Origin of the sequence: Sphingomonas sp. S-NIH.Pt15_0812 (assembly GCF_003951315.1) — a bacterium.
Taxonomy (GTDB): domain Bacteria; phylum Pseudomonadota; class Alphaproteobacteria; order Sphingomonadales; family Sphingomonadaceae; genus Sphingomonas.
The window spans coordinates 55,020-109,931 of the sequence record NZ_QLJH01000014.1; the positions used below are offsets into that span (position 1 = coordinate 55,020).

Annotated in this window: 59 protein-coding genes (2 of these 59 running past the window's edge); 24 read left to right on the forward strand and 35 right to left on the reverse strand. The window is 69.0% G+C overall.

The genetic code is table 11. The features are described 5' to 3' along the window. The 4 genes from ychF to BRX43_RS11075 form a co-directional block, all read left to right on the forward strand. Window positions 1-678, forward strand: partial view of a redox-regulated ATPase YchF gene (gene ychF / locus BRX43_RS11060; RefSeq protein WP_125994926.1) — the 3' portion only. It extends 423 nt beyond the left edge of the window; the window shows 678 of its 1,101 coding nt (coding positions 424-1,101); the start codon falls outside the window, past its left edge; its stop codon occupies window positions 676-678. Between the two features lie 331 nt (window positions 679-1,009). Continuing rightward, complete coding sequence (locus tag BRX43_RS11065; protein WP_125994927.1) at window positions 1,010-1,711, forward strand: HAD family hydrolase; 702 nt, start codon at window positions 1,010-1,012, stop codon at window positions 1,709-1,711. Window positions 1,712-1,784: 73 nt separating this feature from the next. Beyond that, on the forward strand, window positions 1,785-3,074 hold the full coding sequence (locus tag BRX43_RS11070; RefSeq protein WP_125994928.1) for an ectonucleotide pyrophosphatase/phosphodiesterase: 1,290 nt from the start codon (window positions 1,785-1,787) through the stop codon (window positions 3,072-3,074). Between the two features lie 51 nt (window positions 3,075-3,125). Next, window positions 3,126-3,578: a MaoC family dehydratase gene (locus tag BRX43_RS11075; protein WP_125994929.1), complete on the forward strand. Its 453-nt coding sequence runs from the start codon at window positions 3,126-3,128 to the stop codon at window positions 3,576-3,578. A 9-nt stretch (window positions 3,579-3,587) separates the two neighbouring features. Here BRX43_RS11075 and BRX43_RS11080 read toward each other — a convergent pair whose 3' ends face one another. The 5 genes from BRX43_RS11080 to petA all read right to left on the reverse strand — a co-directional run bounded on the left by BRX43_RS11080 (window position 3,588) and on the right by petA (window position 7,395). Then, the gene (locus tag BRX43_RS11080; RefSeq protein WP_125994930.1) at window positions 3,588-3,770 is read right to left on the reverse strand and encodes a hypothetical protein; all 183 of its coding nucleotides are present in this window, start codon (window positions 3,768-3,770) and stop codon (window positions 3,588-3,590) included. 173 nt (window positions 3,771-3,943) lie between these two features. Then, a complete protein-coding gene (locus BRX43_RS11085; protein ID WP_125994931.1) occupies window positions 3,944-4,489 on the reverse strand; it encodes a hypothetical protein in 546 nt (181 codons plus the stop codon). Between the two features lie 156 nt (window positions 4,490-4,645). After that, complete coding sequence (locus tag BRX43_RS11090) at window positions 4,646-5,488, reverse strand: cytochrome c1 (protein ID WP_125994932.1); 843 nt, start codon at window positions 5,486-5,488, stop codon at window positions 4,646-4,648. Between the two features lie 27 nt (window positions 5,489-5,515). Next, window positions 5,516-6,799: a cytochrome b N-terminal domain-containing protein gene (locus tag BRX43_RS11095; RefSeq protein ID WP_125994933.1), complete on the reverse strand. Its 1,284-nt coding sequence runs from the start codon at window positions 6,797-6,799 to the stop codon at window positions 5,516-5,518. Between the two features lie 11 nt (window positions 6,800-6,810). Beyond that, on the reverse strand, window positions 6,811-7,395 hold the full coding sequence (gene petA / locus BRX43_RS11100; protein WP_125994934.1) for a ubiquinol-cytochrome c reductase iron-sulfur subunit: 585 nt from the start codon (window positions 7,393-7,395) through the stop codon (window positions 6,811-6,813). Window positions 7,396-7,584: 189 nt separating this feature from the next. On the opposite strand from petA, the gene BRX43_RS11105 reads away from it, so the two are divergent. From BRX43_RS11105 to BRX43_RS11120, 4 genes are all read left to right on the forward strand, one after another. Next, entirely contained in the window at window positions 7,585-8,022 is a 438-nt protein-coding gene (locus tag BRX43_RS11105; protein WP_125994935.1) for a tRNA (cytidine(34)-2'-O)-methyltransferase, read from the forward strand. Window positions 8,023-8,151: 129 nt separating this feature from the next. Continuing rightward, window positions 8,152-8,886, forward strand: a complete 735-nt coding sequence (locus tag BRX43_RS11110) for a Crp/Fnr family transcriptional regulator (protein ID WP_125994936.1) — start codon at window positions 8,152-8,154, stop codon at window positions 8,884-8,886. Between the two features lie 45 nt (window positions 8,887-8,931). Beyond that, window positions 8,932-9,774: an oxygen-dependent coproporphyrinogen oxidase gene (gene hemF / locus BRX43_RS11115; protein ID WP_125994937.1), complete on the forward strand. Its 843-nt coding sequence runs from the start codon at window positions 8,932-8,934 to the stop codon at window positions 9,772-9,774. Next, a complete protein-coding gene (locus BRX43_RS11120; RefSeq protein WP_125994938.1) occupies window positions 9,765-10,376 on the forward strand; it encodes a GNAT family N-acetyltransferase in 612 nt (203 codons plus the stop codon). The genes hemF and BRX43_RS11120 overlap by 10 nt, the downstream gene beginning before the upstream one ends. Here BRX43_RS11120 and BRX43_RS11125 read toward each other — a convergent pair. Further along, entirely contained in the window at window positions 10,328-11,161 is an 834-nt protein-coding gene (locus tag BRX43_RS11125; RefSeq protein WP_125994939.1) for a hypothetical protein, read from the reverse strand. The two genes, BRX43_RS11120 and BRX43_RS11125, sit on opposite strands and share 49 nt — an antisense overlap. Before the next feature lie 155 nt (window positions 11,162-11,316). Here BRX43_RS11125 and lipB point away from each other — a divergent pair, with 155 nt between their 5' ends. The 3 genes from lipB to BRX43_RS11140 all read left to right on the forward strand — a co-directional run bounded on the left by lipB (window position 11,317) and on the right by BRX43_RS11140 (window position 13,272). Beyond that, window positions 11,317-11,979 (forward strand): lipoyl(octanoyl) transferase LipB, encoded by a 663-nt coding sequence (gene lipB / locus BRX43_RS11130; protein ID WP_125994940.1) that lies wholly within the window; start codon window positions 11,317-11,319, stop codon window positions 11,977-11,979. An 89-nt stretch (window positions 11,980-12,068) separates the two neighbouring features. Beyond that, window positions 12,069-12,332, forward strand: a complete 264-nt coding sequence (locus BRX43_RS11135; protein WP_125994941.1) for a hypothetical protein — start codon at window positions 12,069-12,071, stop codon at window positions 12,330-12,332. A 238-nt stretch (window positions 12,333-12,570) separates the two neighbouring features. Continuing rightward, entirely contained in the window at window positions 12,571-13,272 is a 702-nt protein-coding gene (locus tag BRX43_RS11140) for a hypothetical protein (RefSeq protein WP_346962860.1), read from the forward strand. Window positions 13,273-13,353: 81 nt separating this feature from the next. Here BRX43_RS11140 and queE read toward each other — a convergent pair whose 3' ends face one another. The 4 genes from queE to parE all read right to left on the reverse strand — a co-directional run bounded on the left by queE (window position 13,354) and on the right by parE (window position 17,851). After that, entirely contained in the window at window positions 13,354-13,986 is a 633-nt protein-coding gene (gene queE / locus BRX43_RS11145; RefSeq protein ID WP_125994942.1) for a 7-carboxy-7-deazaguanine synthase, read from the reverse strand. Further along, window positions 13,983-14,678 (reverse strand): 7-cyano-7-deazaguanine synthase QueC, encoded by a 696-nt coding sequence (gene queC / locus BRX43_RS11150; RefSeq protein ID WP_125994943.1) that lies wholly within the window; start codon window positions 14,676-14,678, stop codon window positions 13,983-13,985. The genes queE and queC overlap by 4 nt, the downstream gene beginning before the upstream one ends. 155 nt (window positions 14,679-14,833) lie before the next feature. Next, complete coding sequence (locus tag BRX43_RS11155) at window positions 14,834-15,757, reverse strand: Hsp33 family molecular chaperone HslO (protein WP_125994944.1); 924 nt, start codon at window positions 15,755-15,757, stop codon at window positions 14,834-14,836. Between the two features lie 114 nt (window positions 15,758-15,871). Beyond that, entirely contained in the window at window positions 15,872-17,851 is a 1,980-nt protein-coding gene (parE, locus tag BRX43_RS11160) for a DNA topoisomerase IV subunit B (RefSeq protein ID WP_125994945.1), read from the reverse strand. A gap of 177 nt (window positions 17,852-18,028) precedes the next feature. On the opposite strand from parE, the gene BRX43_RS11165 reads away from it, so the two are divergent. Further along, window positions 18,029-18,880 carry an outer membrane beta-barrel protein gene (locus tag BRX43_RS11165; protein ID WP_125994946.1) on the forward strand — a complete coding sequence of 284 codons (852 nt, stop codon included), beginning with the start codon at window positions 18,029-18,031 and terminating at the stop codon, window positions 18,878-18,880. A gap of 104 nt (window positions 18,881-18,984) precedes the next feature. Here the strand turns inward: BRX43_RS11165 and BRX43_RS11170 are convergent, their stop codons facing one another. After that, window positions 18,985-19,674 (reverse strand): GcrA family cell cycle regulator, encoded by a 690-nt coding sequence (locus BRX43_RS11170; protein ID WP_125994947.1) that lies wholly within the window; start codon window positions 19,672-19,674, stop codon window positions 18,985-18,987. A 59-nt stretch (window positions 19,675-19,733) separates the two neighbouring features. Between BRX43_RS11170 and BRX43_RS11175 the strand changes: the two genes are divergently transcribed. From BRX43_RS11175 to argF, 3 genes are all read left to right on the forward strand, one after another. Further along, window positions 19,734-20,588 carry an ABC transporter permease gene (locus tag BRX43_RS11175; protein WP_125994948.1) on the forward strand — a complete coding sequence of 285 codons (855 nt, stop codon included), beginning with the start codon at window positions 19,734-19,736 and terminating at the stop codon, window positions 20,586-20,588. A gap of 240 nt (window positions 20,589-20,828) precedes the next feature. Beyond that, window positions 20,829-22,019 (forward strand): aspartate aminotransferase family protein, encoded by a 1,191-nt coding sequence (locus BRX43_RS11180; protein ID WP_125994949.1) that lies wholly within the window; start codon window positions 20,829-20,831, stop codon window positions 22,017-22,019. Between the two features lie 107 nt (window positions 22,020-22,126). Further along, window positions 22,127-23,044 (forward strand): ornithine carbamoyltransferase, encoded by a 918-nt coding sequence (gene argF / locus BRX43_RS11185; protein WP_125994950.1) that lies wholly within the window; start codon window positions 22,127-22,129, stop codon window positions 23,042-23,044. Between the two features lie 75 nt (window positions 23,045-23,119). Here the strand turns inward: argF and BRX43_RS11190 are convergent, their stop codons facing one another. From BRX43_RS11190 to BRX43_RS11200, 3 genes are read right to left on the reverse strand one after another with little or no spacing between them, the layout of a single operon-like run. Further along, on the reverse strand, window positions 23,120-23,908 hold the full coding sequence (locus BRX43_RS11190) for a LysR family transcriptional regulator (protein ID WP_125994951.1): 789 nt from the start codon (window positions 23,906-23,908) through the stop codon (window positions 23,120-23,122). A gap of 10 nt (window positions 23,909-23,918) precedes the next feature. Further along, entirely contained in the window at window positions 23,919-24,317 is a 399-nt protein-coding gene (gene apaG, locus BRX43_RS11195; RefSeq protein ID WP_125994952.1) for a Co2+/Mg2+ efflux protein ApaG, read from the reverse strand. Beyond that, complete coding sequence (locus BRX43_RS11200; protein ID WP_125994953.1) at window positions 24,314-25,522, reverse strand: aminotransferase class I/II-fold pyridoxal phosphate-dependent enzyme; 1,209 nt, start codon at window positions 25,520-25,522, stop codon at window positions 24,314-24,316. The genes apaG and BRX43_RS11200 overlap by 4 nt, the downstream gene beginning before the upstream one ends. Window positions 25,523-25,575: 53 nt before the next feature. On the opposite strand from BRX43_RS11200, the gene BRX43_RS11205 reads away from it, so the two are divergent. Next, on the forward strand, window positions 25,576-26,811 hold the full coding sequence (locus tag BRX43_RS11205; protein WP_125994954.1) for a phospholipid carrier-dependent glycosyltransferase: 1,236 nt from the start codon (window positions 25,576-25,578) through the stop codon (window positions 26,809-26,811). Here BRX43_RS11205 and BRX43_RS11210 read toward each other — a convergent pair. The 11 genes from BRX43_RS11210 to BRX43_RS11260 all read right to left on the reverse strand — a co-directional run bounded on the left by BRX43_RS11210 (window position 26,808) and on the right by BRX43_RS11260 (window position 37,850). Next, window positions 26,808-27,908: a glycosyltransferase family 2 protein gene (locus tag BRX43_RS11210; protein ID WP_125994955.1), complete on the reverse strand. Its 1,101-nt coding sequence runs from the start codon at window positions 27,906-27,908 to the stop codon at window positions 26,808-26,810. The genes BRX43_RS11205 and BRX43_RS11210 overlap by 4 nt on opposite strands. Continuing rightward, window positions 27,908-28,951, reverse strand: coding sequence for a 3-isopropylmalate dehydrogenase (gene leuB / locus BRX43_RS11215; RefSeq protein WP_125994956.1), 1,044 nt, complete (start codon window positions 28,949-28,951; stop codon window positions 27,908-27,910). Before leuB ends, BRX43_RS11210 begins: the two co-directional genes overlap by 1 nt. Window positions 28,952-28,989: 38 nt before the next feature. After that, window positions 28,990-29,721: a DNA repair protein RecO gene (gene recO, locus BRX43_RS11220; RefSeq protein WP_125994957.1), complete on the reverse strand. Its 732-nt coding sequence runs from the start codon at window positions 29,719-29,721 to the stop codon at window positions 28,990-28,992. Window positions 29,722-29,780: 59 nt separating this feature from the next. Next, the gene (locus BRX43_RS11225; protein WP_125994958.1) at window positions 29,781-32,579 is read right to left on the reverse strand and encodes a DUF3857 domain-containing protein; all 2,799 of its coding nucleotides are present in this window, start codon (window positions 32,577-32,579) and stop codon (window positions 29,781-29,783) included. 92 nt (window positions 32,580-32,671) lie between these two features. Continuing rightward, window positions 32,672-34,591: an excinuclease ABC subunit UvrC gene (gene uvrC, locus BRX43_RS11230; RefSeq protein WP_125994959.1), complete on the reverse strand. Its 1,920-nt coding sequence runs from the start codon at window positions 34,589-34,591 to the stop codon at window positions 32,672-32,674. Between the two features lie 58 nt (window positions 34,592-34,649). Beyond that, a complete protein-coding gene (locus tag BRX43_RS11235; protein WP_125994960.1) occupies window positions 34,650-34,970 on the reverse strand; it encodes a multidrug efflux SMR transporter in 321 nt (106 codons plus the stop codon). A 257-nt stretch (window positions 34,971-35,227) separates the two neighbouring features. Beyond that, window positions 35,228-35,848 (reverse strand): hypothetical protein, encoded by a 621-nt coding sequence (locus BRX43_RS11240; protein ID WP_125994961.1) that lies wholly within the window; start codon window positions 35,846-35,848, stop codon window positions 35,228-35,230. Beyond that, on the reverse strand, window positions 35,841-36,335 hold the full coding sequence (locus BRX43_RS11245; protein WP_125994962.1) for an ATPase: 495 nt from the start codon (window positions 36,333-36,335) through the stop codon (window positions 35,841-35,843). Before BRX43_RS11245 ends, BRX43_RS11240 begins: the two co-directional genes overlap by 8 nt. 54 nt (window positions 36,336-36,389) lie before the next feature. Next, the gene (locus BRX43_RS11250; protein ID WP_125994963.1) at window positions 36,390-36,620 is read right to left on the reverse strand and encodes a F0F1 ATP synthase subunit C; all 231 of its coding nucleotides are present in this window, start codon (window positions 36,618-36,620) and stop codon (window positions 36,390-36,392) included. Window positions 36,621-36,686: 66 nt separating this feature from the next. Beyond that, a complete protein-coding gene (locus BRX43_RS11255) occupies window positions 36,687-37,445 on the reverse strand; it encodes a F0F1 ATP synthase subunit A (RefSeq protein ID WP_125994987.1) in 759 nt (252 codons plus the stop codon). A 69-nt stretch (window positions 37,446-37,514) separates the two neighbouring features. Further along, window positions 37,515-37,850 carry an AtpZ/AtpI family protein gene (locus BRX43_RS11260; RefSeq protein ID WP_125994988.1) on the reverse strand — a complete coding sequence of 112 codons (336 nt, stop codon included), beginning with the start codon at window positions 37,848-37,850 and terminating at the stop codon, window positions 37,515-37,517. Window positions 37,851-38,073: 223 nt separating this feature from the next. On the opposite strand from BRX43_RS11260, the gene sppA reads away from it, so the two are divergent. Next, entirely contained in the window at window positions 38,074-40,029 is a 1,956-nt protein-coding gene (sppA, locus tag BRX43_RS11265) for a signal peptide peptidase SppA (protein ID WP_125994964.1), read from the forward strand. Further along, the gene (locus BRX43_RS11270) at window positions 40,026-40,586 is read left to right on the forward strand and encodes a GNAT family N-acetyltransferase (RefSeq protein ID WP_125994965.1); all 561 of its coding nucleotides are present in this window, start codon (window positions 40,026-40,028) and stop codon (window positions 40,584-40,586) included. The genes sppA and BRX43_RS11270 overlap by 4 nt, the downstream gene beginning before the upstream one ends. Before the next feature lie 154 nt (window positions 40,587-40,740). Here BRX43_RS11270 and BRX43_RS11275 read toward each other — a convergent pair whose 3' ends face one another. From BRX43_RS11275 to BRX43_RS11295, 5 genes are all read right to left on the reverse strand, one after another. Next, window positions 40,741-41,199 (reverse strand): DUF3429 family protein, encoded by a 459-nt coding sequence (locus BRX43_RS11275; RefSeq protein WP_125994966.1) that lies wholly within the window; start codon window positions 41,197-41,199, stop codon window positions 40,741-40,743. Window positions 41,200-41,388: 189 nt separating this feature from the next. Then, complete coding sequence (gene groL, locus BRX43_RS11280; RefSeq protein WP_125994967.1) at window positions 41,389-43,032, reverse strand: chaperonin GroEL; 1,644 nt, start codon at window positions 43,030-43,032, stop codon at window positions 41,389-41,391. Between the two features lie 91 nt (window positions 43,033-43,123). Then, window positions 43,124-43,411, reverse strand: coding sequence for a co-chaperone GroES (gene groES / locus BRX43_RS11285; protein WP_125994968.1), 288 nt, complete (start codon window positions 43,409-43,411; stop codon window positions 43,124-43,126). A gap of 161 nt (window positions 43,412-43,572) precedes the next feature. Continuing rightward, window positions 43,573-43,779: a DUF5818 domain-containing protein gene (locus tag BRX43_RS11290; RefSeq protein WP_125994969.1), complete on the reverse strand. Its 207-nt coding sequence runs from the start codon at window positions 43,777-43,779 to the stop codon at window positions 43,573-43,575. Window positions 43,780-43,871: 92 nt separating this feature from the next. After that, window positions 43,872-45,251 carry an MATE family efflux transporter gene (locus BRX43_RS11295; protein ID WP_125994970.1) on the reverse strand — a complete coding sequence of 460 codons (1,380 nt, stop codon included), beginning with the start codon at window positions 45,249-45,251 and terminating at the stop codon, window positions 43,872-43,874. 127 nt (window positions 45,252-45,378) lie between these two features. On the opposite strand from BRX43_RS11295, the gene BRX43_RS11300 reads away from it, so the two are divergent. Then, window positions 45,379-47,838: a circularly permuted type 2 ATP-grasp protein gene (locus tag BRX43_RS11300; RefSeq protein WP_125994971.1), complete on the forward strand. Its 2,460-nt coding sequence runs from the start codon at window positions 45,379-45,381 to the stop codon at window positions 47,836-47,838. Beyond that, window positions 47,835-48,716, forward strand: a complete 882-nt coding sequence (locus BRX43_RS11305) for a transglutaminase family protein (RefSeq protein WP_125994972.1) — start codon at window positions 47,835-47,837, stop codon at window positions 48,714-48,716. The genes BRX43_RS11300 and BRX43_RS11305 overlap by 4 nt, the downstream gene beginning before the upstream one ends. 208 nt (window positions 48,717-48,924) lie before the next feature. Here the strand turns inward: BRX43_RS11305 and BRX43_RS11310 are convergent, their stop codons facing one another. Continuing rightward, entirely contained in the window at window positions 48,925-49,323 is a 399-nt protein-coding gene (locus BRX43_RS11310) for a thioesterase family protein (protein ID WP_125994973.1), read from the reverse strand. A 109-nt stretch (window positions 49,324-49,432) separates the two neighbouring features. Here BRX43_RS11310 and BRX43_RS11315 point away from each other — a divergent pair, with 109 nt between their 5' ends. The 4 genes from BRX43_RS11315 to BRX43_RS11330 all read left to right on the forward strand — a co-directional run bounded on the left by BRX43_RS11315 (window position 49,433) and on the right by BRX43_RS11330 (window position 53,003). Further along, window positions 49,433-49,888, forward strand: coding sequence for a GreA/GreB family elongation factor (locus BRX43_RS11315; protein ID WP_125994974.1), 456 nt, complete (start codon window positions 49,433-49,435; stop codon window positions 49,886-49,888). Next, window positions 49,888-50,067, forward strand: coding sequence for a hypothetical protein (locus BRX43_RS11320; RefSeq protein WP_125994975.1), 180 nt, complete (start codon window positions 49,888-49,890; stop codon window positions 50,065-50,067). Before BRX43_RS11315 ends, BRX43_RS11320 begins: the two co-directional genes overlap by 1 nt. A gap of 13 nt (window positions 50,068-50,080) precedes the next feature. Next, on the forward strand, window positions 50,081-51,241 hold the full coding sequence (locus BRX43_RS11325) for an NAD(P)/FAD-dependent oxidoreductase (RefSeq protein ID WP_125994976.1): 1,161 nt from the start codon (window positions 50,081-50,083) through the stop codon (window positions 51,239-51,241). 64 nt (window positions 51,242-51,305) lie between these two features. Continuing rightward, a complete protein-coding gene (locus BRX43_RS11330) occupies window positions 51,306-53,003 on the forward strand; it encodes a DEAD/DEAH box helicase (protein ID WP_125994977.1) in 1,698 nt (565 codons plus the stop codon). A 182-nt stretch (window positions 53,004-53,185) separates the two neighbouring features. Here the strand turns inward: BRX43_RS11330 and grxD are convergent, their stop codons facing one another. From grxD to BRX43_RS11350, 4 genes are all read right to left on the reverse strand, one after another. Next, window positions 53,186-53,512 carry a Grx4 family monothiol glutaredoxin gene (grxD, locus tag BRX43_RS11335; protein WP_125994989.1) on the reverse strand — a complete coding sequence of 109 codons (327 nt, stop codon included), beginning with the start codon at window positions 53,510-53,512 and terminating at the stop codon, window positions 53,186-53,188. Window positions 53,513-53,523: 11 nt separating this feature from the next. After that, window positions 53,524-53,754, reverse strand: coding sequence for a BolA family transcriptional regulator (locus tag BRX43_RS11340; RefSeq protein ID WP_125994978.1), 231 nt, complete (start codon window positions 53,752-53,754; stop codon window positions 53,524-53,526). Between the two features lie 2 nt (window positions 53,755-53,756). Further along, window positions 53,757-54,080 (reverse strand): DUF1476 domain-containing protein, encoded by a 324-nt coding sequence (locus BRX43_RS11345; protein WP_125994979.1) that lies wholly within the window; start codon window positions 54,078-54,080, stop codon window positions 53,757-53,759. Window positions 54,081-54,157: 77 nt separating this feature from the next. Beyond that, window positions 54,158-54,912, reverse strand: partial view of an FAD/NAD(P)-binding protein gene (locus BRX43_RS11350; RefSeq protein ID WP_125994980.1) — the 3' portion only. Its footprint extends 586 nt past the window's final position; only the last 755 of its 1,341 coding nucleotides appear in the window; its start codon lies off the right edge, out of view; the stop codon is at window positions 54,158-54,160.

Sequence of the window (54,912 nt, forward strand, 5' to 3'; positions counted from 1 at the left end):
GAGAAGCGCGTCCCCAACCTCGTCAAAAAGGGCCAGCAGGGCGACAAGGAGGCCAAGTCGGCCGCCGTCGTGCTCGGCCGCGCGCTCGACCTGCTGCGCGACGGCAAGCCCGCGCGGCTGACCGTCGCCAACGACGCCGATGAGGAGCGCGCGCTGGCGCAGGCGCAATTGCTGACCGGCAAGCCCGTCCTCTATGTCTGCAACGTCGACGAAGGCGATGCGGCGCATGGCAATGCGCACAGCGCGCGCGTGTTCGAGAAGGCCGCGGCCGAGGGTGCGCAGGCGGTGGTCGTCTCGGCGGCGATCGAGGCCGAGATCGCGACCATGCCGCCCGAGGAGCGCGGCGAGTTCCTGTCGGAACTGGGCCTGACCGAGACCGGCCTCGCCCGCGTGATCCGCGCCGGCTACACGCTGCTCGACCTGCTGACCTTCTTCACGGTCGGCCCGAAGGAAGCGCGCGCCTGGACCGTCGCGGTCGGGGCCAAGGCGCCCCAGGCGGCGGGCGAGATCCATACCGACTTCGAACGCGGCTTCATCCGCGCCGAGACCATCGCCTATGACGATTATGTCACGCTGGGCGGCGAAAGCGGCGCGCGCGATGCGGGCAAGCTGCGCTCCGAGGGCAAGGAATATGTCGTCCAGGACGGCGACGTGATGCTGTTCCGCTTCAACGTGTGATCGGTGAGTCGGGGGGCTTCGGCACTTCGCTCAAGGTAAGCGCCCCGCCCTTCGAAGCGTAGTTTCGACATTCCGGCAGAGGCCGAACCTTTGCAAATCCCATCACGCCATCCCGGCGGAGGCCGGGATCCCGTTGGGGGACGTTCAAGAGTCGACCGAAACGTCTCGTAACTGGACCCCGGCCTCCGCCGGGGTGGATTTGGCGGGGATGGGCCGTCGACTTCAGCAAAGGTTTCGCCTGCGCCAGGGTAGAGCATGGCAGGCGTGATCTCAGGCGGATCACCACCCCGCTCCTTGCCCGTCCGGTTCCGCTGGAATACCTCCCGCGGCCATGACGATCCGTCTCATCTGCCTCGATGCCGACGACACGCTGTGGCACAATATGCGCTTCTTCCACGAAACGGAGGCGGCGCTGGCGGCGATTCTGGCCCCCTTCGCCGATGGTCCGGCCGCGCGCGCCGCGCTGGAGGCGTGCGAGATCCGCAACCTGGCTTATTATGGCTATGGCGCGAAGAGCTTCACCCTGTCGATGATCGAGACCGCGCTGGAGCTGGGCGGCGACCGCCTGCCGGTATCGGTGGTGGCGGACATATTGGCGGCCGGCCGGCGCTTGCTCGCCCACCCGGTCGAACTGCTCGACGGGATCGGCGAGACGCTGGCCGCGCTGCACGCGCGCGGATCGCTGGTGCTGGTGACCAAGGGCGACCTGTTCCACCAGGAGGCGAAGATCGCCGCATCGGGCCTTGGAGACTATTTCGCCGCGATCGAGATCGTCAGCGACAAGACGCCCGCCACCTTCCACCGCCTGTTCGACCGCCACGGCGTCGCGCCGCACGAAACGGTGATGGCGGGCGACTCGCTCCGGTCGGACATCCACCCGGCGCTGACGGCGGGCGCCTGGGCCGCCTTTATCCCGCAGCCGCTCGCCTGGAGCCATGAGCAGGCGGCGGTGCCGCTGGACCACCCCCGCTTCCGCCGACTGGCGACGCTGGCGGATCTGCCCGACTGGATCGACCGGATCGGCAACGACTGAGATCGCGGCGAAAACGCCACGACAGCGTCATATCCCGGCGATAGATGGGTCCTGATTGGACAGGATTTGATCGATGACCCGGTTGCCCGTTTTCGCCGCGCTGTTGCTGTCGGCCTGCGCCCTGCCGGCCACGCCGCCGGCCTTGCCGCCGGTGACCGGCGCTTCCGCCCCGGCGACGACCGGCACGCAGGCTCCAGCGTCACAGGCCATCCGCGACCGGCCCGCCACCATCCTGGTATCGATCGACGGCTTCCGCCCCGACTATCTCCACCATGGCGACACGCCGCACCTCGACGCCATCGCGGCGGCGGGCGTGTCGGGCAGCATGTACCCCTCCTTCCCCTCGATCACCTTTCCCAATCATTATACGCTGGTCACCGGCCTGCGCCCCGACCGCAACGGCATCGTCTCCAACACGATGGAAGACCCGGCCAAGCCCGGCGCGCTGTTCCAGCTGAGCGACACCAAAGTCACGCACGATCCCGACTGGTGGAACGAGGCAGAGCCGCTCTGGGTCACGGCGGAGCGCGCCGGCATCCTGTCGGGCACGATGTTCTGGCCGGGGTCGGACCTGCCGATCCGGGGTATGCGGCCGCACGATTGGATTCTGTACGACGCCGACTACACCAGCGCACAGCGGGTGCGGACCGTGCTGGACTGGCTGCGCCGCCCCGCCGGCGAGCGGCCGGGATTCGTCACCCTCTATTTCGATACGGTCGACAAGGCCTCGCACCATGACGGCTTTTATGCGCCGCAGAAGACGGCCGCGATCCGCGATGTCGACGCGCAGATCGGCGTGCTCCGGGCGGGATTGGCGCAGATCGGCCGACCGGCCAATCTGGTGATCGTGTCCGACCATGGCATGGCCCCGGTGCCGATCGACCAGCGGATCGATCCCGCCAGCGTCGCGCCGCCCGCCACCACGCGTACCTTGGGCTGGGGGCCCCTGGTCGCCGTCTATCCTCGCGACGGCGTCGACCCGCGCACGCTCGACGCCTCGGTCGGCCGTCACGCGCATGACCAGTGCTGGCGGCGCGAGTCGCTCCCCGCCCGTTTCCATTACGGCCGCAATCCGCGCGTCGCGCCGGTCATCTGCATGGCGGATACCGGCTGGAGCTTCGCCGACCGGCCGGCGGGCTATGTGCGCGGCGACCATGGCTTCGACCCGCGCGACCCGGCGATGCGCGCGCTGTTCCTGGCGCAGGGACCGGCCTTCCGATCGGGGCGGCGGCTGGCCCCGTTCGACAATGTCGATGTCGCGCCTCTGCTCCGCGACCTGATCGGCCTGCCGCCGGGCCAGGGGCTGGACGGCACCGACCAGACCTTCCGCGCCGTCCTGCGTCCCGAGCGACTGGACCGCTGAGCCGATCTCTCGCAGACTGTCCGCAAACACGGACAATTCGGGGAGAGGACCATGCGCTATTTCGAGGATCTGGTGGTCGGCGGCCGCGCCAGCTTCGGCGACTATGCGGTCACGCGAGAGGAGGTGCTGGACTTCGCGCGGCGCTACGATCCCCAGCCCTTCCATCTCGACGACGATGCCGCCGCCGCCACGCATTTCGGGCGGCTGGCGGCGTCGGGCTGGCACACGGCGGCGATGACGATGGCGATGCTGGTCGCGCAGATGGGCCGGACGGCGGAGGCGTCGCTCGGCTCGCCGGGACTGGACGAACTCAAATGGCTGCGCCCCGTCCATCCGGGCGATCGGCTGCGGGTGGAGACCGAGTTGCTCGAAAAGCGCCTGTCCGCCAGCCGGCCGGGTCTCGGCCTCACCAAGTCGCGCACCACCACCTTCAATCAGGACGGCGTGGCGGTGATGACCTTCGTCGCCAATGGCATGATCCGCGCCCGCCCTTCGGACGGGTGACGGAGACGATCATATTCGGGCGACGCCCGACAAGCGCTCGACATGGCCGCGATGATCGCCGCCAAAGGCGCGATCGAGATAATAGCCGGCCAGCGTATAATGCGCCTTGGTGGCGGATGCTTCCGTCGACGTGCGCGCCATCCGCAATTCAGCCTCGGCGCGGGCATGGTAATAGGCTTTGTCGTCCCTCATCGTTCGATCCTTGGTGGATGTCTCACGCTGTACTGGGCTTCCGGCCGATGCCATCATGCGCCAGTACCGCGCTGACTTCCTTCACAAATATTAGTTCTGCGGCCGGTTGGGTGCGCACGATCGCACGGTCGAGGCATCCGGTCGCCTCTTCATTATAGACGGCGCATGTCCGGTCAGCGCCGGCCGCGTCCCGGACGACCGCCCCCACCGCGTGGACCACGCACGCCCTCCGGACGCGGGGCATAGACGGCCGGGGGGCGATAATCGCCGCCGGGTCGCACGGCGCCCGACGGACGCGGACCACGAATGCCATCGGGGCGTGGCCCCCCGGGCTGGCCGAACCCGCCCCAGTCCGCGCGCGGACGACGGCCTTGTCCCCAGCCGCCATTATTGCCCCAGCCCTGGCGACGCCCCTGCCCGTACCAGGCGCGGCGACGATCCTGCCAATAGCGTTGCTGACGGCCATTCCAGCGATAGGCGCGACGATCCCGGTCGAAGACATAGGCGCCGGTGCCGGGATAATAGAAATTGTCGTACCAGCCATAATAGCCCGGTGCGTAGCCCGGCCCGTACAGCCCGCCGGCATAGCCATATCCGGAGCCGTAGCCAGCGCCATAGCCGGCATCCACGCCGCCATAGCCATAACCGTCCGCGCATCCGGCCACGGACAAGCCCAGCCCGACGAGCAACGCCGTCAGGCACGAGGATTTCAGGATCATCGGGAACCTCCGATACATGAGGCTCGCGGTTTCGAACGCACCGCCAGTCGGTCTATAACCCGGCGGGGCGGCGGCGGGTTCCACGCCTGTTCCGCGCACGAAAAAAGGCGAGGCCACCGGCCCCGCCCTGGTGACTTGTACGAAACCCCTTCGGGATCAGTGCTTCACGTCGCGCCAGACATTCTGATAGGCGCCCCAGGCCAGGAAGCAGAAGATCAGCAGGAACACCACCGAGGCCAGGCCGGCGGCATGGCGGCGCTCCAGCTTCGGCTCGGCGGTCCAGGTCAGGAAGGCGGCGACGTCGCGCGCCATCTGGTCCTTGGTCGCGCGGGTGCCATCGGCATAGGGCACCTGCCCGTCCGAGGTGAGCGGCGGCGGCATCGCGATGTTCAGGTTCGCGAACCAGGGGTTGTAGTGCAGCCCGGTCGGCGTCTTCGCGCCGGGGAACTTGCGGACCAGCTCGGCCGGCTGGGTGCGATAGCCCATCAGCAGCGCATGGATGTAATTGGTGCCGTCGTGCCGCGCCTTGGCCATCAGCGACAGGTCGGGCGGCAGCGCATTGTTGTTCGCCGCCCGCGCCGCGACCTCGTTGGCGAAGGGCGAGGGGAAACGATCCGAGGGGATGTTCTTGCGGGTCGTGGCCTCGCCCGTCTCGGGGTTCACGCTGGGCTGCTCGATCGCCCACTGGCTGGCGATCGCCTTCACCTCGGGCTCGCTATAGCCCAGGTCGGTCAGGTCGCGGAACGCGACGAACTTCAGGCTGTGGCAGGCCGAGCAGACCTCCTTGTACACCTGGAAGCCGCGCTGGAGCTGGCGGCGGTCGAACCGGCCGAAAAAGCCGTTCGACGCCAGGCCGATATCCTCGGGATGCTGGTGATAGATCGCCTCCGCCGTTTCCGGCGCGGGATCGGAAATGGCGGTGGCCACCGTGCCGAACAGCGCGATCGCCAGCACGCCGACAAAGGCGGCCCCGACCAATATGGAGATCAAGCGAACCATGGTCTGTTCTATCCTCTCGTCGGTTCGTCAGGCGATCGCGGTCTTGGCCGGGCTGGTGCCGCCATGTTTGGCCAGCACCGCTTCCGTGATCGATCCGGGCAGCGGACGCGGCCGCTCCGATGCGGCGACCAGCGGCAGGATGATGAGGAAATGCGCGAAGTAATAGGCCGCCGCGATCTGCCCCAGCACCACGTTGCGCGCGATCGGCTCCGCCCCGCCGACATAGCCGAGCACCAGCACGTCGAGCAGCAGCACGATCAGGAAGGCGCGGTATTTCGGCCGGTAATTGGCCGAACGCACCGGCGAACTGTCCAGCCAGGGGAGGAAGAACAGCAGCAGGATCGAACCGAACATCGCCAGCACGCCCCACAGCTTCGCCGGCAGGATGAAGTCGGCGGTGAAGCTCTTCAGGATCGCGTAGAAGGGCAGGAAATACCATTCGGGCACGATATGCGCGGGCGTCGAGAGCGGGTTCGCCTCGATATAATTGTCCGGATGGCCGAGCAGGTTGGGCGAGAAGAAGATCAGCAGCGCGAACAGCAGCAGGAACACGCCCAGCCCCACCGCATCCTTGGCGGTGTAATAGGGGTGGAAGGGCACGGTATCCTGCTCGCCCTTCACGTCGACGCCGGTCGGGTTGTTCGATCCGGGGATGTGCAGCGCCCAGATATGCAGGATGATGACGCCCGCGATCACGAACGGCAGCAGATAATGGAGCGAGAAGAAGCGGTTGAGCGTCGCATTGTCCGGGGCGAAGCCGCCGAGCAGCCAGACGCGGATCGACTCGCCGACGAGCGGGATCGCCGAGAAGAAGCCGGTGATGACCTGCGCGCCCCAGAAGCTCATCTGACCCCAGGGCAGCACATAGCCCATGAAGGCGGTGGCCATCATCAGGAGGAAGATGACGACGCCGAGCAGCCACACCATCTCGCGCGGGGCCTTGTACGAGCCGTAATAGAGGCCGCGTCCGATATGGATGTAGACGACCAGCAGGAACATCGACGCGCCGTTGGCGTGCGCATAGCGCAGGAACCAGCCGGCGTTGACGTCGCGCATGATGCTTTCGACCGAGCCGAAGGCGACGCCGGCATTGGCGGCGAAATGCATGGCCAGCACGATGCCGGTGACGATCTGGATCGCCAGCGCGGCCCCGGCGAGCACGCCGAAGTTCCAGAAATAATTGAGGTTGCGCGGCACCGGATAGCCGGCGCCGACCGCATTGTAGACGAGCCGCGGCAATGGCAGCTTCTCGTCCAGCCACCGCATCAGCGGCTGCTTCGGCTCATAATGCTTCGCCCAGGGAAAGCTCATCGCGCGTCTCCTCAGCCGACCGTGACGGTCGTGGGGGAGTTGAAGTTATAGTCCGGCACCACGAGATTCTTCGGGGCCGGGCCCTGGCGGATACGCGCGGCGGTGTCATAGGCGGAGCCGTGGCACGGGCAGAAATAGCCGCCGAACGGCCCGCGATTCTCGCCCTCGCCCGCGCCCAGCGGCACGCAGCCGAGATGGGTGCAGACGCCCAGCGTGATCAGCCAGTTCTCATGCCCCGCCTTGGTCCGCTCGGCGAGCGTCTGGGGATCGCGCAGCGTGTTGACCGGCACCGCATTGGCCTCGGCGATCTCCGCCGGGGTCAGGTTGCGCACGAACAGCGGCTGCTTGCGGAAGCTGGTCTTGATCGCCTGGCCGGGCTGGATCTTGGACAGGTCGACCTCGGTGGTCGACTGGGCCAGCACGTCGGCGGAGGGGTTCATCTGGTTGATCAGCGGCAGCACGATCGCGATCACGCCGACCCCGGCGAAGGACACGGCGGCGATGTTGATGAAGTCGCGGCGACGCGGGTCGTGCACCTCCTCGGCGAGCAGCGCCGGGTCTTCACCGGGAGGAAGCCTATCGTCCACTGTCGCCATTCACCTACCCTCAGCCTGTTATGTTCGGGTATTCCCGACTGGTCCTTGTCCGGGCTGTCCCCGAATGAGGGTTCCGCCGTTCCCGCGGCGCACCCCAGCCTTTGTTAGACAAGGCGTGGCGGCTTTGCCAACAGCATTTTGGTTCGTTAAGACTTTGTCGGGTTGATGCGATCCGGGTTAGGATCGGCCATGCGCCTCGCCCTGTTCGAACCCGATATCGCCGGCAATGTCGGCACGCTGATCCGCACCGCCGCCTGTTTCGACGCCGACGTCGACCTGATCGAGCCGATGGGCTTCCCCTTCGGCGAGCGGGCGATGGCCCGCGCGGCGATGGATTATGCCCGGAGCGCCACCATCACCCGCCATGCCGACTGGGCCGCGTTCGAGCAGACCGTCGCCGGGCGCATCGTGCTGTTGACAACGCGCGGAGCACAACCGCTCTGGGATGTAGCATTCCGGTCCGACGACGTGCTGCTGCTAGGATCGGAGGGTGCCGGCGTGCCCGACCATGTCCATGACCGGGCCGATGCGCGCGTGATGATCCCGATGCGGCCCGAATTGCGTTCGTTGAACGTCGCGGTCGCCGGCGGCATCGCCTTGGCAGAAGCTCGACGCCAACTTCGATGAACCGGTACTCTGCTATTGAACAACTTATGTTGTCGTTCGCTATGTTGTGAATGTTATGGCGCACTCATGACCAAGCGATACTCCCGCCGCAGAGCGATGGCGACTTCCGCCGCGTGTCCGGGAGTGCCGATGGCCGAAACTGACACCCTAGAATTCCTCATTCGAAAGCTGGAGCGGCACACGACCCTGCCCGAGGCGGATCGGCGGGCCATACTCGACCTGCCGGTCCATGCCCGCAGCGTCCCCCCCGCCACCTATCTGGTGCGCGAGGGCGAGCCGCCGGCCAATTGCGTCATCCTGTCGTCCGGTTTCGCCTTTCGCCACAAGATCGTCGAAAGCGGCGCGCGCCAGATCGTGTCGCTCCATCTGCCGGGCGACGCGCTCGATTTCCAAAGCCTCTTCCTGCGCTATGCCGACCATAACGCGCAGACGCTGACCCGTGCCGATCTGGCGGTGGTACCGATCGCGGCGATGCGCGAGCTGGTGTCCACACGACCGCTGGTGGCGCGCGCGGTGCTGATGGACCTGCTGATCGAGGCGTCGATCCTGCGCGAATGGGTCGTCAATGTCGGTCGCCGCAACGCGCGGGCGCGGCTGGCGCATCTCCTGTGCGAATTCGCCTGTCGCATGGACATGATCGGCCTGAACGAGCCCGACGGCTATGCGCTCCCGATGACGCAGGAGCAGATCGGCGACGCGCTGGGCCTCACCTCGGTCCATGTCAACCGATCGATCAAGGCGCTGTCGCAGGAGGGGCTGATCACCCGCAAGGGCCGGCTGATCGGCTTCCCGCATATCGAGCAGTTGCGCGAAGTCGGCGATTTCAGCGAGCTATACCTGCACCTGCACGAAACCATCGCCTGATCCGCCCCCTTTCCCGCCGCCCCGCGCGCTTGCTAGGGGGCGGCGATGATCCAGCTCGACGAACAGCAAGCCGCCGCCCGTACCTGGTTCGAGTCGCTGCGCGACCGGATCTGTGCCGCCTTCGAAGCGATCGAGGCGGAGGCGGGATCGGACGCCCGCTTCGCCTACACGCCCTGGGACCGCATCGATCCGGACGGCGCGCCCGGCGGCGGCGGGGTGCGCGGCGTGATGAAGGGTCGGGTGTTCGAGAAGGTCGGCGTCAACGTCTCCACGGTCGGCGGCCGGTTCGAGGGGGATTTCGCCCGCTCGATCCACGGCGCGGGCGAGGATCCCCGCTTCTTCGCCACCGGCATCAGCCTGGTCGCGCATATGGCCAATCCCCATGCCCCCGCCGTGCATATGAACACGCGCTTCCTGTGCACGACCAAGCGCTGGTTCGGCGGCGGCGCGGACCTCAACCCGCCGCTGCCCGTCGCGGAGGATACGGCGGCGTTCCACGACCGGATGCGCGCCGCCTGCGACGCGCATGATCCGGCCTATTATCCGCGCTTCAAGGCTTGGGCCGACGAATACTTCTATATCCCGCACCGCCAGGTGCATCGCGGCGTCGGCGGCATCTTCTACGATCATCTGGAAAGCGACTTCGACGCGGACTTCGCCTTCACGCGCGATGTCGGCCAGGCCTTTCTCGACATCTACCCGGCGATCGTGCGGCGGCGGATGGATACCCCCTTCACGCCGGAGGACGTGGCCGCCATGCACCTCTGGCGCGGTCGCTATGCCGAATTCAACCTGGTCTATGATCGCGGCACGCTGTTCGGGCTGAAGACCGGCGGCAATATCGATGCGATCCTGATGAGCCTGCCGCCGGTGGCGACATGGGCCTGACCCCGGTCGCCGACGACCAGCTGGCGACGATCGTCACCACGCTGGAGATGCGCCGCCGCCCGCCGCTGCGCCCGATGCCGCCCTCCCCCTTGCGGCTGGTGGCGTGGAGGCCGGCCGATCCGGCCCGCTATCGCCAGCTCTTCCGGCGGGTCGGCGCGCCGTGGCTGTGGTTCTCGCGGCTGACGATGGACGATGCGGCGCTGACCGCGATCATCCACGACCCGGCCGTGTCGGTCTATGCGGTCGCCGATCCGCGCGGGATCGAGGTCGGGATGCTCGAACTCGACCATCGCCGCGCCGGCGAATGCGAGCTGTCCTATGTCGGGCTGGTGCCCGAACTGGCCGGCAAGGGCCATGGCCGCTGGCTGATGGCGGAGGCGTTGACGCGCGCCTGGACGCCGGGCGTCACCCGCGCCTGGGTCCATACCTGCACGCTCGACCATCCGGCCGCGCTCGGCTTCTACCGGCGGGAGGGATTCGTGCCGATCGGGCGGACGATCGAGACCTTTCCCGACCCCCGCCTCCTGGGCCTGCTGCCGCCGGAGACGGCGCCTCAAATCCCGATGCTGGCGCCATCCTTGTCGGCGACCGCCGCGACATAGAGCTGCGCGGTGAAGGCGGCGGCGACGACCGAGAAGATGGTCGTCACCACCGCCCCCGCCGCGCTGGCGACAAAGGCGACCAGGCCCGGCGCATCGCCGCCCAGCACCAGCCGCGCGACCAGGCCGACCACCGACTGGACGGCGATCATCGGGACCAGCAGGACCAGGGCGAAGAGCAGCATCAGGCCGATGATCCGCAACGTCATGCCCCGCGTCAGCCGTACGGAGCGCATGATCGCGCCGATCCCGCGCCGCTCGTTGACGATCACGGCGTTCAGCAGCAGCAGTCGCGCGCCGACGACCAGGCCCAGCACCATCAGCACCAGGATGTAGAGCGAAGCCGATCCGGCCGTGCTGGCCGATACGGTCTGCATGGCATTGGGCGAGGTGAAATTGACGCCCGCGCGCATCAGGATGAAGACCAGCGGCATGAACGCCAGGGTGAAGACGACGCCCAGCAGCAGCACGATCCCCACCGCCGGCAACAGCCGCTGCGTCGCCTGCCGCCCGGCATCGGCGCGGGTGGCGGCGGGGTCGCTGGCCACGGCGAGCATCGCGAGCTGGCCCCAGATGCTGACCAGCAGCACCGCCAGCCCCAGCACGAGGCCGAGCAGGCCGGTGCTCGCCGCCACGTTCGCGCCCGGCGTCGGGGTCAGGAAGGTGCTGACCGCATTGCCGACCAGCGACGGCACGAAGATCGCCCCCACCGCGATCGATCCCAGGATGGAGGATCGGCCTCGCAGCACCTCGACCGCGCGATCCCAGACATTGCCCATCCTGACCATCAGCGTCCTACCCCTGTCTATCCGCGTCGCCCGGGAGATAGCGGAGCGGACCGCCGCTCGCCAGTGGCTGTGCATGATGCATGGAGCGGCACGCGACGCTGGCCGCTGCGCGCGGCTTGCGCCCGCCCGCCGCACACGCCAGATGCGGAGCCATCATGATCTTTCCCGATCCCGAATGGCGCGTCACGCCGGGCCTGACGCCCTATGACGCGGCGCTGACCGAGATGGAGGCGCGCGCTGCCGCCGTCTCCACCGGTGCCGAGGGCGAGCTGGCCTGGCTGCTCGAACATCCCCCCGTCTACACCGCCGGGACCAGCGCCGATCCGCGCGAGTTGATCGACCCGCGCTTTCCCGTCGTCGCGACCGGGCGCGGCGGCAAATATACCTATCACGGGCCGGGCCAGCGGATCGGCTATCTGGTGCTCGACCTCAACCGGCGCGGCCGCGACGTGCGCTGCTATGTCCATGCGCTGGAGGGCTGGGTGATCGCCGCGCTCGGCGACCTGGGGATCGAGGCGTTCCGGGCCGAGGGCCGGGTCGGCATCTGGACGATCGACCGGTCCGGCCGCGAGGCGAAGGTCGGCGCGATCGGCGTCCGGGTGAAGCGCTGGGTGACGATGCATGGCTTCTCCGTCAATGTCGCGCCCGACCTGTCCCACTTCGGGGGCATCGTGCCCTGTGGGCTGCCGACCTTCCCGGTCACCAGCCTGGAGGCGCTAGGGGCTTCTACGGACATGGAAACTTTTGACGCAGCCCTCGCGTTCAGGTTCCCGCGCTTCCTCGAAACTCTTTCCGGCGCCCGGGAAAACGAGTCTTGAGGGCAAGGGCCGATCAGATTAATGTCTACTGCGATTTGGGTGATAAAGGGCGACCAAGCCAACCAAATCCTCTATCTAGGGAGCTTCCAATGCGTGCACTCATCTCCAAGGTCCTGACCGGTTCGATGATCGCCGGCGCCGCTCTGGCCGTTTCGGCCTGCGGTCCGAAGACCGAGACCACGACCGACAACACGATGGTCACCGACATGAATTCGTCCGAGGGCATGGACACCATGACCGACAACATGACCGCCGTGGACGGTGGCATGAACGGCGGCATGATGGCCAACGACACGATGATGGCGAACGACACGATGATGTCGAACGACACCATGACCAACAACGCGATGTAATTTCCTCCACAGGGAAATCACTGCGTTACGAAGGGCCGTCCGGGCGACCGGGCGGCCCTTTCGCATGTCAGGGTTTGAGTGCCGTCCGATTGGCATGTCGGGCGATCGTTCCGGCTGCGACCGACGGTTGGTCGCATCCCCGATGCGGGCGATCTCGGAAAACCGGTAAAATCGGTCGCAGTGTCGGGCGAAATGTTTTAAGTTTCCGTTCAGAGATATTGCCCGGGGAGGCTCTACGGTGAAGACGGTGTTGCGTGGTGCGTGCGCGTTGGGGGTGATGGTGGCCGGTTTGTCGGCGGCTCCCGCTTCGGCGCAGTTTTTCCTCAAAAACTATGATTATGCCGGCGCGCCGGTGCAGGGGGACGAGCCCGGCATCATGCAGACGCTGCCCGATGCCACCCCGACCGAGAAGACGGCGGCGCTGGTCTGGACGATGCGGTCGGCGCTGAACGTCGCGGCGCTGCAATGCCAGTTCGAACCGTCGCTGCTGACCGTCGGCAACTACAACGCCATCCTGACCGACCATCAGGAGGAGTTGAAGAACACCTGGACGACGCTGATGAAATATTTCGCGCGCACCGCGAAATCGGCCAAGGCCGGCGAGGCGGCGATCGACGCGTTCGGCACCCGCACCTATTCCAGCTTCGCGACGGTCTCGTCGCAATATGGCTTCTGCCGCACCGCCTCGTCGATCGGGCGGGAAGCCTTGTTCATGCCGCGCGGCAGCCTGGCGACGCTCGCCCAGACGCGGATGCGCGAACTCCGTAACAGCCTGGTGCCCTATGGCGAGCAGCGCTTCGCGCGATATATCGGCTTCGACCGCGCCACCCTGCCCCGCCTGGACACCGTCTGCTGGGGCAAGAAGGGCGAGTGGCAGGTCAAGAAGTGCGGCTCGATCGGCTGGCCTCCGGCCGGCGCCGCGGTCGCGGCCGCGCAGTAAGGCCAGGGACGGCCGGACCTCAGGCCGTCCATGGGGCGCTCCGGCACAAACCGGAGCGCCCCATCGCGCAGACCCTGTCGCTTAGCGCAGCCCCAGCATCTTGTGCGTCTGGAGCGACAACCGCCATTTCGGCCGCGCCATCACCCAGTCGATGCACGCCGCCTGGTTCGCGGCGGCCTGCGGATCGTCGAGCGGCTGGAGGAGGTGATGGGCGAAGTCCCACGTCTCCAGCGCCACCGGGTCGATCCCCGCCTGCGGCCAGACCAGCTTGAGTTCGTCGCCCGATTGCTGGACGACCGTGCTGCCCGCCTTGGGGCTGATGCAGACCCAGTCGATGCCCGGATGCGCCGCCAGCGTGCCGTTGCTCTCGATCGCGATGCGGAAACCGCGTTCGTGCAGTGCCGCGACCAGCGAATCATCGACCTGGAGCATCGGCTCGCCGCCGGTCAGCACCACGAAGCGGCGCTCGGTGGCGTCGCCCCAAAATCCCTCGACCGCCGCGACCAGCGCCGCCGCATCGGCGAACTTGCCGCCGCCCAGCCCATCGGTGCCGACGAAATCGGTGTCGCAGAAGCGGCAGATCGCGCTCGCCCGGTCCTGCTCGCGTCCCGTCCACAGGTTGCAGCCGGCAAAGCGCACGAATACCGCCCGAGCCCCCGCATTCACCCCCTCGCCTTGCAGCGTGAGGAACATCTCCTTGACCGAATAGGTCATGGCTTCTGCGCGTAGCGGGTCGGATCGGCGATGCCGGCCTCTTCGAAGCCGCGCGACCGCAGGCGACAGCTGTCGCACAGCCCGCAATGCTGGTCGCCGACCGGATCGTAGCAGGACCAGCTCAACCCCAGGTCGAGGCCCAGCCGCGTGCCCTCGCGCACGATGTCGGCCTTGGTCATGTCCTGGAGCGGCGCCTGGATGCGGAAGGGATGGCCCTCCACGCCCGCCTTGGTCGCCAATTCCGCCAGCCCTTCGAACGCGCGGATGAATTCCGGCCGGCAATCGGGATAGCCGGAATAATCGAGCGCGTTGACGCCGATATACAGGTCGCGCGCGCCCGCCGCCTCGGCCCAGCCGAGCGCCAGCGACAGGAAGATGGTGTTGCGCGCCGGCACATAGGTGACGGGAATGCCGCCGCCATCCTCGGTGCCGAGCCCGTCCTTGGGCACGTCGATATCCGCGGTCAGCGCCGATCCGCCAAAGGCGGACAGGTCCATCGGCAGCACGATGTGCCGCACCGCGCCGAGCGACTGCGCGACGCGCGCCGCCGCCGCCAGCTCGACCTTGTGCCGCTGGTTATAGTCGATCGACAGAGCGAGAATGGGGTGGCCGTCCTCGCGCGCACGCGCGGCGGACACCATCGAGTCGAGGCCGCCCGAAACAAGGACGACCGCAGGGGTTTTGGATGCCATGATGGTGCCGCCCGCTACGCCTTTCGCGTCCAAAAAGAAAGGGCCGCGATGAAAAACCGCGGCCCTGAAAGGCATGGCCGGAGCCATCAAGGGAGAAAAGCGTGTCGATCACCCGAACACGCACTCCTCCTAGACCCGAAACCCTCACTATAAGGTTAACGGACTGGTTCCAATTTCTCGGCATCGACCGGAAACTTGGTCGAGCAGAAGGCGCAGTCGACCGCGATGATGCCATGTTCGTCGGCCATCTCGCGCCGTTCCTCGACGCCGAACTTGGCCAGGACGCCCAGGATATGTTCCGGCGTGCAGCGGCAGCCGCGGGTCAGCATGGTGCCGGGCAGCACGCGCACCTCGCTCTCCTCGTTGAACAGCCGCCAGACCAGCGTCTCCAGCGGCAGCGTCGGATCGGCCAGCTCGTCCGCGCCAATGGTCTCACCCAGCGCCGCGACATGTTCCCATTCCGGATGGTCGAGCCGGACATGCAGCCGCTCGCGTCCCTCCTCGCCGTCCGGCAGATGCTGGAGCAGGATACCGCCCGACACCAGCGACCCGTCCGGCTGGCGGATCGCGCCGACCCGCAACAGCGTCGGGATCTGCTCCGACTGGACGAAATAGCGTTCCGCCGCGCTGGTCAGCGTGTCGCCGTCGAGCGGCACGATGCCCTGATAGCGCTCGCCGGTCGTCGCCAGGTCGAAGGTGATCGCCAGATACCCCTTGCCGAACAAGGCGAAGAGCGACGGATGTTCCGGCGCCTCGGCCAGCCGGTCGGCATCATATTCGATATAGCCGCGCAGCTCGCCGCCCCGATAGTCGCAGACCAGCAGCTGCACCACGCCCGACTCGGCGCGCGTCTGCATGGTCAGCTGGCCGGCCGAGTCCTTCAGCGTCGAGCCCATCAGCGCACACAGGGTCAGCGCCTCGGCGAGCAGGGCGGCGATGGCGGGCGGATAGGCATGGGCGGCCAGCACCCGGTCGAGCACCGGCCCCAGCCGGACGACGCGGCCGCGGGCGTGCCGCTCGGTGATGGTGAATCCCAGGGTCTGGTCGGTAATGGGGACAGGCGTGATCGAATCGGTCATGGGCGTAGCTCCTCGCCCCGGCGGTCGGCCGGGGAGTGATGCCGCAGCTATAAGGCGGAAAAGCCGGTTATCTGGGAAGCGCCGGGGCGATTGGCAACTCGGCCCCTGCCCCGGTCAGGCGTCCAGCGCTTCCTCGTCCAGCCGGGCGGCATTTTCCTGGATGAAGGCGAAGCGGTGCGCGGGGTTGTTGCCCATCAGCCGGTCGACCAAATCCTTCACCCCGGCCCGGCCCTCATATTCCTGCGGCAGGGTGATGCGGATCATGCTGCGCGATTTCGGGTCCATCGTCGTCTCGCGCAGCTGTTGCGGGTTCATCTCGCCCAGCCCCTTGAACCGCGCCACCTCGACCTTCTTGCCGCGAAAGGCGGTGCGTTCCAGCTCGGCCCGGTGCGCGTCGTCGCGCGCGTAGAGCGACTTGGTGCCCGCCGTCAGCCGGTAGAGCGGCGGCTGGGCGAGATGGAGATGCCCGCGCCGCACCAGATCCGGCATCTCCTGGAAGAAGAAGGTCATCAGCAGCGTCGCGATATGCGCGCCGTCCACATCGGCGTCGGTCATGATGACGACGCGTTCGTAGCGCAGCGCGTCGGGCCGGCACTCCTTGCGCGTGCCGCAGCCCAGCGCCTGGATCAGGTCGGCGATCTCCTGGTTGGCCAGGATCTTGGCGCTGGTCGCGGAGGCCACGTTCAGGATCTTGCCACGGATCGGCAGGATCGCCTGGGTCTTGCGGTCGCGCGCCTGCTTGGCCGAACCGCCGGCCGAATCGCCCTCGACGATGAACAATTCGGTGCCGGCGGGGTCGTCGGCCGAACAGTCGGTCAGCTTGCCCGGCAGGCGCAGCTTGCGCGAGGAGGTGGCGGTCTTGCGCTTGACCTCGCGTTCCGCCTTGCGCCGCAGTCGTTCGTCCAGCCGCTCCAGCACATAGCCGAGCAGCGCCTTGCCGCGCTCCATATTATGGCCGAGCCAATGGTCGAAATGGTCGCGCATCGCCCGCTCGACCAGCCCCGCCGCCTCCGGGCTGGTCAGCCGGTCCTTGGTCTGGCTCTGGAATTGCGGTTCGCGGATGAAGACGGAGAGCATCAGCTCGCTGCCGACCATCACGTCGTCGGCGGTGATCTCCTTGGCCTTCTTGTTGTTGACCAGGTCGCCGAACGCGCGCAGCCCCCGGACCAGCGCCTGGCGCAGGCCCTGTTCGTGCGTGCCGCCATCGGGGGTCGGGATGGTGTTGCAATACCAGCTATAGCTGCCCTCGCTCCACAAGGGGAAGGCGACGGCCCATTCCACCCGTCCCTGGTCGCCGGGAAAGTCCTGCCGTCCCGCGAAGAAATCGGCGGTCGCGCATTCGCGGCCGCCCAGTTGCTCGCGCAGGTGATCGGCCAGGCCGCCGGGAAACTGGAACACCGCCTCGGCCGGCGTCGCGTCGGTCAGCAGGCTGGCCGCGCACTTCCAGCGAATCTCGACGCCCGCGAACAGATAGGCCTTGGAACGGACCAGCTTGTAGAGCCGCGCCGGCTTGAAGGCCTGGTCGGGCCCGAAGATCTCGACATCGGGCGTGAAGGCCACCGAGGTGCCGCGCCGGTTGGGGGCCGCGCCGACCTGTTCGAGCGGCCCCAGCGTCGCGCCGCGCGCGAACCGCTGGCGATAGAGCTGGCGATCGCGCGCCACCTCGACCACCGTGTCGCTGGACAGAGCATTGACCACCGAGATACCGACCCCGTGCAAGCCGCCCGAGGTCGCATAGGCCTTGCCGGTGAACTTGCCACCCGAATGGAGCGTCGACAGGATCACCTCCAGCGCCGACTTGTCCGGGAATTTCGGATGCGGGTCGACCGGGATGCCCCGGCCATTGTCGACGATGGTCAGCCGATTGCCGATATCGAGCGACACCTCGATCCGCGTCGCATGGCCGGCGACCGCCTCGTCCATCGCATTGTCGAGCACTTCGGCGGCAAGGTGATGCAGCGCGCGCTCGTCGGTGCCGCCGATATACATGCCGGGCCGGCGGCGGACCGGCTCCAGTCCCTCCAGCACCTCGATCGACGAGGCGTCGTAGCTTTCGGGCTGGCCTCCCGGGGAGGCGAAAAGGTCTTGGGCCATTACCGTCCTCCCCTAGCGCAGGCCACGGGCAAAGGCCAGCACAAGCGTGAACGGATCGCGAACATGGACCATGCCTCCTGTGGCCGAATAGCCACAAATCGACTGGAAATTGCCATCGAGCGGATACGGACGCGCGGCCCCTCCGTTTCTAGGCGCGTCTTTACCGGGAGTTAGATGATGCGTCATATGCTTACGGCCGCGCTGGCCGGCACGACCTTGCTTGCCTTCGCCGCCCCCGCCGCCGCGCAGGAAATGACCGAGGACCGGCCCTTTTCCGGCCTCTATATCGGCGCGGCCGGCGGTTATGACGTGCAGCCCAACGATGTCGGCTCGGGCATCGCCTTCGACCGCAACCTGGATGGCCGGTTCGGCGACACCGTGCTGACCGGCACGGGTGCCAACGCCTTCGCGCCCGGCTTCTGCAACGGCGCGGCGCGCACGCAATTGTCGCCCGCCAATGGCGGTTCGTGCCGCAACGACAAGGACGGCTGGGCCTATTATGGCCGGGTCGGCATGGACACGCAGCGCGGCAATATCGTGGTCGGCGTCGTCGGCGAATTCGGCAAGACCGAGATCAGCGACAATGTCACTGCCTTCTCCTCCACGCCCGCCAGCTATGTGATGTACCGCAACATCGACTGGGAAGCCTCGGTCCGCGCCCGTGCCGGCTATGCGGCGGGCACGACGCTGTTCTACGGCACCTTCGGTCCCGGCTATACGCGGATCGACCGCAGCTTCGCCTCGACCAACACGACCAACAGCTTCACCGGCTCGGGCAAGCGCAACCAGTTCGGCTTCCTGGGCGGCGGCGGCATCGAGCAGAAGATCACGCGCAACATCTCGGTCGGCATGGAATATATGTATCACCAGTATCAGGACGACGATTATCGCGTCCGTGCCGGTGGCCCGGCGGGCACGCCCTTCACCAATGCGGCGAATGGCGGCACCACCAACGGCACCGACTTCCGCCGGACCGACGACAAGTTCCGCTGGCACAGCATCCGAGCGACCGCGGCGCTGCGCTTCTAAGACGGAGGCGCGCGGGCGGGGTCCGCCCCGCCCGCGCCTCGCCCAACGAAAGACTCCCGCCGGCCGATGGGCTGGCGGGGGTCTTTCGTTTCAGCTCTCCGCGATCAGCGGACGCGCGGGCCGCCGAAGGGCAGCGGCGGCGGCGGGCGGCGATCGCGACGCGGCATCTGCGCCTGATAGGCATGGCCGCAATGCTCGACGCAATAGGGAAAGCCGGGGTTCACCTTGTCGCCGCAGAAGTGGAAATCGGGCTCGCCCGGATGGCCGAGCGGCCATTTGCAGATGCGGTCGTTCAGATCGAGCAGGCTGGTCTTGCCCGCCATTTCGGGCGACGGCTTGGCCGGCACCAGCCGGCGCGGCGGCGCGGGCGTGGCGGGCGGCTGCTGCTCGCCGGGCGACTGGCGGACGAAGCCGCCGGGACCGACCGAGCGCAGCACCGGCTGCGGCGCGGCGATTCGCTCCGGCACGGGGGCGGGCGCGACATCGTCCTCGTCATCCTCGTCCTCCACCGCGACCGGCTCGGGCGCGGGTGCAGGGGCCGGAGGCGGCGCGGGCGGCGGCGGTGGCGGCGGGGCGGCGACGACCACCGGCTCGACCGGGCCCGGGGCCGGTTCGCTCGCCGTGCTGTCATGCGACTTCACCGGCGACGGGCGGGCCTGGAGTCCGAGTCGGTGCGCCTTGCCGATCACCGCGTTGCGGCTGACGCCCCCCAGCGCATCGGCGATCTGGCTGGCCGTCTGGCCGCCTTCCCACATCGTCTTGAGCGTTTCGATCCGCTCGTCGGTCCAGGACATGCAGTTTCCTTATCTTGCGCCGTTGCGGGCGGCGGCGGCAGCGAGTACCCGAGCGGGTGATGAGCAGCCAACCCCCGATCGGTCAAATTCATTCCCGAATCAGGAACGCCCCCGGCGTGCCCGTAATCCGGAACATCAACTGGGGCGGCCTTCGTACGCTCTATATCAAGGAGGTGCGCCGTTTCTTCAAGGTGCAGCTCCAGACCATCTGGGCGCCGGCGATCACGACGCTGCTGTTCCTGATCGTCTTCACCGTCGCGACGGGCGCCAAGCGCCCGGTGCTGGTCGGCGGCGAGACGGTGACCTTCGCCGATTTCATCGCCCCCGGCCTGATCATCAGCCAGGGGATGATGGGCCCCGCCTTCGCCAATGCCAGCTTCTCGCTCTTGGTCGGCAAGATCCAGGGCACGATCGTCGATTACCTGCAACCGCCCCTGTCGACGATGGAGCTGCTGACCGCATTGGTCGGCGGCGCGGTGACGCGCGCGGCGATCGTCGGCTTCGTCGTGTGGCTGGCGATGGTCGCCTATCCCGGCGTCCATGTCACGCCGCACGCCCCGCTCGCGATCCTGTGGTTCGGGCTGCTCGGCACGCTGTTCCTGTCGTTCCTGGGCGTGCTGACCTCGATCTGGGCGGAGAAGTTCGACCATGCCGCCGCGGTCACCAATTTCGTGGTGACGCCGCTCGCCTTGCTATCGGGCACCTTCTATTCGGTCGACCGGCTGGCCCCCTCCTTCCGCGCATTCAGCCATGCCAACCCGTTCTTCTACATCATCTCCGGCTTCCGCTACGGATTCCTCGGCGTCGCCGATTCGCCGATCGCGCTCGGCTCGCTGGTGGTGCTGGGCATCGACGTGGTACTCGGCCTCGCCTGCTACCTGTTGCTCAAGCGCGGCTGGCGGTTGAAGAACTGATCGGATCGCGACGCCCCTCCCCCTTGTTCCCCGGCGAAGGCCGGGGCCCAGTTGGGTAGGTTGCTGTAGGAAAGCGTGAACCTCTCCAATGCCGGCCCCCAACTGGACCCCGGCCTTCGCCGGGGAACAGGAAGGGGGCACCCCCATCCCGATTCGGTTGCGTCCCCCTTCCTGCTTCCCTATTGACACGGCTCAGGCGACCGCTTGGGTCGCCTTTTGTCGTTTGGAAGGATTTCCGCCATGTCGATGCCAGCGCTTATGCCCGTCTATCCCCGGTGCGGGGTGCGACCGGTGCGAGGCGAGGGCGTGTACCTCTATGGCGAGGACGGCACGCGCTATCTCGATTTCGCGGCGGGCATCGCGGTCAACGCGCTGGGCCATGGCCACCCCAAGCTGACCCAGGCGATCGCCGACCAGGCGGCGACGCTGATGCACGTCTCCAACCTCTACGGATCGCCGCAGGGGGAGCATCTGGCGCAGCGGCTGGTCGATTCGACCTTCGCCGATACGGTGTTCTTCACCAATTCGGGCGCGGAAGCGGTGGAGTGCGCGATCAAGACCGCGCGTCGCTACCACTTCGCCAACGGCAATCCGCAGCGGCACAAGCTCATCACCTTCCGCAACGCCTTTCACGGCCGCACGCTGGGGGCGATCTCGGCGACCGACCAGCCGAAGATGCGCGACGGGTTCGAGCCGCTGCTGCCCGGTTTCGCCTATACCGCGTTCAACGACCTGGACGCGGCGCTGGCGCTGATCGACGACGAGACCGCCGGTTTCCTGGTCGAGCCGATCCAGGGCGAAGGCGGCCTCGCCACCGCGACGCCGGAATTCCTGCAGGGCCTGCGCAAGGCGTGCGACGAGCATGGCCTGATGCTGGTGCTGGACGAGGTGCAGGCGGGCTATGGCCGCACCGGCAAGTTCTTCGCGCATGAGCATTACGGCATCACGCCCGACATCATGGCGGTGGCCAAGGGCATCGGCGGCGGCTTCCCGCTCGGCGCTTGCCTGGCGACGGCCGAGGCGGCGAAGGGCATGGTGTTCGGCACGCACGGTTCCACCTATGGCGGTAATCCGCTGGCGATGGCGGCGGGCGAGGCGGTGCTCGACGTGCTGCTCGAGGACGGTTTCCTCGACCATGTCGCCGAGATGGGCGAGCGGCTGCGCAGCCGGCTGGAGCAGATGATCCCCAATCACGACCATCTCTTCACCGAGGTGCGCGGCAAGGGGCTGATGCTCGGCCTGAAGCTCAAGACCGACAGCCGCCGCTTCGTCGGCTTCCTGCGCGACGAGCATCAGCTGCTGACCGTCTCGGCGGGCGAGAATGTCGTGCGCGTGCTGCCGCCGCTCATCATCGACGAAAGCCATATCGAGGAATTCACGCAGAAGCTGTCGGATGCCGCGCGGGTCTATGTGCCCGCCGCCGACGACTGACATCACCCCCTCTCCCAGCGTGGAGAGGGGCCAGCGGCGCATGGCGCGGGCGAGCGATCCGTCCCGGACACAGCGCCATGCCGCCGCGACTTTGGGGGACTGACATCATGCGCCATTTCCTGAACCTGGCCGATGCCGGCGCATCGGGCGTCGCCGCGATCCTGGCCGATGCGATCGACCGAAAGGCGGCACGCGCCGGCTGGCCCAAGGGCCGCGCCGATGCGGATGCGCCGCTCGCCGGCCATGTGCTCGCCTGCGTGTTCGAGAAGAACTCGACCCGCACCCGCGTCAGCTTCGACATGGCGATCCGCCAGCTCGGCGGCAGCTCGATCGTGCTGGATGCCGGCACGATGCAGCTCGGCCGGGGCGAGAGCATCGCCGACACCGCCCGCGTCCTGTCCGGCTATGTCGACGCGATCATGATCCGCACCGACGACCATGCCAAGGTCGAGGAGATGGCGCATCACGCCACCGTGCCGGTCATCAACGGCCTGACCGACGCCTCGCATCCCTGCCAGATCATGGCCGACCTGCTGACCATCATCGAAAGCGGCAAGGCGCTGCCCGGCTTGAAGGTCGCGTGGCTGGGCGACGGCAACAACGTGCTGTCCTCGATCGTCGAGGCGGCGGGGCTGATGCAGTTCGACGTCGTCGCCGCCTGCCCGCCCGGCTACGCGCCCGAGGAAGAGGCGATCATCGCCGCCTCCGGCCGCGCCCGCGTCGTGCATGACCCGCGCGAGGCGGTGGCCGATGCGGACATCGTCGTCACCGATACCTGGATCTCGATGGGCCAGGCCCATGCGGAGCAGAAGCTGCACGCGCTCGGCCCCTATCAGGTCGATGCCAGCTTCATGGCGCTGGCCAAGCCCGACGCCAGGTTCCTCCACTGCCTGCCCGCGCATCGCGGCGAGGAAGTGACCGCCGACGTGATCGACGGGCCGCAATCGCTGATCTGGCCCGAGGCGGAGAACCGGCTCCATGCGCAGAAATCGATCCTGCGCTGGTGCTTCGGGCAGATCGACTGAGGGTAGACGCGGCGGCCTGTTCGAGGCCGCCGTGGCCGATAGGGACGATGCGACGTCGTCCCTATCCGTACCGCCCTACCCGCCCAGCGCCTCGACCAGCAGCCTGACCTTCTTCTGCCGCCATTGCGGCAGCGGCGCGACCAGCCAATAGCCGAGGCGCGACGCATGCGGCTCGCCGAGCGCGACGACGCGGCCGCTCGCCAGGTCAGCCGCCGCCAGGATCTCCGGCACCGTCGCCCGTCCCAGCCCCGCCGCCGCCGCGTCGATCGCCAGGCCGGCATCGTCGACCCGCACCAGCACGCCCGCCTCTTCTGGCGCGCCGGGCCAGGCGATCGCCGCGTCATGCCCACCGCCCGGCGCAGCGACCGTCACCATGCCCTCGGACTCGATCGCCTCGCCCTCATGCTCGCCCGGCCCCTCGCCCCAGCGGATCGCGAGGTCGAGATTGGCCTGGGTGAAGTCCACCTCGCCATCCGCCGCGATCAGCACGAAGCGCAGGTCCGAATCCGCCGCCGCGATCCGGGCGAGACGCGGCATCAGCCATTTCTCGGTCAGGTCGCGCGGCGCGGCGATGGTCAGCGACTTGGACGACTGGCCCGCCTGCATCGCCCGCACCGCCTCCTCGAACTGGAGGAAGCCATCGCGCAAGGGAGCAAGGCCCGCCTCCGCCTCCGGCGTCAGCTCCAGCCCGCGGGTGGTGCGGCGGAACAGCACGACGCCCAGCGTATCCTCCAGCGCACGGATCTGCTGCCCGACCGCGGCGGGCGTCACCGCCAGCTCGTCGGCGGCGCGGGTGAAGGACAGGTGGCGCGCCGCCGCGTCGAGCACGCGCAGGCCGTTCAGCGGCAGATGCGTTCGCTTCATGCCCCGCCTCCTATTGGGTCACGGCCGGCGCATGGAGCGCGAAGCGGGGAATGGCGATGTCGAAGGTCGTGCCGCTGTCGTCGACCATGCGATAGCTGCCCTGCATCGCACCGCTGGAGGTGGCGAGCGGACAGCCGGACACATAGTCGAAACTGGCGCCCGGCTCGATCAGCGGCTGCTCGCCGACCACGCCCTCGCCCTCCACCGTATGGCGCGCGCCGCGCCCATCGGTGATGATCCAGTGGCGCGACAGGAGCTGCACGGTGCGGTCGCCGGCATTCTCCAGCCGGATATGATAGGCCCAGAACCAGCGTCCCCGCGTCGGTTCCGACTGTTCGGGCAGGTAGCTGACCGAAACGCGGACCGTCACGCCGCGCGTCGTCTCCGCATGCGGGAACAGCGCCTTCATAGACCCACGGCCAGCAACGCCCGGTCGAGATCCTCGATCAGGTCGTCGGCATCCTCCAGCCCGACGTTCAGCCGGATCATGCCTTCGGAAATGCCCATCTCCAGCCGCTTCTCCTCGGCGACGCTGCTATGGGTGGTGGAGGCGGGATGCGTCATCAGCGACCGCGAGTCGCCGATATTGTTGGAGATGTCGATCAGCTCCAGCGCGTCGAGCAGGCCGTGCGCCTGGCTGCGACCGCCATCCAGCTCGAAGGCGAAGATCGGCCCGGCCGCCGACATCTGGCGCATCGCCAGGTCATACTGCGGATGGCTGGGCAGGCCGGGATGCAGCACGCGCGGCACCCGCCCTTCCAGGAAAGCACCGACCTTGAGCGAATTCTCCGACTGGCGGCGGATGCGCAGGTCGAGCGTCTCCAGCCCCTTCAGCACCACCCAGGCGTTGAACGGCGACAGCGTCGGCCCGGTGTTGCGCGTGAAGGGCAACAACGTGTTGTCGATGAAATCCTGCGTTCCGCACACCGCGCCGGCCAGCACCCGGCCCTGCCCGTCCATCATCTTGGTGGCGGAATAGGCGGTCACGTCCGCGCCGAAGTCCATCGGCCGCTGGAGCGCGGGGGTGGCGAAGGCATTGTCGACGACCGTCGTGATCCCCCGCTCGCGCGCGATGGCGCAGATCGCCGACAGGTCGGCGATGTCCATCGTCGGATTGGCCGGGGTCTCGAAGAAGAAGACCTTGGTCTCCGGCTTCACCGCGTCCAGGAACGCCTGCGGATCGCGCGCGTCGACCACGGTGGTGCCGATGCCGAACTTGGGCAGCAGCGTGTCGGTCAGCCAGCGGCACGAACCGAAGGCGGCGCGACCCCCGACCAGATGGTCGCCCGCCTGCAACTGGCTGAGCAGCACCGCCGTCATCGCCGCCATGCCCGACGCCATGGTGCGGCACGCCTCCGCCCCTTCGAGCAGCGCGATCCGCTCCTCCAGCATCTGCACGGTGGGATTCTGGAGGCGGGAATAGGTCATCCCGTCCTGCTCGCCGGCGAAGCGCGCGGCGGCGTCGCCGGCGCAGTCATAGGCATAGCCCGAGGTGAGGAACAACGCCTCCGACGTCTCGCCATATTCCGAACGGGCGGTCCCCCCCCGAATCGCCTGGGTGGCGGGGCGCCATTGGGTGGTGATCGAACGGTCCTGGCCAGTCTTGCGCTTCATGCGCCCGCTTTGCCGTCTTGCTCCCGCGCCCGCAAGCAGGGACAAGCAGGATCGTGCCACAGATCCTCCGCCGCCCCCTGCCGCTCGCCCTGCTGATCGCGGGATGTGCAGAACTGCTGTTCGCCTGGCGGGTGACGATCCCGTCCAAGCCCTATTTCGACGAAGTCCATTATGTGCCCGCCGCGCGGACGCTGCTGGCCCTGGCGCACCCGGCGAATATCGAGCACCCGCTGCTCGCCAAGGCGCTGATCGCGCTCGGCATCCGGCTGTTCGGCGATGATCCGCTCGGTTGGCGGGCGCTGTCGACGCTGGCCGGCTCGGCGGTGGTGGCGGGTGTGTTCGCGCTGGTGTGGCTCGGCACGCGGCGGCTGCGCCCCGCCCTGGTCGCGGCGGTGCTGACCCTCGTCAACTTCACCGTCTTCGTCCAGGCGCGGATCGCGATGCTGGACGGGTTCATGGCCGCCTTCGTCGTGCTGGGCGCGGCGAGCCTGTTGTGGTCGATGGAGGGCGCGCCGAGGCAGGTCCGTCGTCGCTGGGGCCTGGGCGCGGCGCTGCTGGGGCTGGCGACCGCCTGCAAATGGACCGCCGCCCCCTATGTCGCCTTCGCCGCTCTCGCCTATCTGCTGCTGCGGCGCGGGCGTCCGGACCGCTGGCCGGGACTGGGCCCGGTCATGGCGCTGGCGCTGCTCGGCGGGGTGAGCGTCGCCACCTATTTCCTGACCTTTATCCCCGCCTTCTTCTACGTGCAGGAGCCGCTGACGCTGGCGACGCTGCTGCCGTTCCAATGGACCATGTTCCAGCAACAGACCCAGGTGCTGCCCGCGCACACCTATCAATCGGCCTGGTACACATGGCCGTTCGACTGGCGGCCGATCTGGTATCTCTACGAGCCGGTCGACGGGGCGCAGCGCGGCGTGCTGCTGCTCGGCAACCCGGCGGTGATGTGGGGCGGGCTGTTCGCGGTGCTGGCCTGTGCGGGCGCATGGCTGCGCACCCGCGCGATCCGGCCGGGCGCGGCGGCGGGCCTGTGGATCGGCAGCATCGCCATCTGGCCGCTGATCCCCAAATCGCTGGGCTTCTTCTATTATTACTATCTTCCCAGCATCTGGCTGGCGGTGGTGCTGGCCGTCGCGCTCGACCATTGGCGCGCCCGGCTGCGCTATTGGGACGAGGTGGTGGTGATGCTGGCGGTCGGGCTGTTCCTGCATTTCTACCCGATCCTGTCCGCCGCGCCGCTCGCCGGACCGGGCGCGTTCGCACGCTGGATATGGCTGGACAGCTGGGCCTAGTACCGCCCCCAGACGAACCGCCGCGACAGCGCGTAATTCCACACCGCGCCCACCAGCACGCCGGCCAGCGCCGACACCGCCCAGGTATCGGTCTTCGCATCGTGCAGGAAGGCGGCGACGCCGACATTGGCGAAGGCTCCGATCCCGCACACCAGGCAGAAGGACAGCCATCCCCGGAACAGCGCCGGGCCCCCGCGAAGCCGCCGGTCGCGATAGGTCAGGGCGTTGTTGAGGAAGAAATTGCCCGTCATCGCCGCCGCCGTTGCGGCGATCTGCGCCGTCAGGAAGCCGGTGCCGAGACCCAGATGAAGCAGGATCAGCACCGCCATGTGCATCACCACGCCGACCGCGCCGATCGCGGCGAACATGGCGAAGCGCACCGGCACGATCCGCCCGAAGCGGCGGTCGTAGAGCGCGATCAGGAACTCCATCGCCACGACATGGTCGAGCTTGCTCTCCCCCTCGGTGCGCAGGCGGAAGACGTAGGGAAGCTCGGCGAAGCGCAAGGGCGCGGGCGCGGCGGTCAGGATGTCGAGCAGGATCTTGAAGCCGATCGCGCGCAGCCGGGGCGCCAGCGCCCGCGCGATACCGGTGCGGATCATGAAGAAGCCGCTCATCGGATCGCGCAGGTCGACGCGCAGCACCGCCTGCGACAGCCGCGTCGCGAAGGCCGACTTGGCCACCCGGTCGCGGTCCCAATCGCCCGTGCCGCCGCCGGGCACGAAGCGCGAGCCGACCACCAGGTCGAGATCGGGCTCCGCCGCCAGCCGGTCGGCCATCAGCGGCAACAGCGCCTCGTCATGTTGCAGGTCGCCGTCCATCACCGCGACCAGGGGCGCGGCCGTCGCGCACATCCCCTCGATGCACGCGCTCGACAGGCCGCGCCGACCGATGCGCTGGATCACCCGGACGCGGGGGTCATGCCGCGCCAGCGCGCGGGCGGCCTCCGCCGTGCCGTCGGCGCTGTCGTCGTCGACGAACACCACCTCCCAGCACCGGCCCGCCAACACCGCGTCCAGTCGCGCGACCAGGGCCGCGACATTGCCCCGCTCGTTGAAGGTCGGGACGACGACCGCCAGTTCGAGCGACCGCTCCATTACAGCGCGGCGAGCACCGCGTCGGTCATGCCCTGCGTCGATAACGCCCCGCCCAGATCGGCGGTGCGCGCGCCCCCCGCGATCGCGGCCGCCACCGCCGCCTCGATCCGGTCGGCGGGCTCGGGTCGGCGCAGCGAATGGCGCAGCATCATTGCCGCTGACAGGATCGCGGCGCACGGATTGGCCTTGCCCTGGCCCGCGATATCGGGCGCGGAGCCGTGGATCGGCTCGTACAGCCCCTTGCCGGCGTCATCCAGGGCGGAGGAGGGGAGCATCCCGATCGACCCGGCGCACATCGACGCCTGGTCCGACAGGATGTCGCCGAACAGATTGCCGGTGACGATCACGTCGAACTGGCCGGGATCGCGCACGAGCTGCATCGCGGCATTGTCGACATACATGTGCGACAGGGCGACATCGGGATAGTCGCGCGCCACCTCGACCACCACGTCGCGCCACAGCTGCGAGGTCTCCAGCACGTTCGCCTTGTCGACCGAGCAGAGCCGGCTGCGGCGGGTGCGTGCGGTGTCGAAGCCGACCCGGGCGATTCGCGCCACCTCCGCCTCGTCATAGCGCATCAGGTCGCGGCCCTCGCGCAGGCCGGCCGGGGTCCTGCCCTGGCTCTTCTCGCCGAAATAGACGTCGCCGTTCAGCTCGCGCACGATCACCAGGTCGATCCGGCGCGCGATCTCGGGCTTGAGCGCCGAGGCGTCCTCCAGCCCGGCGAACAGCTTGGCGGGGCGCAGATTGGCGAACAGCGCCAGTTCCTTGCGCAGGCCCAGGATCGCCTGTTCAGGGCGCAACGCGCGCTCCAGCGAGTCGAATTCGGGATCGCCGACCGCGCCGAACAGGATCGCGTCGGCGCGCGCCGCCAGCGCCAGCGTCTCGGCCGGCAGCGGATGGCCCGCCGCCCGGTATGCCGCGCCGCCCACCGGGGCTTCCTCGAACCGCAGGTCGAGGTCCAGCGACTCCAGCACCTGGCGCGCGGCCTGGGTGACTTCGGGACCGATGCCGTCGCCGGCGAGCACTGCGATCAGGGACATGACTACCTCCGCCGCCGCCCTTGCCGGGCGGCGCGACGTCACGCAACCGCCCTCTTCACCGCGTCGATCAGCCGGTCGCGCGCGGGCAGCGGTTCGGCCCGGCGCTCAGTCAGCAGGTCGCGGGCCAGGAAATGGCCGGTAAGCGCGAAGCCCTGCGTGATCGCGGCCCCGTCCGGCTGTCCACCAGCCAAGAGAAATTCCGGCAATCGCAGTAACTTGTCCTCATATCCCACCGCCGCGCCGCGCGACACCGCGCCGCCGCTGCGCGGGCTGACATAGGCCAGATCCTCCGTCAGGCCTGTCACCACGCAGCGCTCCAGATCCAGGCCAAATCCCAGTTCGGCAAGCAGCAGCAATTCGAACCGCACCACCGCCCCGGCCCAGCCGCGCGCGGACGGGGCCGATTCGATCGCGGTCAGCACGCCGTCCAACCCGTCATAGAGATAGGGATAGGGCTGCGCCTCGGGCAGCGCGGTCGCGGTCAGCGCCGTCACCCAGGCGATGGCGGCGGCGGCAAGCGGTTCGGCATGGAGCGCGGCGCGGCTGTGCAGCATCTCCACGGTCAGCGCCGGCAATTGCTCCACCGTCCGCGCCCGCCATTCGCCACGCAGCATATTGCCCGGCTGGAGCACCGGGCGCAGCATCCGCGACCGCCCGCCCCGCACATAGCCGGGCTGCACCCCGTCGCCACGGGTCAGCGCCCGTGCGACCGCGCCATGCTCGCCATGCTGACGGGTCGCGAGCAGGATGGCGTCGGCGATCAGGTGCATCGCCGCGATATAGGCGCCCTGCCCCGTCCCCGCGAGTGGTCGGGGCAGGGCCGGCAGGATCAGGCCTTGATCCCCCAGCGACCATAGTCCCGGTCGACCTGGGGCCAGATGGTGCGCGCGGCCGTCAGGTCAGCCTTGGCCTCTGCGGTCTTGCCCTGACGATTGCGGATGACGCCGCGCATGTAGAGCGTGGCGGCCTGGTCGGGTTGCGTCTTCAACACCTCCTCGATGTCGGCCATCGCCTGATCCAGATGCCCCATCCGGTAATGGACCACCGCCCGGCTATCCAGCGCGGCCAGCCGGCTGTCGCTGAGTTCGATGGCGCGGGTGCAATCCTTCAGCGCCGAATCGAGCTGGACGTTGAGCGTCGCCTTCAGCCAGCAGCGCTGGTTGAGCAGGTCGGAATCGTTGGGGCTCTGCGCCAGCGCCTCGTCCATCGCCGCCAGCGCATCGTCGGCGCGCCCCGCCATGCCCAGCAGGTCCGCCTTGGACGCCAGATATTGCGCCGCCTCCTTGCCGCCGGCCTCGACATGCTCCTGCACCATGGCCAGCGCCGCATCCTTCTCACCGGCGGACATGCGGTAATTGGCCATCGACAGCACCGCCGCCATGCCTGCGGGGTCCAGGGCCAGCGCCTCTTCCAGATCGGCCTTGCGCTTCGCCTCGTCGCCGATCGTCGCATAGAGGCCGGCGCGCCACAGATAGGTGTTCACGTCCGGCTCGATCGACAGCGCCTTGGTCACGTCGGGGATCGCGGCCGCATAGTCGTAGATGCCGGCCAGGAAGCGCGCCCTGTTCAGATAGACCTCGCGATCCTCCGGATCATGCGCGATCGACCGGGCATAGGCCGCCATCAGCGGCTTGAGCGCCCCCGTGCGCCGCGCCGCGACGACATTGGCGTACATCGACGACTGCCCATCGGGTGCGACCACCTCCAGCAGGCGCGTCTTGGCCAGCGCGACGCGGGCGCGCGCCGCCGCCACCTGTTCCGGCGCGATCTCGCGCGCCGTGCCCACCATCTCGTCCTCGACCTCGACCACATTGCCCGTCATCCTGGCATGTCGGGTGATGGTACGACCGGCGATCGTCTCGGCCAGCGCCGTGTCGCCGCCCAGCGTGAAGCCGTCCACGCCCTTGGGGAGGATCAACCGGCTCCGATAGATTGCGCGTTCCGGGCCAGCGATGGTCACCGGCAACGCCCGCCAGGCCGGTCGCGCACGGTCGGGGCTGAAATCGATCTGCCCGACCGTCCGGTCGAGCACGTAGCGTCGCCGCTCCCGCTCCACGGCCCAGCCGGAGCCCAGCGTCCCGCTCGCCGTCATCGTCCCGATGCCGGTGGCGGGGTCGTAGGCCAGCGTCTCATCGTCCAGCCGCGCCTCGCCGACCAGCTTGCCGACCACCTCCTGCACCATGTCGCGCCGCTGCTCGGCCGTCGCCTGGTCGGCGACCAGCCCGATCATCGAGCCCGTCTGCCCGCGGAACTGGACGCGCACCGTCATCAGCGTCGGCAGGCGGATGCCCGCGCTCTGGTCCAGCGTCAGGCTGACCTCGCCGTCCGGCCGGGCATTGGCGCGGAACGGCACCTCCAGCAAGTCCGCCCCGCCCGCGCGCAACGGCAATACCCGGCGAAAGCCCGGCACGTCGCGGATATCGGCCAGCCGCGTGCCGCTCATCGTCCCGTCCAGCCACAGCGGCTCGCCGCCGATCGTCGCGCGCACCAGCACATGGTCGAACGCCCCCGGCAGCGGCAGCCGGTCGTCGACGACATCGCCCAGCCGCGCCGGGGCCAGCACCGCCTCCGCCTCGATCCCCAGGCCATGCAGCAGCGCGAGCAGCAACAGCGTCTTGGCCTTGCAATCGCCATAGCGCAGCGACCAGGTCTCCGCCGGCGTCTGCGGCCGGTAATTGCCGCCGTCCAGGCCGTTGTAGAGATAGCGCACCTTGTCCTGCACCAGATCGAGCGCCAGCGCCGCGCGCTTGACCGGATCGCTCTCGGCCGCCGCGATCCGGGCCACTTCCGCCGCCAGCGGGCTGCCCGCCGGGATCAGGCCGGTGGTGGCGAACAGCGGTGCGACCGCCTTGGACACGTCCGCCCAGCCGGCATAGCTCGACGCCTCCACCACCACCGGACGGTTGAAGCGCGCCGGCATGTCGCCGGGCCATTCGGGCTGTTTGGGCAATACGCCCTCGACCACCCATTCATGCACGCCCGCGACCGTGCGCTCGACCGGCTTCACCCCCTCGGCATAGGTCTTCCAGTGGATCGGATCGGTCGCCGGCCAGAGCAGCCGCGTGCGCACGAAGCCGAACCGCGCCGGCGTCGCGGGCAGGGGCGCGACGGTCTGCACCTGCCCCTTCAGCGCCGCGTCGCGGCTGGTGGTGGAGAAGGTGAAATGCACCACGTCGCCGATCCGCAGCCCCTCGATCGGGAGCGTGGCGGTGATGATGCCGTTGACCTGCCGCTGTTCCAGCTGCTGCTCGCGGCGCAGGACGGTGAAGCGCTTCGCCCCGGGCGCGAGCAGGTCGATATGCTCGGGGCCGCGCACGATCTCCAGCCGGTGGACGATCAGGTCGCCATGATCCGGCTGCCAGGGGATGCTGATCGTGCCCGCCTGTTGGAGGATCTCGGCCGATGCCATGCGGTTGGCGGTATCGACATAGCTCCAGACCTGCCCGTCCTTCAGCCGCTGCTGCGTGTCGAACAGGAGCGCGACGGGCGCGGTGGCGGACTTGCCGACCGGGCCGATCGGCGGCGCCGGCGTCACCCAGTCGGGGACCGGCTGGTAGAGCGGCGCCTCGCCGGCCCAGGCCGTCCCCGTCAGCAGCGCAACCAGCGCCGCCGCCATCATCCGTCGCATTTCCGTTCCCCCCCATGGGCGCAACCCCGGCCCCGACCCGTCTTGTAGCCGGGCGCGGTGCAGGAGCAATGGACGGACGGTGGCTTTTCGGCTCAGCGCGCGTGGAAGAAGTCGTAGACCTGCTGCGCCACCGCCTGCGACACGCCGGGCGCGCGCTTCAGATCCTCCAGGCTGGCGTTGCGCACCGCGCGGGCGGTGCCGAAATGCATCAGCAGCGCCTTCTTGCGGGCCGGACCGATGCCGGGCACCTCGTCCAGCGGGCTCGCCCCGATCGCCTTGGCGCGCTTGTCCCGGTGCGCGCCGATCGCGAACCGGTGGACCTCGTCGCGCAATCGCTGGAGGTAGAAGAGCACCGGCGCATTGACCGGCAGCGTCAGTTCGCGCCCGTCGAGCAGGTGGAACACCTCGCGCCCCTCGCGGCCATGGTTCGGCCCCTTGGCGACGCCGACCAGGCAGACATCCTCGATCCCCAGATCCTCCAGCACCGTGCGCGCCGCATTGAGCTGCCCGCGCCCGCCATCGATCAGCACCAGGTCGGGCCAGGTGCCGGAGTCGCGGTCCGGGTCCTCCGCCTGCGCGCGACCAAAGCGACGGGTGAACACCTCGCGCATCATGCCGAAATCGTCGCCGGGCACCGTATCCTTGTTGCGGATGTTGAACTTGCGATACTCGCCCTTGCGGAACCCCTCCGGCCCGGCGACCACCATCGCGCCCAGCGCATGGCTGCCCTGGATATGGCTGTTGTCGTAGATCTCGATCCGCGCCGGCGGCTCGGGCAGTTCGAACAGGTCCGCCACCTCGCGCAGCAATTTCGCTTGCGTGGTGCTCTCCGCCAGCCGCCGCTCCAGCGCCTCGACCGCGTTGCGCTTGGCCTGGTCCATCAACCGGCGACGATCGCCCCGCTGCGGCATCGACAGCGCGATCTTGTAGCCCGCCGCCTCGCCCAGCGCCTGCGCCAGCAGCTCACCCTCCGCCAGTTCGCGATCAAGCAGGATGGTGCGCGCGGGCGGCACCTCCTCATAGAACTGCGTCAGGAAGCTGACGAACACTTCCTCCTCCGGCACCTCGTTGGTGTGGGTCGGAAAGAAGCTGCGATGCCCCCAATTCTGGCCGCCGCGAATGAAGAAGGCCTGGATGCCGATCACCCCGTCCTGGCACGCCAGCGCGAAGACATCGGCATCGCCGACGCCCTCCGCATTGATCGCCTGCGTCCCCTGCACGAAGGTCAGCGCGCGCAACCGGTCGCGCAACAGCGCCGCCAGCTCGAAATCCATCGCCTCGGCTGCCGCCTGCATCTGCACGCCGAGCTTCGCCTGCACCTGGGTCGACTTGCCGGCCAGGAAGTCCTTCGCGTCGGATACCAGTTCGGCATAGCCGGCCTTGTCGATCCGGCCGACACAGGGGGCCGAGCAGCGCTTGATCTGGTAGAGCAGGCAGGGTCGGTCGCGCGTCTTGAAGAACCCATCGGTGCAGGAGCGCAGCAGAAACAGCTTCTGCAGCGCGTTCAGCGTGTTGTTGACCGATCCCGCGCTGGCGAAGGGGCCGTAGTAATTGCCGACCGCGCGCCGGGCGCCGCGATGCTTCTGCACGCGCGGGAAGTCGGTATCGGCCCGCAGCAGGATGAAGGGGAAGCTTTTGTCGTCGCGCAGCAGCACATTATAGGCCGGGCGGTAGCGCTTGATCAGCTGCGCCTCGAGCAGCAACGCCTCGGCCTCGTTGTTGGTGGTGACGATCGTCATCGACCGGGTCTGCGACACCATGCGTTGCAGCCGCTTGGGCAGGCCGTTGACCTGCGTGTAATTGGCGACCCGCTGCTTCAGCGACCGCGCCTTGCCGATGTACAGGATGTCGCCGCGCGAATCGTGCATCCGGTAGACGCCCGAGCGTTGCGGCAGCGTCTTCAGCACGTTGCGGATCGCCGCCAGCCCCGCGTCCAGGTCGGGCGTATCGGCCCCGCGAATGGCGAAGGTGGCGCTTTCCTCATTGAAGCGGTCGGAGGTGGGCTGGGACATTATCGGCTGATTTAGGGACGCGACGACTCCATCGCTAGGGCGCATCGCCGCTCGGGAATCAGTGCGGCGACAGCAGCTTGGTGCCGACCACGCCGATCACGGTCAGGGCCATGAAGCCGGCCTGCGCCAGGCTGACCCGGTCGCCGAACAGCACCATCCCGCCCAGGATCACGCCGACCGCGCCCAGGCCGCTCCACACCGAATAGGCGGTCCCCGCCGGCAGCCCGCGCATCGCCAGCGCCAACATGCCCATGGTGGCGAAGCTCAGCACGATTGGCACGCTGCCCGCGGCCCAGGTGCCGATATCCGTCGCCCATTTCAGGCTGAGCGCCCAGGCGACCTCGGTACAGACGGCGACCGCCAGGATCAGCCAGGACATGGGGGTTCCTTCCATGGGTGGCGAGCGAGTGCCTACCGTCACCTTCAACGCCCGGTGCGACGATCCGTCCCGCTCCGCCGACACGACGATCCCGAGCCCTACACGCTGCCGCGTTCGAGAGGGCACGGGCGACCAGTGCCATGGCGAACGCGCTACCCGCCGCGTCGACAGGGCGCGAGAAACGCAAAAGGGCGACCCGAAGGCCGCCCCCTTGTCGCCGATCCCGGAGGCCGCAGCGCCGTGACGCCCCGAAGGGATCAGTTCGGCCGTCCCAGTCCCGCAATCGCGCGATTGACCATCAGCCGGTCGGACTCGACGCCGTGATGTTCCGCGATCAGCACGCCGGCCGCCTTGGCCGCCGCATCGGCCGCCCGCGCCCGGACCTCGGCGATCGCAGCGCGCTCGGCGGCGGCGATCTTGTCCTCGGCCATCTTGGCGCGGCGGGCCATCAGCGCCTCGGCATCCGCCTTGGCCTTGACGACGATCGCATGCGCCTCCTGATGCGCGTGGCGGCGCATCTCCTCGGCATCCTCGTGCGCCGACCGGGCCTTGGCCTCATATTCGGTCCGCAGCGCTTCCGCCTCGGCGCGCAGCTTGCCCGCCTCGTCGAGCTGCGAGCGGATCGTCGCGATGCGCGCATCGAGCATCCCGCCGATCAGCGCCGGCACCCGCTTCCACAGCATCAGCGCGATCACGACGATCGCTGCCACCGCCACCCAGCCGGTGGAGTCGAGCCCCAGCGCGGTGGGCGAGGCGACGTGATGCTCGGTGCCGGCGGTCGTTTCGCCGGTCATGCCGTCCGCACCCTTGATCGGCCGCTGGCTGAGATCGGTCTGCTCGACCGCCGCCGCGGCCGGGGATGTACCGTGATTAGCCATGCGCCCGCACCTCCCGCACCGCATGGGCGGCCTGATCGACCGTCACGCCGACGCCGGACAGCTTCGCGACCAGGTCGCGCGCAGCCTCGGCCGCCACCGTCTCCAGCGTGGCGAGCGCCTCCGCCTTGGCGTTGGCGATCGCAAGTTCATGATGGCCGATCCGCTCGGCCAGGTCGGCATCCGCCGCCTTGACCTGCTGTTCGGCCGACTGCACCGCCTGCGCCTTGGCGCTGGCGGTCTCCGCCATCGCGGCATTGCGCGCGGCGTCCATTTCGATGCGCCACGCCTCTTCGACGCGGTCCGCCTGGGCGCGCGCCGCTTCCGCCGCGGCGAGATCGCCGGCGATGCGCTGTTCGCGCGCGTCGACCGTGGACACGATCTTGGTCACCATCCCCTTGCCCACCACGAAATACAGCAGGCCGAAGGTGATGAGCAGCCAGAAGATCTGCGAAGCATAGGTCGCGGCGATCTGGGAAATCTGGGGCATGGGCGTCCTCTGATGCCGACCGGCCGCGCGAAAGGCGACCGGTCGGGGAATCGCTTATTGGGCGACGAACACCAGGATGATCATCGTCACGAAGGCGAGCAGGCCGAGCAGCTCGGCGCCCGCGAAACCGATGAACAGGCGGCCCTGCTGGCTGTCGGCCGCGCCCGGATTGCGCAGCGCGCCTTCGAGGAACTTCGCGAACACATTGCCCACGCCCAGCGCGGCGATGCCCATGCCAATCGCGGCCAGGCCGGCACCGATCATCTTTGCAGCTTGCGGATCCATCATATTCTCCAGTTCAAAAACACACGTTCAAGGGAAAGTCGAAATCGGGGCCGGCGCCCCCGGCTCTCAGTGCAGGTTCACCGCATCGTTGAGATAGACCGAGGTCAGCAGCGCGAACACATAGGCCTGGATCGCCGCCACCAGCAGTTCGAGCAGGGTGATGCCGATCATCAGCAGGAAGCTGGGCAGCGTCACGATCGCGATATAGCCGCCGCCCAGATTGATGCCGTTGACGACGAACGCGGCCAGCACCTTCAGCAGGATGTGTCCGGCGGTCATCGCGACGAACAGTCGCAGTCCCAGGCTGAACGGACGGACCAGGAAGCTCATCAGCTCGACCACGAAGATCAGCGGGATCATCAGCGGCGGCGTGCCGTGCGGCACGAAGAGCGAGAAGAAGTGGAAGCCGTGGCGACCGAAGCCGACGATCAGCACGATCGCGAAGGAGATGATCGCCAGCACGCCGGTGACCGTCAGATGGCTGGTCACGGTGAAGGGGTGGACACCCGGCACGATGCCGAAGGGCAGCAGGCCCAGGATGTTGGCGAACAGGATGAACATGAACAGCGAGAAGACATAGGGGATGAACCGCTTGCCCTCCGGTCCGATGTTCGAGGTGAGCATCGACGAGACGAAGCCGGTGAAGCCCTCCACCGCCGCCTGCCAGCGACCGGGCACCAGCTCGCGCTTCATGCCGCCCAGCATGAACAGCCACAGGCTGGCGAGGGTCACCACCATCCACAGCGCCGAATTGGTGAAGGACAGGTCGTACCCGCCGACGATCCAGTGCCGACCGAGCACGGGCTCGATCAGGAACTGGTGCATGGGGTCGATCTTGCCGCCTTCCGCTGCCGCCACTGCTCTCTAGCTCCAACCTACGAAAAAGCGCTCGGATTACTCCGGGCGCTCGTTGCCGATACGAATAATCTGCCTGAACGCGACCGCTATCCCCAGGAACAGCATCACGATCAGTCCCCAGGGCGTCGTGCCGAACCAGCGGTCGATGAGCCAGCCGATCAGCGCGCTGCCGACGAGACTTCCAATCAGGGCCGAGATGACGCGGTTACCCTGGGAATAGCCCCGGTCCGTGTCCTGCTTCACCCCCGATCGCGACGCCTCCTGGACCCTGGCCTGTCGCAGCCGCTCATCGAGCGCCGCCAGCCGCGGGTCCTCCGCATCGTCGAAGTCCTGTCCGGGTTCGCTTTCCGCCACGTGCCATCCTCCGAACATCTTGCGATATTGGCCAGGGGAAAGCGCGCAAACGGCGAGCTTTCCCGCCAAGGCGCGGTCCGTTTACGGGGGGGTGAAGCCCAAGTCAACCGGCCGTGACGGACGTGTTAATATGCCGTGAAGTCGCCGCCATCCATGCCCGGCCCGCAATCCGTGCCGTCCCCCGGCCGCCGTCCCTCACCGCGCCGTTGCCACGGCGCGGCGCTTCGATTAGCCCTTGGGCATGACCGACACCACCGTCCCGGCCGCCAGCGGCGCTCCCTCCTTCACCGATGGCCAGCCCCGGCGGCGGCGCACCGGCTGGCGCCTGGTTCGCGGCGTCTGGAAACTCTTGGTGGCAGTGAAGGACGGGCTGGTGCTGGTCGCCATGCTGCTGTTCTTCGGCCTGTTGTTCGCGGCGCTCAACGCCCGGCCGGGCACCAAGGCAATCGCGCCGGGCGCCCTGCTGCTCGACTTCGACGGCGCGGTCGTCGAGCAGCCGGCCGAACCCGCCGCCTTCGCCGCGCTGTCGGGCCGGGAAGCACCGCGCCAGTACCGGCTGCGCGACGTGATCCGCGCGATCGACGCCGCGCGCACGGACGCACGGGTCAAGGCGGTGGTGCTCGACCTCGACCGGTTCGGCGGCGCCTATCCGGCCCCGCTGGGCGAGATCGCCGACGCGCTGGTCCGCGTGCGCCAGGCGGGCAAGCCGGTGCTGGCCTATGCGACCGGCTATACCGATGCCAGCTATCGCCTGGCCGCCGCCGCCAGCGAGGTATGGATCAATCCCCAAGGCGGCGCGCTGTTCGCCGGCCCCGGCGGTACGCAGCTCTACTACAAGGGCCTGATCGACAAGCTGGGCATCAACACCCATGTCTATCGCGTTGGTCGCTACAAGTCGTTCGTCGAACCCTATACCCGCACCGACCAGAGCCCGGATGCGCGCGCCGCGTCGCAGGCGCTCTACGGCTCGCTGCTCGACCAGTGGATCGGCGGCATCAAGCAGACCCGTCCCAAGGCGCAGATCGCCGCCTTCCTCGGCAATCCGCAGGCGCTGGTGGTCGCCGCCAACGGCAACATCGCCCAGGCGAACCTGCGCGCCGGCATCGTCGACAAGCTGGGCGACCGCTTCGCCTTCGGCCAGCGCGTCGCCAAGATCGTCGGGAGCGAGAGCGGCAAGCCGATCGGCAGCTTCCGCACCATCGGCTATGACGCCTGGGTCGGCGCCAACCCGCTGTCCACCGCCGGCGACGCGATCGGCGTGCTGACCGTCGCCGGCGACATCGTCGACGGCAAGGCCGGCCCCGGCACCGCCGCGGGCGATACCGTGTCCAAGGCGATGCTGGACGGGCTGGCGACCAAGAACCTCAAGGCCGTCGTCGTCCGCGTCGATTCGCCCGGCGGCTCGGCCATGGCGTCGGAGCAGATCCGCCAGGCGGTGCTGGCGGCGAAGCGGCGCGGCCTGCCGATCACCATCTCGATGGGCGGCGTCGCGGCGTCGGGCGGCTATTGGGTGTCGACGGCGGGCGACCATATTTTCGCCGAGCCGAACACCATCACCGGCTCGATCGGCATCTTCGCGATCCTGCCGACCTTCGAATCGGCGCTGGCCAAGATCGGCGTCACCGCCGACGGCGTCCGCACCACGCCGCTGTCGGGCCAGCCCGACCTGTTCGCCGGCACCACGCCCGAGCTCGACGCGATCCTCCAGGCCAATATCGAGAATGGCTATCGCGAGTTCATCGGCCGCGTCGCCCAGGCGCGGCGGATGACCCCGGCGCGGGTCGACGAGATCGGCCAGGGTCGGGTGTGGGACGGCGGCACCGCCCGTCAGATCGGCCTGGTCGACCAGTTCGGCGGCCTGTCGGACGCGATTGCCTATGCCGCGCGCCAGGCGAAACTCGACCCCGCGAAGGTTCATGCCGTCTATCTGGAGAAGGAGCCGGGCTGGCTGGCCCGCTTCGCCGGCTCGGTCGCCGACCGCGACGACGACAGCAGCAGCCCGGCCGGCGACAGCTTCGCCCGGATCGCCGCCGAACGCCGTGGGCTGGTCGCGCAGGCGTTGGGCGACGCCCGGCGGCTGGCGATGGGCGGATCGGTCCAGGCGCGCTGCCTGGAATGCGGCGGCATCGGCCCCAGCCTGTCCCAAGAGCAGGATGCCCGGCTGCTCGACCTGATCCTGGCGCGGGTCGGCCTGTGATCGCGATCCGTGCCGCCCAGCCCGGCGACGCGGCGGCGATCGCGGCGATCTATGCGCCGCATGTGCTGATCGGCGCGGCCTCGTTCGAGGAAGAGGCCCCCGACGCCGAGACGATGCGGTCGCGGATGGATGCCAGCCAGAGCCTCTATCCCTGGATGGTCGCGACGCAGGGCGAGGAACAGGGCGGCGTCCTCGCCTATGCCTATGCCAGCGCCTTCCACCCCCGCGCGGCCTATCGCTGGACCGTCGAGACGAGCATCTATGTCGCCGATGCCGCGCAGCGGCGCGGGGCGGGACGGCTGCTTTATGGTGCGCTGGTCGAGACGCTGCGGGCGCAGGGCTTCACCCAGGCCGTCGGGCGGATCGCGCTGCCCAATGACGGCTCGATCGCGCTGCACGAGGCGGTCGGCTTTCGCCGGGCGGGGGTGCAGCGCGAGGTCGGCTACAAGCACGGCCGCTGGATCGATGTCGGCCTGTGGCAGTGCGAACTGGCGCAGCCTGCGACCCCGCCGCAGGAGCCCCTGCCCTTCAAGACCGTCGGCGTGCGGCGGGGCTGACCGGTGCCTTCCGCGCCCTAGACGCGGATGACATCGGGTCGCCCCAAGCCGTCATTGCGAACTCAGCGAAGCAATCCGGGGCGTCGCGCGCGGCGGTGGATTGCTTCGCTTCGCTCGCAATGACGATCGCCGGTCAGGGGCACGTCACCGGGTCCTAGACGCGAACGACATAAAGTAGCAGCGCCGCGACCGAGACGATGGCGATCGCCATTTGCGGCCAGCGCAAATGGGCGAAATGGGCGGGCGCATTCCCGGCCCGCGCCGCATGCGTGTCGAGCACCGGCACCAGCACATAGCCGACCAACAGCAGCACGAGCGCGATCGACCCGACCGGCACGACCAGCGCCAGTCCCGCCGGTACGAAATAGGCGAGCATCGTCGCGATCTCGACCCCGGTCGATGCGCGCGGATTGCCGAAGCCGAACCCGCGCCGCACCCCGGCGACGAAGATCAGGATCATTGCGCCCCAGATGATCGCCAGCCGCACCGCCAGCATCGGCCAGGGCGGCAGCAGCAGCCAGGCCCCGAGTGCGGCAAGGGCGAGCGGCAGCATCGGCCCGAAGCCGAAGATGATGCTGTTCAGGGGGATGCGGGGGTTGTCGGCGCGGCTCATGGCGCGGGAAACGCCGTTCCCCACCGGATGTTGCGCGGTCAGGCGGGGAACAGGCCGGGGTCGACCCGGCTTCCCGGAACCCGGACGCAAAAAAGCCGGAGAGGTCGCCCTCCCCGGCTTCTTCGTCTGTGGACAGAGCGTCCGGAAAACCGGACCGACCCGAGGCCGATCCGCTTTCCCGGCAGCGGCTTAGAAGTCCATGCCGCCCATGCCGCCCATGCCGCCACCCATCACGGGGGCCGCCGCCTTGTCGTCCGGCAGCTCGCTCACGGCCGCTTCGGTCGTGATCAGCAGGCCAGCGACCGAGGCCGCGTTCTGGAGCGCGGTGCGCACGACCTTGGTCGGGTCGATCACGCCGGCCGAGACCAGGTTCTCATAGGTGTCGGTCGCGGCGTTGAAGCCGAACGACGTGTCGGTCTGGTCGAGCAGCTTGCCCGACACGACCGCACCGTCATGGCCGGCATTCTGCGCGATCTGGCGCACCAGCGCGGTCAGCGAGCGACGCACGATGTCGACGCCGCGGGTCTGGTCCTCGTTCGCGCCGGTCAGGCCGTCGATCGCCTTGGTCGAGTAGAGCAGCGCGGTGCCGCCACCGGGGACGATGCCCTCTTCGACCGCTGCGCGGGTCGCGTGCAGCGCGTCGTCGACGCGGTCCTTGCGCTCCTTCACCTCGACCTCGGTCGAGCCGCCGACCTTGATGACGGCGACGCCGCCGGCCAGCTTCGCGAGACGCTCCTGGAGCTTCTCGCGGTCATAGTCCGAGGTCGTGACCTCGATCTGCTGACGGATCGCATCGGTGCGACCCTTGATCGCATCGGCTTCACCCGCGCCGTCGACGACGATGGTGTTGTCCTTGTCGATGGTGACGCGCTTGGCGGTGCCGAGCATCCCGAGCGTGACGGTCTCGAGCTTGATGCCGAGATCCTCGGAGATCACCTCGCCCTTGGTCAGGATCGCGATGTCCTCGAGCATCGCCTTGCGACGATCGCCGAAGCCGGGTGCCTTGACGGCCGCGACCTTCAGGCCGCCGCGCAGCTTGTTCACCACCAGCGTGGCGAGCGCCTCGCCCTCGATGTCCTCGGCGATGATCAGGAGCGGACGGCCCGACTGGACGACCGCTTCCAGGATCGGAAGCATCGCCTGCAGGTTCGACAGCTTCTTCTCGTGGATCAGGATGTACGGGTCGCTCAGCTCGACCGTCATCTTCTCCGGGTTGGTGATGAAGTAGGGCGACAGATAGCCGCGGTCGAACTGCATGCCCTCGACGACGTCCAGCTCGAACTCGAGACCCTTGGCCTCCTCGACGGTGATGACGCCTTCCTTGCCGACCTTCTCCATCGCTTCCGCGATCTTCTCGCCGACCTCACGGTCGCCATTGGCGGAGATGATGCCGACCTGGGCGACTTCCTGCGAACCGGCGACCGGCTTGGAGCGGGCCTTCAGATCCTCGACGACCTTGATGACCGCCAGGTCGATGCCGCGCTTCAGGTCCATCGGGTTCATGCCGGCCGCGACCGACTTCATGCCCTCGCGGACGATCGCCTGCGCCAGCACGGTGGCGGTGGTGGTGCCGTCACCCGCGATGTCGTTGGTCTTCGAGGCCACTTCGCGCACCATCTGCGCGCCCATGTTCTCGAACTTGTCCTTGAGCTCGATCTCCTTGGCGACCGACACACCGTCCTTGGTGATGCGGGGCGCGCCGAAGCTCTTGTCGATCACGACGTTGCGGCCCTTCGGGCCGAGCGTCACCTTCACCGCGTCGGCGAGGATGTCGACGCCGCGCAGGATGCGCTCGCGCGCGTCGCGGCTGAATTTCACGTCCTTGGCTGCCATGGGGCTGACCTTTCGATGGAATGTGTCCGGCAGGTGCCGGAAGAATGGGGGAAGAGACCCGGCCGTCCTGCGGCCGGGGCGGTGACTGGGATCAGCCGACGATCCCGAGGATGTCGGATTCCTTCATGATGAGGAGATCCTCACCATTCACCTTGACCTCGGTGCCGGACCACTTGCCGAACAGCACGCGGTCGCCGGCCTTCACGTCCAGCGGAGTGACCTTGCCGTCCTCGGCCTTGGCGCCCGAACCGGCGGCGACGACCTCGCCCTCCTGGGGCTTTTCCTTGGCGGTATCGGGGATGATGATCCCGCCAGCCGTCTTCTCTTCCGCCTCGACGCGGCGGACGAGGACGCGGTCGTGCAACGGACGAAAGTTCATTGCTAGGTGTCCCTTTTGGTCAGTGTTACAAATTTCTGGCACTCTGCTGATGCGAGTGCCAACGACCGGGATATGTGGCGGGCCCTACCCACCGTCAACGGGGGCTGGTGAAATTTTTCGGAACCGAACGGGCGGCGCGGCATTGCCGCCGCCGACCTTCCTCACTCGGCGGGTGCGACCCCATCGGCATTGACCAGCGCCGGGCCAACCAGCGTACCGACCAGCCGCACGCGCTTCTCGACCAGGTCGACGGGGGTGCGGTGGAGTTCCAGTTCGTACCGGCCGCCCTGGTCGCGGCGCAGATAGAAAGCCCCGCCATCGCGGATCAGCGTTCCGGTCTCGTCGATCTTGGCGCCCACACCCAACATGCCGGCGATCATATCAGACCCGCCGGGCGGGGAAAGATGCTGTTCGGCCCGATCGTCTCGGCTTGGATCGGAATTCCCGCTATCTTGTTGATCTATGATGCAAGGATCAGTGCGCGCCGGCCATGCCAGCGCCACAGCAGCAGCGCCGACACCACGCCCAGCCCCGCCGCCAGTCCCCACCACACCCCCATCGGGCCCATCCCGAGCGGAAAGGCGAGCAGCGCGGCGATGACGAATCCGATCGCCCAATAGCCGAAGATCTGGAGCATCATCGGCACGCGTGTATCCTGCACGCCGCGCAGCACGCCCGCCGCCACCGCCTGCGCGCCGTCGAACAGCTGGAACAGCGCGGCCACGCCGAGCAGCTCGATCGCCAGCGCCGCCTCCGCGCCCTGGGTCGCGGGATCGACATAGAGGCGCACCAGCAGGCCCGGCACCGCCCAGAGCAGCATGGCGGTCGCGGCCATCACGCCGATGCCGCTGACGATCGCCACCCGGCCGGCGCGCGCGACCCACAGGGCATCCTTCGCGCCATAGGCGAAGCCGACCCGGATCGTCGCCGCCTGGGCGATGCCGAACGGAATCTGGAAGGCGATGGCGGCGATGTTGAGCGCGACCGCATGAGCATCGATCGCGGTGACGGAGATACGCCCCATCAACAGGCCCGCGCTGCCGAACAGCCCGCCCTCCGCGATCCAGCCGAGCGCGATCGGCGCGCCCAGCGTCGCGATCTCGACCATGCGCGCCCCCTCCGGCCGCCACCAGCGACCGAACAGGTGGAAGCGGCGCAGCCGCCGGTCGCGCCACAGGATCAGGGCATAGGCGAAGGTCGCGGTCACGGAGACGGTGACGCTGGCCAGCGCCGATCCGCGCAGGCCCAGGGCCGGCAGGCCGAAATGACCGAAGACCAGTGCGTAATTGGCCAACAGCCCGACCACGAGGCTGATCGCCGTCACCAGCAGCGCCCAGCCCGGCTGTCCCAGCGCCGCCGCCGTCATCCGCATCAGCGCGGACAGCACCGCCGGGATCACCGCCAGCGACAGGATGCGGCAGAACGCGCCCGCCTGCGCCGCGACCGCCGCATCCTGCCCGGCGAGACGCAGCAACGGCGCGGTGAGGTTCAGCACCAGCATCGCGACCAGCCCGCCCGCGACGGCCAGCCACATCCCCATGCGGAACGAACGGCGCACCTGCCGCACCGCGCCGACCCGCCGGCCGATCGCGGCCGCGATGAGCGGCTCGGCCGCGCCGACCAGCCCGACCATGCCGAAGCCGAGGATATGGAACAGGAACACGCCCAGCGTCGCCGCCGCGAACGGCACCGCGCCCAACCGCGCGACGAAGACCACGTCGATGGCGAACACCGCCATCTGCAAGAGATTCGCCGCGACCAGCGGCCCCGCCAGCCGCGCCAATGCGCGCGCTTCGCCCCGCCAATCGGCGGGCGCCTGGCCAAGAGAGTCCACCGACATGCGCCGCGCTCTAGGCGGAACGCCGGTGTAAGGGAATGGCGGCGGCCGATAGATTGGTGTTGCGCGGCCGCATCGATCCGTGACACCTGCCCAAGCCTGCCCCTTCGCTGGAGACCGCCTGTTCCCCATGGCGAACGATGCCGCCTCCCCGCCCGCCGCGCCGCTGTTCGATGCCGGACTCCACGCCCGGCGCTGGATCGACGAATATTGCGCCCGCGCGCCCGCCGCCGACATGCTGCGCGCCGGCAGCCCTGCGCCGTGGCGCGCGATGTTCGAGGAACTGGCCGCCGTTGCCTCCGACGATCTGGGCCATGCGCGCGAACGGGTGCAGCGCCACGCCGCCGACATGGGCACCGGCTTCCGCGTCATCGGCGAGATGGAGGAGCGCCCCTGGCCGGTCTCGCCCGTGCCGCTGCTGATCGAGACGGGCGAATGGGCCGGCATCGCCGCCGGCGTGATCCAGCGCGCCGAGTTGCTCGAACGCGTCGTCGCGGATCTCTATGGCGAGGCGAAGCTGGTGACGGACGGGGTGCTGCCCGCCGCCCTGGTCACCGGCAGCCCGCTGTTCCTGCGGCCGATGGTCGGACTGACCCCGCCGGGCGGCCGGCATCTGCATTTCATCGCCTTCGACCTGGCGCGGGGGCCGAGCGGCGAGTGGCGCGTGCTCGCCGATCACCTGCGCGCGCCCGCCGGTGCAGGCTATGCGCTGGAGAATCGGCTGGCGGTCGGGCGGACGCTGGGCGGACTCCAGGCCAAGCTCAACGTCCAGCGCCATGCCCCCTTCTTTGCGGCGTGGCGCGCCGGTCTGGCCGCGCTCTGCCGGCGGACCGACCCGCGAATCGGACTGCTGACGCCCGGCCGCTACAATCCCAGCTATCCCGAGCAGGCGCATCTGGCGCGCTATCTGGGGCTGTTGCTGGTCGAGGGCGCGGACCTCGCCGCGCTGGAGGACCAGGTCTATGTCCGCACGATCGGCGGGCTGAAGCGGATCGACGCGCTGTGGCGGCGGCTCGATCCGCGCCTGCTCGACCCGCTCGCCTTCGACACCCATTCGCAGATCGGCGTGCCCGGCCTGATCGACGCCTTCGCCGCCGGCAATGTCGTGCTCGCCAATGCGCCGGGCACCGGCGTGCTGGAGGCTCCGGCCTTCCACGCCTTCATGCCCGCACTGGCCCAGGCGGTGCTGGGCGAGGGCCTGCGCCTGCCGACCATCGCGACCTGGTGGTGCGGCGGTGAAGCCGAGCGCGCGCATGTCGCCGCGAATCTCGACACCCTGACCATCGGTCCGGCCTTCCAGCACCTGCCCTTCGGCCTGGCGGAGGATGCGCCGCGCGCCGCGCTGCTCGCCGACCTGGCGCGGCGGCCGCAGGATTATGTCGGGCAGGAGCAGGTCCGGCTGTCGACCATGCCGGTGGTGATCGACGACCGGCTGGAAGCGCGGCCCTTCACCCTGCGCGTCTTCCTGGCGCGGGGCGGCGATGGCGGCTGGGTGGTGATGCCCGGCGGCTTCGGCCGGATCGGCGAGCATCCCGAGGCCACCGCCTCGGTGATCGGCGAGGGGCTGTGGTCGGCCGATGTCTGCGTCCACGGGCCGGACCCGGTGGCGCCCGTGTCGCTGCTGACCGCGCCCGATTCGCTCCATGTCCGCCGCAATCCGGGCACGCTGCCCAGCCGGGTCGCGGACAATTTCTTCTGGCTCGGCCGCTATCTGGAGCGGGGCGAGGCGCTGCTCGGCGCGATCCGCGTGCTGCTCGGCCATTCGATCGACGTGGAGGCGGGCGCGGTGCTGCCCCCCGCGACGCTCGGCCGGCTGGTCGGCGCGATCGAGGGGGCGGGCGCGGCGGCGCATCCACCCTCGCTGTCGCGCGCCGCGCTGACCGCCTTCGCCAAGCAGGCGATGGAGGATGACGGCTTCCACTCGGTCGCCCGCATCAACCGCCACGCCCGCACGATCGGCGAGGGATCGCGCGACCGGCTGTCGGCGGACATGGTGCGGCTGCTCGAAGCGCCCTTCCCCAGCCAGCGCGGGATGCTGGAGCGCGCCGGCTCGCTCCAGCGCCGCTATGCCGCGATCGCCGGCCTGTCGGCGGAGCATATGGTCCGCACCTCGGCCTGGCGCTTCCACGATCTGGGCCGGCGGATCGAGCGCGCGATGGGCATCGCCCGCGCGGTGCGGCTGTTCGGCATGGCGGGGGCGAGCATCGACGACCTGTCGACGCTGCTCGACCTGGCCGACAGCCAGATCAGCTATCGCCAGCGTTACCCGACCGGCATCGCGCGGGTGGCGGTGGTCGATCTGGTCGCGCTCGACCCCGGCAATCCGCGCAGCATCGCCTTCCAGACCGAGCGGATCGGCGCGCGCCTGGCCGAACTGCCGGTCCTGAGCGACGACGAGATGGCCGAGCCGCAACAGGCGCAGGCGACCGCGCTCCACGCCATCGTCGTCACCGCCGAGGCCGCGACGCTCGACGCCGACGTGCTGGGCGATATCGAGCGGCGGCTGGGGATGCTGGCCGATGCGGTCGCCCGCCGCTATTTCCTGCAAGGCGCGGAGCCGCTGCGCGCGACCGGGCTGACGCTGGCATGACGACCTACGACATCCGCCACCGGACCCGCTTCGACTATGGCGCGCAGGTGAAGTTCGCGCGCTGCAACCTGCGGCTGAAGCCGATCGACTGGCCGGGCCAGCGGCTGGAGGCGTACAACCTCTCCGCCGAGCCGACCGGGCGCCTCTCCCCGGCCCGTGCCGAGGCGGGGCTCGCCAACGTCACCCGGCTGGTGGTCGACACGCCGGTGCGGACGCTGACGATCGAGAGCGTCGCGCGGGTGACGGTCGACCGGCTGGTGCCGGTGCCCGCCGCCGACGACCCGACGCTGGCGGAGATTGCGGCGCTGGCACGGACCAGCCGCGACCTGTCGGCGGCGGGACCGGCGGCCTATCTCTACCCCTCGCCGCTGATCCCGCTCGACCGCGACATCGCCGCCTGGTGCGCGCCCGATCTCGACCCGGATCGCGGCAGCCTGGAGGCGGGGATCGCGCTGGCGCTGCGCATCCAGCGCGAGTTCCAGTTCGACGCCACCGCCACCCTGGTCGACACGCCGCCGGCCCAGGCGTTCCGCCAGCGGCGCGGCGTGTGCCAGGATTTCGCGCAGATCATGATCGCCGGGCTTCGCGGCGCGGGCCTGCCCGCCGCCTATGCCTCCGGCTATATCCGGACCATCCCGCCGCCGGGCCAGGCGCGGCTGGTCGGCGCGGACGCGACCCATGCCTGGGTGCTGCTCTGGTGCGGGCCGGCGCGCGGCTGGGTCGGGCTGGACCCCACCAACGGCATCTGGATGGCGAGCGACCATATCGTGATGGCGGTCGGCCGCGACTATGCCGAGATCGCACCCGTCGACGGCGTGGTGCTGGGTTCGGGCGCGCAGGCGATGGACGTCAGCGTCGATGTCGCGCCGGTGGAGTGAAGGCGGGGGTCAGCGGTTCGTATAAGGGCGTCACCCTCTTCCCCCCTCCCGCTCCCCGGCGAAAGCCGGGACCGGGTCGGGAAGGTTGCAGTCATGGAGCGCCGCGCGTCGTCACCATCGTCCCCCAACCTTCGCCGGGGAATAAGGGAACGGGAAAGGAAACGCCGTCGCACCCCCGCACGAACCATGCCCGGCCCGCGCGTGAGGATCAGAAGAACCGGTCGACCACGCTCTTCGCCAGACGCGCCGGGCGCAGCGTCTCGGCGTCCAGGCAGCACCAGCTCGACTTGACCTCGGCCAGCACTTCCTCGCCCCGGCGGATCACCGTTTCGTAAAAGGCCCGCGCGCCCTGCACCTTCTCCAGGATGACGGTGGCGATCACCTCGTCTTCGAGGAAGGCCGGCTTGCGATAGGTGATCTCATGCTTCAGCGCGACCCAGAGATGCTCGGCCACCGCCTCGGCGGGGGCGAGCTTTTCCCAATGGCTGACGACGGCATGCTGCACCCATTTCAGGTAGCTGGCATTGTTGACATGCCCCATGAAGTCGATGTCCGCGGGATCGACCGCGATCGGATATTGATGGGGGATCGTTGTCATGACTCCCATATAGCATGCCCGGCCCCCCGATGCGAACCGATGCCCCCTCCGTTCACCGTATCCGCCTGCTTTCGCGCGCGCCCCGCCGTCCCTATGTGCCGGTGATGGACATGCCATCATGAGCGTCGCCTTCCGCCGCGAAAGCGACGAGGAGCATCTGGAGCCGAAATTCGAGCTGCCGATCCCGCCCGGCCCCAATCTGGTGACCGCCGCCGGCCCGGCGCTGCTCGCCGCGCGGGCCGCCGCGATCGAGGCGCAGCTCGCCGGTGCCGAGGGCGAGGCGCGCGAGCCGCTGCTCCGCGACCTCCGCTACTGGCGGACCCGCGTCGCCACCGCCGTGGTCGCCCCCGCCCCCGCGCCGGACGAGGCGGGGATCGGCAGCACCGTCACCTTTCGCCTGAACGACGCGACGCGCACGATCACCATCGTCGGCCACGACGAGGCGGATGCCGAGGCGCGCATCGCCTATGCCGCGCCGCTCGCCCGCGCGCTGATGGGCGCGGCGGCGGGGGATTGCCTGCCCTTCCAGGGTCGCGACGACGCGATCGAAGTCCTTGATGTGGAGCGCCGATAATGGCCGAGAAGTTCGAACGCCATCGCCAGCCCTGGAAGCCGGAAGAAGTGCAGAAGCTGCACCAGCTCGCCAAGAAGGGTATGGCGCTGAAGGCGATCGCCAAGGCGCTGACCCGCAGCGAGGAGTCGGTCAAGGACCGCGCCAAGGCAGACGGCCTGTCGATCGCCAAGCTGCGATAGGGCCCGACAATCCGTGAGCGACTATGACGCGATCGTGCTGGGGGCCGGCGCGGCCGGAATGATGTGCGCCGCCGTCGCCGGACAGCGCGGCCGGCGGGTGCTGCTGGTCGACCATGTGCCGCGCCCCGGGGCCAAGATCCTGATCTCGGGCGGCGGGCGGTGCAACTTCACCAATCGCGACACCGCGCCCGATCGCTTCCTGTCCGCCAATCCGCATTTCGCCAAGTCGGCGCTCGGCCGCTACACGCCCGCCGACTTCCTGGAACTGGTCGAGCGGCACGGCATCGCCTGGCATGAGAAGACGCTGGGCCAGCTCTTCTGCGACGGCAGCGCGCGGCAGATCGTCGAGATGCTGGTCGGCGAATGCGAGCTGGGCGGCGTCGATTGGGCGATGGGCCAGGCGGCGACGGTCGAGCATGACGGCACGCGGTTCCGCGTCGCCTCGGCCAGCCGCACCGATAGCGCGCCCCGCCTGGTGATCGCGACCGGCGGCCCCTCCATCCCCAAGATCGGGGCGAGCGACTTTTCCTACCGGCTCGCCAAGCAGTTCGGGCTGAAGCTGGTCGAGCCGCGCCCGGCGCTGGTGCCGCTGACGCTGGGCCCGGACGAGGCGCTGTTCCGCGAATTGTCGGGCGTCGCGACCGAGGTGCGGGCGACCGCCGCCGGTCCCGGCTTTCGCGAGGCGGCGCTGTTCACGCATCGCGGCCTGTCGGGCCCGGCCATCCTTCAGGCCTCCTCCTATTGGCGGTCGGGCGCGGAGGTGCGGATCGACTTCCTGCCCGACCGTCCGTCCGACTGGCTGCTCGCGGCGAAGCGGGAACAGCCGCGCGCGTCGCTGCGCAAGCTGCTTCCCCTGCCCGACCGGCTGGCCGAGACTTTGGCGGAGCGGCTGGGCATCGACCGGCTGGCGGACGCGACCGACAAGGCGCTTCGCGCGGCGGGCGAGCGACTCGGCGCGTGGCCGTTCCGGCCCAACGGGACCGAGGGCTATGCCAAGGCCGAGGTGACGGTGGGCGGCATCAGCACCGCCGAGCTTTCCTCCAAGACCATGGAATCGCGCCGTGTTCCTGGGCTTTACGCGATCGGCGAGGCGGTCGATGTGACCGGATGGCTGGGCGGCTATAATTTTCAATGGGCATGGGCGAGCGGATCGGCTACAGGGCACGCGCTATAGGGGGATGGACCCCTATGCTTATGATGCTGGCCTATGGGTGTCGGCGTCCCCATATTGGAGCCACATGCTTCCTGATACGCTTCCTGCCCCACTCTCGGCGGCTCTCGCCGCGCGTGGTTATGAAACCCTCACCCCCGTCCAGGCCTCGGTCATCGCCGACGAAGCCCAGGGGCGCGACCTCCTCGTGTCGGCCCAGACCGGCTCGGGCAAGACGGTCGCCTTCGGCCTCGCCATGGCCGACGACCTGCTGGTCGACGGCGCGATGCCGCCGGCCGGTCCGCCGCTGGCGCTGGTGATCGCGCCGACGCGCGAACTGGCGCTGCAGGTCAGCCGCGAGCTGGAATGGCTCTATGCCGGTGCCCGCATCGCCACCTGCGTCGGCGGCATGGACGCGGTGCGCGAGCGACGCACGCTCAACCATGGCGCGCATATCGTCGTCGGCACCCCCGGCCGTCTCCGCGACCATCTCGAGCGCGGCGCGCTGAAGCTCCAGAACCTCAAGGCCGCCGTACTCGACGAGGCGGACGAAATGCTCGACATGGGCTTCCGCGACGATCTGGAACAGATCCTCGATGGCACCCCGGCCGAGCGGCGCACCCTGCTCTTCTCCGCGACGCTGCCGCGCCCGATCGTGGCGCTGGCCCGCACCTACCAAAAGGATGCGGTCCGCATCTCGACGGTGGGCGAGGATCGCGGGCATGGAGACATCGATTACCAGGCGGTCGCGGTCGCGCCGTCGGATATCGAGCATTCGGTCGTCAACCTGCTCCGCTTCCACGAGGCGGAAACGGCGATCCTGTTCTGCGCCACGCGCGACAATGTCCGCCATCTCCATGCCAGCCTGGTCGAGCGCGGCTTCGCCGCCGTGGCGCTGTCGGGCGAGCATTCGCAGAACGAGCGCAACCAGGCGCTCCAGGCGTTGCGCGACGGCCGCGCCCGCGTCTGCGTCGCCACCGACGTGGCGGCGCGCGGCATCGACCTGCCGGGCCTGAGCCTGGTCGTCCATGTCGAGCTGCCCCGCGATGCGGAGACGTTGCAGCACCGCTCCGGCCGTACGGGTCGTGCGGGGCGCAAGGGCACGGCGATCCTGATCGTCCCCTATCCCCGCCGCCGCCGGGTCGAGATGATGCTGAAGGGGGCACGGATCGCCTTCGCCTGGCATCCGGTGCCGACCGCCGAGGCGATCCGCGACGCCGATCGCGAGCGGCTGCTCGCCAAGCTGGCCGAGCCGGTGGAGTTCGAGGAAGAGGATGTGGCGCTGGGCGCCCGCCTGCTCGAGACCCGCGCGCCGGGCGAGGTCGCGGCGATGCTGATCCGCGCGCTGCGCGCCAGTCAGCCCGCGCCCGAGGAACTCGCCGAATCGGGCCCCAACGACCGGCCGCAGCGCGAGACCGAGCATCGCGCCGGGTTCGAGGACACGGTGTGGTTCCGGCTCGACATCGGCCGGCGGCAGAATGCCGATCCGCGCTGGATCCTGCCGCTGCTCTGCCGTCGCGGCCATGTGACTCGCGACGAGATCGGTGCGATCCGCATCGGCCCGGCGGAGACGCTGGTACAGATCCCGCGGGCGATCGCGGGTCGCTTCCAGGCCTCGGTGCAGAAGACCGCCGGCAAGGATGGCGACGAGGGCGACCTGATGATCGTCCCCGCCGACGGCCCGCCGCCGCGCGGCGCCTCGCATGGCCGTCGTCCGTCGAACGCCGGTGGCTTGGGTGGTCGCGCGCCCTATCGCGCCAAGCCGACCAAGCCGCGCCGCACCTGACGGCGGGTCGCTTGCGACAAAAAGGGCGCGGATCGTGCGATACGATCCGCGCCCTTTTTTATGTCCGGTTCAATGAGCGGCCTGCCATGCTCCTGCGAATGCAGGAGCCCAGGGCCATGCAGGCAAACAGCCGTTGCCTTGCCTGAACCCTGGGTTCCGGCTTTCGCCGGAACACACGCGCTTCACGCCGCCGGCTGTTCGCCAGCGAACAGCGTCGCCAACTCGCCGCTCTCGTACATCTCCATCATGATGTCCGAACCGCCGACGAACTCGCCCTTCACATAGAGCTGCGGGATGGTCGGCCAGTCGGAATAGGCCTTGATCCCCTGGCGGATTTCCTGGTCCTGGAGCACGTCGACGCTCTCATAGGTCGCGCCCAGATGGTCGAGGATCGCGACCGCACGGCTGGAGAAGCCGCATTGCGGGAAGAGCGGGCTGCCCTTCATGAACAGCACGGCGTCATTGGCCTTCACCAGCGCGTCGATGCGCGCGTTCACGTCCTGGATCATCATCTCTTCCTTCACGAAGCGGCGGTGGTGAGCTGGAGCGCGTGGAGCACGCCCCCCATCCGACCACCTAAAGCGGCATAGACCTGCTGGTGCTGCTTGACGCGCGGGACCCCGGCGAAGCTAGGCGACACCACGCGGGCGGCATAATGATCGCCGTCCCCGGCCAGGTCGGTGATCTCGACCTGGGCATCGGGAATGGCGGCGCGGATCATCTCCGCGATCTCGTCGGCGGCCATCGGCATGGTTATTGCGCCTCCATCAACTGGCGGCGCGCCTCGACCAGTCGCTCGTCGAGCGCGCGGCGCACGGTCGGCTCGTCGACCTCGATCCCGGCGGCGGTCAGATCGCCGACCAGCTTGCGGATGACGTCCTCGTCGCCCGCTTCCTCGAAATCGGCCTGGACCACGCCCTTGGCATAGGAGTCCGTCTCCTCCGGGGTCAGCTTCATCAGCGCCGCGGCCCATTGGCCGAGCAGCCGGTTGCGCCGCGCGGTGATGCGGAACGCCATCTCCTGGTCCCGGGCGAACTTCGCCTCAAAGGCGCGCTCGCGATCGTCGAAGCTGGTCATTCCGCTCATTCCCCCAAGGCATGGACTCTATTGCGCGGAGATAGGCGTGCACAGGGCGGCGCGCAACGCCGCGGCGGCTACAGGCCCTCGCCGCCCACCCATTGGGCGTGGGACAGGCGACGCGCCAGATCCCAGGTCTGGCGGCGCAGGTCGGGCACCGCGACCACCTCCCACAAGCCACCGCGCGTCATCGGGCCGATGCAGCAGAGCCGGTCGGACACCGCGCCCGACGCATCGATCACCCGCGACTGCGCGTCGACATCGATGCCGAGCCGCAGCGCATCGGGCCGGATCGCCCCCTTGCCCGCCAGCCCGGCCAGCAGGGGATCGTCGGTGCGGGTCAGGTCGCCCTGCGGCCCGGTGCAGTTGACGATCCGCGCGACCGCCATGTGCCGGATCGCCTCCGCGTGGCGCGGCCGCCACGACAGGTCGACGCCGGGCGCGGTCGCTGCCGCGCCGGCCACCTTGCCCGCGACGAAGCGCAGCCGCCCCGCCGCGACCATCGCATCGATCCGGTCGGCGACCGCCGGCGCCAGGCGGTGGCGATGCACGTCCCAGAAGGGGCGCAGATGCCGCAGGAAGCGCGCGCGCGTCGCCCGGTCGCTGGCACCCCATAGCCGTTGCGTCACCGGCCGCAGGCTGTCGACCGCGGCGCGCCAGCCACCCGGTTCCGCCGCCGCCTGGTCACGGAGGTCGCCAACCAGTCCCGACAACGGCACGCCGGGCAGGTCGGTTCTGAGCCGCGCCGGGGCCGTGCCCTCCACATGGCGATGCGGCCGCAACCCGCGCCGCGACAGGGCGACGATCCGCCCCTCGAACCCGCTTGCATCCA

Coding starts and splice junctions, on each gene's coding strand:
- BRX43_RS11155 (WP_125994944.1), bottom strand. CDS start 15,757: ATGACCGATTCGATCACGCCTGTCCCCATTACCGACCAGACCCTGGGA.
- BRX43_RS11250 (WP_125994963.1), bottom strand. CDS start 36,620: ATGGATCCGCAAGCTGCAAAGATGATCGGTGCCGGCCTGGCCGCGATT.
- BRX43_RS11235 (WP_125994960.1), bottom strand. CDS start 34,970: ATGTCCTGGCTGATCCTGGCGGTCGCCGTCTGTACCGAGGTCGCCTGG.
- BRX43_RS11345 (WP_125994979.1), bottom strand. CDS start 54,080: ATGACCAGCTTCGACGATCGCGAGCGCGCCTTTGAGGCGAAGTTCGCC.
- grxD (WP_125994989.1), bottom strand. CDS start 53,512: ATGATCCAGGACGTGAACGCGCGCATCGACGCGCTGGTGAAGGCCAAT.
- BRX43_RS11120 (WP_125994938.1), top strand. CDS start 9,765: ATGGGCCTGACCCCGGTCGCCGACGACCAGCTGGCGACGATCGTCACC.
- BRX43_RS11125 (WP_125994939.1), bottom strand. CDS start 11,161: ATGGTCAGGATGGGCAATGTCTGGGATCGCGCGGTCGAGGTGCTGCGA.
- parE (WP_125994945.1), bottom strand. CDS start 17,851: ATGGCCCAAGACCTTTTCGCCTCCCCGGGAGGCCAGCCCGAAAGCTAC.
- BRX43_RS11135 (WP_125994941.1), top strand. CDS start 12,069: ATGCGTGCACTCATCTCCAAGGTCCTGACCGGTTCGATGATCGCCGGC.
- BRX43_RS11315 (WP_125994974.1), top strand. CDS start 49,433: ATGAGCGTCGCCTTCCGCCGCGAAAGCGACGAGGAGCATCTGGAGCCG.
- BRX43_RS11165 (WP_125994946.1), top strand. CDS start 18,029: ATGCGTCATATGCTTACGGCCGCGCTGGCCGGCACGACCTTGCTTGCC.
- BRX43_RS11240 (WP_125994961.1), bottom strand. CDS start 35,848: ATGGCTAATCACGGTACATCCCCGGCCGCGGCGGCGGTCGAGCAGACC.
- BRX43_RS11105 (WP_125994935.1), top strand. CDS start 7,585: ATGCGCCTCGCCCTGTTCGAACCCGATATCGCCGGCAATGTCGGCACG.
- BRX43_RS11245 (WP_125994962.1), bottom strand. CDS start 36,335: ATGCCCCAGATTTCCCAGATCGCCGCGACCTATGCTTCGCAGATCTTC.
- BRX43_RS11305 (WP_125994972.1), top strand. CDS start 47,835: ATGACGACCTACGACATCCGCCACCGGACCCGCTTCGACTATGGCGCG.
- BRX43_RS11065 (WP_125994927.1), top strand. CDS start 1,010: ATGACGATCCGTCTCATCTGCCTCGATGCCGACGACACGCTGTGGCAC.
- BRX43_RS11340 (WP_125994978.1), bottom strand. CDS start 53,754: ATGCCGATGGCCGCCGACGAGATCGCGGAGATGATCCGCGCCGCCATT.
- uvrC (WP_125994959.1), bottom strand. CDS start 34,591: ATGTCCCAGCCCACCTCCGACCGCTTCAATGAGGAAAGCGCCACCTTC.
- sppA (WP_125994964.1), top strand. CDS start 38,074: ATGACCGACACCACCGTCCCGGCCGCCAGCGGCGCTCCCTCCTTCACC.
- BRX43_RS11170 (WP_125994947.1), bottom strand. CDS start 19,674: ATGTCCTGGACCGACGAGCGGATCGAAACGCTCAAGACGATGTGGGAA.
- BRX43_RS11255 (WP_125994987.1), bottom strand. CDS start 37,445: ATGCACCAGTTCCTGATCGAGCCCGTGCTCGGTCGGCACTGGATCGTC.
- apaG (WP_125994952.1), bottom strand. CDS start 24,317: ATGAAGGCGCTGTTCCCGCATGCGGAGACGACGCGCGGCGTGACGGTC.
- BRX43_RS11110 (WP_125994936.1), top strand. CDS start 8,152: ATGGCCGAAACTGACACCCTAGAATTCCTCATTCGAAAGCTGGAGCGG.
- BRX43_RS11225 (WP_125994958.1), bottom strand. CDS start 32,579: ATGCGACGGATGATGGCGGCGGCGCTGGTTGCGCTGCTGACGGGGACG.
- BRX43_RS11275 (WP_125994966.1), bottom strand. CDS start 41,199: ATGAGCCGCGCCGACAACCCCCGCATCCCCCTGAACAGCATCATCTTC.
- lipB (WP_125994940.1), top strand. CDS start 11,317: ATGATCTTTCCCGATCCCGAATGGCGCGTCACGCCGGGCCTGACGCCC.
- recO (WP_125994957.1), bottom strand. CDS start 29,721: ATGCACCTGATCGCCGACGCCATCCTGCTCGCGACCCGTCAGCATGGC.
- BRX43_RS11200 (WP_125994953.1), bottom strand. CDS start 25,522: ATGAAGCGCAAGACTGGCCAGGACCGTTCGATCACCACCCAATGGCGC.
- BRX43_RS11090 (WP_125994932.1), bottom strand. CDS start 5,488: ATGGTTCGCTTGATCTCCATATTGGTCGGGGCCGCCTTTGTCGGCGTG.
- argF (WP_125994950.1), top strand. CDS start 22,127: ATGCGCCATTTCCTGAACCTGGCCGATGCCGGCGCATCGGGCGTCGCC.
- petA (WP_125994934.1), bottom strand. CDS start 7,395: ATGGCGACAGTGGACGATAGGCTTCCTCCCGGTGAAGACCCGGCGCTG.
- BRX43_RS11210 (WP_125994955.1), bottom strand. CDS start 27,908: ATGGAGCGGTCGCTCGAACTGGCGGTCGTCGTCCCGACCTTCAACGAG.
- groL (WP_125994967.1), bottom strand. CDS start 43,032: ATGGCAGCCAAGGACGTGAAATTCAGCCGCGACGCGCGCGAGCGCATC.
- BRX43_RS11080 (WP_125994930.1), bottom strand. CDS start 3,770: ATGAGGGACGACAAAGCCTATTACCATGCCCGCGCCGAGGCTGAATTG.
- groES (WP_125994968.1), bottom strand. CDS start 43,411: ATGAACTTTCGTCCGTTGCACGACCGCGTCCTCGTCCGCCGCGTCGAG.
- BRX43_RS11320 (WP_125994975.1), top strand. CDS start 49,888: ATGGCCGAGAAGTTCGAACGCCATCGCCAGCCCTGGAAGCCGGAAGAA.
- BRX43_RS11175 (WP_125994948.1), top strand. CDS start 19,734: ATGAGCAGCCAACCCCCGATCGGTCAAATTCATTCCCGAATCAGGAAC.
- BRX43_RS11330 (WP_125994977.1), top strand. CDS start 51,306: ATGCTTCCTGATACGCTTCCTGCCCCACTCTCGGCGGCTCTCGCCGCG.
- BRX43_RS11095 (WP_125994933.1), bottom strand. CDS start 6,799: ATGAGCTTTCCCTGGGCGAAGCATTATGAGCCGAAGCAGCCGCTGATG.
- BRX43_RS11295 (WP_125994970.1), bottom strand. CDS start 45,251: ATGTCGGTGGACTCTCTTGGCCAGGCGCCCGCCGATTGGCGGGGCGAA.
- BRX43_RS11260 (WP_125994988.1), bottom strand. CDS start 37,850: ATGTTCGGAGGATGGCACGTGGCGGAAAGCGAACCCGGACAGGACTTC.
- leuB (WP_125994956.1), bottom strand. CDS start 28,951: ATGTCCCTGATCGCAGTGCTCGCCGGCGACGGCATCGGTCCCGAAGTC.
- hemF (WP_125994937.1), top strand. CDS start 8,932: ATGATCCAGCTCGACGAACAGCAAGCCGCCGCCCGTACCTGGTTCGAG.
- BRX43_RS11190 (WP_125994951.1), bottom strand. CDS start 23,908: ATGAAGCGAACGCATCTGCCGCTGAACGGCCTGCGCGTGCTCGACGCG.
- BRX43_RS11180 (WP_125994949.1), top strand. CDS start 20,829: ATGTCGATGCCAGCGCTTATGCCCGTCTATCCCCGGTGCGGGGTGCGA.
- queE (WP_125994942.1), bottom strand. CDS start 13,986: ATGACCTATTCGGTCAAGGAGATGTTCCTCACGCTGCAAGGCGAGGGG.
- BRX43_RS11300 (WP_125994971.1), top strand. CDS start 45,379: ATGGCGAACGATGCCGCCTCCCCGCCCGCCGCGCCGCTGTTCGATGCC.
- BRX43_RS11310 (WP_125994973.1), bottom strand. CDS start 49,323: ATGGGAGTCATGACAACGATCCCCCATCAATATCCGATCGCGGTCGAT.
- BRX43_RS11070 (WP_125994928.1), top strand. CDS start 1,785: ATGACCCGGTTGCCCGTTTTCGCCGCGCTGTTGCTGTCGGCCTGCGCC.
- BRX43_RS11075 (WP_125994929.1), top strand. CDS start 3,126: ATGCGCTATTTCGAGGATCTGGTGGTCGGCGGCCGCGCCAGCTTCGGC.
- BRX43_RS11085 (WP_125994931.1), bottom strand. CDS start 4,489: ATGATCCTGAAATCCTCGTGCCTGACGGCGTTGCTCGTCGGGCTGGGC.
- BRX43_RS11290 (WP_125994969.1), bottom strand. CDS start 43,779: ATGTTGGGTGTGGGCGCCAAGATCGACGAGACCGGAACGCTGATCCGC.
- queC (WP_125994943.1), bottom strand. CDS start 14,678: ATGGCATCCAAAACCCCTGCGGTCGTCCTTGTTTCGGGCGGCCTCGAC.